This is a genomic window from Haloarcula salina (genome assembly GCF_010119195.1).
Lineage (GTDB): Archaea > Halobacteriota > Halobacteria > Halobacteriales > Haloarculaceae > Haloarcula > Haloarcula salina.
This window is the reverse complement of record NZ_WRXL01000007.1, coordinates 1-54,742: the sequence shown is the minus strand read 5'-3', so window position 1 is coordinate 54,742 and position 54,742 is coordinate 1. Positions and strand designations below refer to the sequence as shown.

Sequence of the window (54,742 nt, the reverse complement as noted above, 5' to 3'; positions counted from 1 at the left end):
CTCCGAGGGCTTCGCCCAGCAGAAGCTCCGCGAGCCCGCTCGCGAGGCCCGGCCGTTCATGCTCGGCGCGTCGGCCGTCGCCGTCCTCCTTCTACTGGACGCCGGCGCGCTGCTGGGCCTGTACTGATATCGCCCGGCTACGGGCCCGTTCGCGCAGGGCCTGACGGTATCAGCAGATACATACCGACACCTGTCGAACGCGAATCCATGTGGCCGTGGGGACACCTCGGCGCCGCCTACCTCGCGTATTTCACCTACACTCGCATCGACTCGACCGACCGACAGACCGTGCTGACGCTGCTCGCACTCGCGGTCGGCTCGCAGTTCCCCGACATCGTCGACAAGCCGCTCGCCTGGACGGTCAGCGTCCTCCCCTCCGGACGGTCGCTCGCGCACTCGCTGGTGACGCTGGTCGTGCTCGTCGCGGTCCTGTATCGCGTCGCCGCGTGGTATCGGCGCACCGATCTCGTTCGAGCGTTCGCCGTCGGCGCGTTCGCCCACTCGCTGACCGACGTGAGTCCGTCGGCGCTCGCGGCCGTGCTCGGCGGCGACCTCTCCCAGTTGCAGTGGTTTCGCTTCCTCGTCTGGCCGTTCCGACCGCCGCCGCCGTACAGCGGCGACACGTCCTTCGCCGCCCAGTTCGCCGCGTTCCAGTTCGAGCCGTACGTGCAGTTCCAGTTCGCGCTGTTCGGCCTCGCCGTCGCCGTCTGGGTCGCCGACGGCGCGCCCGGGGTCCGGGCGGTGACAGAGATCGGTCGAGAACTGCTCGCCGAGCGCACCTGATCAGAGCCGCTCGCGCACGTGGTCGGCGCACTTCAGCGCGAGCGCGGCGATGGTCAGCGTCGGGTTCATCGACCCCGCGGTGACGAACACCGACGAGGACGCGACGGAGAGATTCGACACGTCGTGGGTCCGGAGCTGCGGGTTCACGACGCTCTCGTCGGGGTCGACCCCCATCCGCGTCGTTCCCATGTGGTGGTACGCCGGCCCGGTGTTCCCCGGACCGACCGTCCACGAGATATCGACGCCGAGTTCGTCCAGGACCGCGTGTTGGAGCTCGTTGGCGCGGGCGAGCGACCGCTTCGTGCGCTCGCCCCACGACCACCGGATGTCGGGCACGGGATTACCGTGGTCGTCGGTCGTCGACGGATCGAGCGTCACGCGGTTCGCCTTCCGCGGCGGCTGGCCGACCAGCCCGCCCATCGCGATGCTGTTGCCGTAGGCTTCCCGGAGGTCCGACAGGAGCGCGTCGCCCCACTCCTCGCCGCCGAGCGCGAGTTCGACCGGTGACGGACCGGCGTAGTTCAGGAACTCCAGTTTGATCGGCGACAGCGCCTCGTCGGTCCGTTCGAGGACCGTCTCGCCGTCGCCGCGCCCGACGGCCTGTCCGGGGTCGTCGTAGAACTGGTGGCACTCGCTGGTGATGAACCCGACGTGGTTCTGTCGCGTCCGCCGGTCGAGCGTCCCTCCGGCCCCGGCGAACAGGTGCTCCATGAAGTAGTGACCCACCAGCCCCGACTCGTTCGCTAACCCGTCGCGGTGGCGCTGGGACCGCGACAGCAACAGGAGTCGCGGCGTCTCGACGCCGCCGGCCGCCACGACGAACTCGCGCGCGGTCTGGCGGTGTTCCCGCCCGTCCGGCGTCGCGTAGACCGCCGCCTCGACGCGGCCGTCACGGTCCGTTTCGAGGCGCTGGACCGGCGCGCGGTCGACGACGCGCGCCCCCTCGTCTTCGGCGTCTTCGATGTGAACGCTCGCGTCGTACTTCGCGCCGGAGGGACAGACCGGCTGACAGGTCCCGTAGCCGACGCACGGCCCGCGCCCGTCGTAGGCCTCGGAGTTCCGTGCGTTCGGCACCGAATGCGTCGCGATGCCCAGCCGCTCGCAGGCCTCGGCGAACAGCGAGTCGCTGTAGGAGGGCGGGAAGCCGGGCAGCGGATAGGGGCCGTCCCGCGGCGGCGCGAAGGGGTTGTCCGCGTCGCCGGCCACCCCGAGCGCCCGCTCGGCGTCGGCGTAGTACGGCCGCAGGTCGTCGTAGCCGACGGGCCACGCCGGGTCGTCGTTGTCGTGCCCGCCCTCGAAGTCGGTGGGGTGGAGCCGCATCACCATCCCCTGCCAGTGCAGCGTCGACCCGCCGACGCCTTTCACCCGAGCGACGTTCAGCGGGTAGTACTGTTCGCCGCTCGCGCTGAACTCGTCGCGCTCGCCGCCCATTTCCCACACCGATCCCTCGTCGCCGGGGCGAATCGCCCGCTCCATGCGCGCCTCGCGCTCGTCGAACTCGAACCGCGGTCCGGCTTCCAGGACGACCACGTCGTAGCCGTCGCTTGCGAGTCGGCTGGCGACCAGCGCCCCCGCCGGTCCGGCCCCTACGACGCACACGTCCGCCCGCTCGGACGGTTCCCGGTCCATCTCGGCGTGAGTTAGGCAAGCCTAAACTTATACGTTGGCATCACAGAATCGACCCGCCAGTCGTGTCGGCGGTCGAAACCGGCCGTTTATGCGTGCGGGACTGAGCGAACGCAACGCGTTCGCGAGGATCGCCACGGCCGCGAACGAGCACCGCGAGTGAGCGGGCGTGGCGGGAGTGAGCAAAGCCACAGGCTTCGCGAACGTCGAGAGACGCTCCCGCGTCTCTCGGGATTCGAACCCGAAGCGAGACTCGCTTCGCTCGTCTCGCGTGATTCGAATCCCGTGCCGTTACACGCCTCGCTATCGCTCGGCGGTAACGGGCGTGGCGGGATTCGAACCCGCGATCTAGGGGTTAGGAACCCCTCACCCTAGTCCACTAGGCCACACGCCCTACCAGGTCGTCGACGGACCGGCGAAAAATCCTTTCGTTCTCACTAGGGGGGCAACGAAAACGGAGAAGTGGTCGCGATGGCGGAGTTACGTCTCGGACTCGGTCGCCCGCTCGGTGGAGTCGGCCGTGCTCTCGGTTCCTTCCGCGTTCTTGCCGTCGCGCATCTCTTCGAGTTCCTGCTCGACTTCCTCTCGTCCCTTCTGGAACTCGCCCATGGCTTCCCCGGTCGACCGCGCCAGCTTTGGAATCTTGTTCGCGCCGAACAGCAGGACGGCGATGAGCAGGATGACCATCATCTCCGTCGTCCCGGGCATCCCCGGGAACAGTACTCCGAATATCCCTGACATTGTAGTCGGATTTTACGTGGTTGCTATTATAACCTTTTTGCCTCTCTCAGGTGTGCGGTAATACCGTCACAGCAGATTCGAGCGGCGCGAATACGGCGTTCGGTGGAGTCGGGGTAGACACGTGGTATCGCCGTTCAGGGCCACCCAATCGCCGGACGGGTGTGTGGTGACAAAAAGGGCCGAGCGAGCCCGGAGAGCGTCCCGGGGACACTCGGCACGCCGTGGCTCGAAAGCGTCGAAACGCCCCGCCGGGTGGGACGGCGAGGCGGTGATGGGGTGGGGGTGGGGTGGTGGGGGTGGTGACGCGCGGCCAATCGACACTGGCGTTCGGTGGCTGGCACTGCGCGTCGACAGGCGTTCCGAGACTGCGGGCCCGTGCCGTAGCTGAGACGGAGCGGCCAGCACGGTTCCCTGGTCGCTTCTCGGGGCTGCCCGTACGGGTTCGAACCCGCATCGAGAACTACGTGACACCGCATAATGGTTATTGGTCTGTTAAATCGCCGGGTCGGCCCCGATGTCGCGCATCTGGCCGGTACGGGCCCGGCCGACGCAAGTCGGTCGCGGGGCCGTGAGTATAACTACCTGCGCCGACTCAGAGCGAGGTGATGACCGCCGACAGCCACACGATGGAAGTCGCAGGTGGAGAGTCAGTGACGGTGCGGCCGATCAAGCCCGTCGGCGAGGACGTCGTCCGGGTCGATATCGAGGCCGACGGCCTGTGGCGACTGGACATCACTCGCGAGGGAGAGATCGACGAGGTTGTCGTGACCCGCGACGCCGAGGGGAACCTCGCCGACCGCGACCTGCCCGAATGGATCGACGAGGTCACCGCGAAGTTCGCGCAGTTCTGATCCCGACTCGGAAGGGATTTGAGCGGGCCGCGGAAACGGGGGCGTGTATGCTTTCAGTTGGCGATACCGCACCCGATTTCACCGCACCGGTCGCGAACGGCGACATCGACGAACTGACGCTGTCCGAGGACCTCGACGACGCGCCCATCGTTCTCGCGTTCTTCCCCGGAGCGTTCACCAGCGTCTGCAGCCACGAGATGAACACGTTCCAGGACCGACTGGGCGAACTCGACGAGGCGGGAGCCACGCTGTACGGCGTCAGCATCGACACGCCGTTCTCGCAGAACGCCTTCCGCGACGAGCTGGGGCTGTCGTTCGCCCTGCTCAGCGACAACGAGCGCGAGATCATCGACGACTACGGGATCTCGATGGACTTCGAGGAACTGGGCGTCCCGAACGTCGCGAAGCGCGCCGTCTTCGTCGTCGACGGGAATCAGGAGATCACGTACGCGTGGGTCAGCGACGATCCCGGCGTCGAACCCGACTACGACGAAGTCATCGACGCGCTGAACTGAGTCCCGAACGCGGACGAGGATTTTTCGCACTGGGTCGTCTGTCTGTATGTATGAGTGCTGACAGAGCCGATACCGCCGGCCGAATCTACGACCCCAGTGCGGACCACGCTTTCCCGGACGACCGTGTCAACGCGGTCCTCGACCTCGTAAACGACGACGAAGAGATCCAGGCGTACCTGAACGCACAGAACGTCAACCCCGTCACGCGCAAGCAGTACAACGACCACGGCGCGAAGCACATCGACATCGTCCGCAACCGCGCGCTGTGTCTGTACGACCTCCTCAAACAGGGCGGCGTCGAGTTCAACGGGGCCGCGGACCACGGCCTCGACGAGGCCGACGAGGCCGTCATCATCGCGCTCGCGGCGACCCTTCACGACATCGGCCACGTCGTCCACCGGGACTCGCACCCGTACTACTCGATCCCGCTGGCCGCCGACATCCTCGACCGCATCCTCGAACCGTTCTACGACGTGCGCGAGACGGTCCAGATGAAGGGCGAAGTGCTGCACGCGATCCTCTGTCACCACACCGAGGAGGACCCGCTGACGCTCGAAGCCGGCGTCGTCCGCGTCGCCGACGCGCTCGACATGGAGCGCGGCCGCTCGCGGATCCCCTACAAACGCGGCGGGCGCGGCATCAACACGGTCTCGAGCCAGGCCATCGAGACGGTGACGCTGACCACCGGCGACGACTACCCGGTCCTCGTCGAGATAACGATGAACAACGCCGCCGGCGTCTACCAGGTCGACAACCTCCTGAAGGCCAAACTCACGGACTCCGGCCTCGAGAAGCAGGTCCGCATCGTCGCGCTGAACAGTCGGGAAGACGGCGACCGGATCGTCGAGCGGATCGAACTCTGAGGCGGTCAGGAGCGAGGAACTCCGCCGACCGACCGCGCGAGGAACCCCGCCAGCAATCAGGGATACCGGCCCGGATGTTCGGGCCCGACACAACCGTTTTGTAGTGCGATTCCATACCTTTGCGTATGAGTCTCACTCCCATGGACGAGCAACGGGGTGCTGGGAGCGATGTGCCCGAGGGCGACGGGTCGCCCCCGCCTCTCCTCGACCGGGCGAGACAGCGACTGCGCTCGGTCGTCGAGTCTCTCTCCGTCGGACGCCGGTGTCTCGACTGGTTCGACACGCGGGGCCAGGACAAGCCCCAGTCCCAGATCCACACCGACGGGTTCGCCGACGACGTCGTCGCGCCGCCGAAGTGTCCCTCAGTCGGCGAATTGCCCCGGCGCTCGCGGCCGTTCACCTATCCGACGCGGAATCACGCCGAGAGAAACCCTGTCGACCTCGTTTCGGTCGAAGCCGGCGATCGGCTCACCGTGACACACCCAGACAACCCGGACGCGAAAATCACGTCGGACGTGTGGGAACCAGTCGAGGAGTGAGCGACCGATCACGGTATTCTCCGCTCGAGTCACCGTAGACGGTCGGTAACAACGTAGTAAGTCGGCGTGACATCCGGCATTCTCCACTCGTTCGGCCGGCGATCAGAGTTCGTACTGCACGATGTCGCCGGAGTCACAGACCGGACAGGTGGCCGCACTGGATTCGACGGTCGTCCCGCAGCGGCGACACTCCCGGTGTGACTGCTGTCGAGACGCGACGGCCTGTCTCAGTCGCTCGATCATACCCGAAGCCATGCGAGCAGACGGTATATACCCACGCAATCCACGCCGAAAGTGAAAACCGACAGACAGCGGTGGGTTCGTCGACGGCGCGTCAGACGCTCGTCAGACGCCCCGGTTGGCCGTTCAGGGAGGGTGCAGAACTGACCGTTCGGACTGGCCGATTCGATCGTTCGAACCCGCGATGCGTCACTCGGGACGCGTCCGTCGGCCGCGGTCCCGCTCGCCGGAGGCGTACAGGAGCGCGAGAAACAGGCCGCTCGCCAGGAGCCACGCGGCGACGAGCCAGAGCAGTACCGTCGGTCCCCCGTTGACCACCATACCGACTCCTCTCTCCGATAGTATATAATTATTCCCTGCATATTGATCTCGGATAGAACGTCTGACGCCCGCTCCTCGTCCACGTGGACGACTGCCGACGAGGGCGCGCCAGAGTCGGCACTGCGTGGCCCCGACGAGGCCGCTGGGTTCAGTCGCTCCGGTTCGGAGCGCCGCCGAGGCGCGCGAGTTCCGTCCTGAGCGCGTCGCGTTTCAGCAAGCCGAACCCGACGAGGATACAGGCGAACCCGACGCCGGTGGCGACCGTCGGCGTCTCCCCGAGGACGAGGAGGCCGGTCGCGGCGGCGACGACCGGGGCGGCGTAGGAGACGAGGTTGATCTCGATGGGACCGAGCCGTTCGAGCAGGTCGAAGTAGATCAGGAAGCCGAGGGCACTCGCGACGACGACGAGGTACGACAGGGCCAGCAGCGCCTCGCCCGTCCAGCGGACGTCGGCGACCGACTCGGACAGCGCGGCGCTGATACCGTGCATGAGGAGCGCGCCGAGGAGCATCGACCACGCCTCCATCGTCTCGATTGCGAGGTCGTCGTCGAAGCGCCTGGTGAGGACGCTCCCGAGCGCGAAGCAGGCGGCGGCGAGGAACACCAGCGACAGCGACACGGTCCGGGGGTCGAGCAGGTTTCCGGGATCTGGGTTGCTCAGGGCGACGACGCCGAGGAAGCCGACGAGCAGGCCGACGATGCCGAGCGGCGTGAGCCGCTCGTCGGGGAGGAACGCCCGCGCGAACCCGGTGGTGAGGATGGGCGAGAGGCTGACGACGATGGCAGCGGCGGCGCTCGTGGTCCCCAGTTCGCCGACGAACAGCAGGGCGTGGTAGGCCGCGATCATGAGGGTCCCGCCGATGCCGACGACCGCCCAGTCGGCCCGGGAGCGGGGCAGCCACTGGTCGGTCACGACCGCGGCGTAGCCGAGCATCATGACGCCGGCGAGGTCGTACCGGAACGCCGCGAACAGGACCGGCGGGAAGTACGCCAGCCCGGCCTTGATCGCGGTGAAGGCGCTGCCCCAGGCGACGGCGAGCGCCACGAACAGGATGGCGTTTCGGAACCGCATCCGCGTCAGTCGGCGTCTCCGTCGGCGGCGTCGCCGTCGGCCTCGTCCTCGTCGCTGTCGTACGTCTCCGCGAGCGCGTCGAGGGCCTCGTGGTGTTCGGTGGTGTGGGGCGCGGTCAGCGGCGAGACGCTCACCTTCCCGTCGACGACGGCCCGGCGGTCGGTCCCCTCGGGGTCCGGGATGTCGCCATCGGCCATGTGCTCCCAGATGCGGTCGTGCAGGGTCACGGCGTCGCCGTTCTTGACCGCGTCCATCTCGTAGAGGTGCGAGGGACGCGTGATCTCGATGGGGGCGCGGCCCCACTCCGCGACGGGGGCGTTGATGTTCAGGTAGTCGCACTGCTCGAAGACGCCCGCGCCGAGCGCGTGGTCGGCGAGGTAGCGCGTCGCCCGGGCGGCCTCTGCGTAGCTGTCGCCGTTGGCCTCGATGTCGGAGAACGCGGCGTCCTCGCGGACCGGGATGTACATCGAGACGGCCATCGCCGGCACGTCGAAGAACGTCGCCTCGACGGCGGCGCTGACGGTCCCGGACCGCCCGAGGACGTACGCGCCGAGGTTCGCGCCGCGGTTACAGCCCGCGACGACGAGGTCGGCGTCGGTGACGAGCGCCTCCAGCCCCGCGACGACGCAGTCCGACGGCGTCCCCTCGACGGCGTAGCCGAGGTCGTACTCGCGGACGGTCACCTCGTGGGAGATTGCCCGGCCGACCGCGCTCTGGTCGTTCGCCGGCGCGACCGCCGTCACGTCGCCGATTTCCGAGAGCGCGTCGTACAGCGCTCTGAAGCCGACGCTCTCGATCCCGTCGTCGTTCGTCAGCAAGATGGTCGGCTGGTCCATACCCTCCGTCGGGCCGTCGCCGAGAAAAGGCCACCGCTGGGTGCCCGAGGCTGCCGCGTTCGGCGCGACGCGGCGTTACCGCGCCCGGTCGACGACCGTCTCGGCGTCGACGACGACGTTGTACGCCCCCTCGTCGTCGTTCCACAGGACGAGCGCGTTCTCGAAGGCGAGCAGGTCGCCGTAGTCGGCCCGCCGGAGGTCCTCGTTCAGCACCGACGCCTCGGTGACGACCGCGAAGTGGTCGACCGCCTGGCTCCCGTCGCCCAGCAGGAACAGCGGGTTCGCGCCCTCGCGCTCGGAAAGGTCGTGGCTGAGTTTGATCGCGAGGAGGTTCACGCGGTCGGTGACGTACTGCTCGGCGTCGGCCATCGGCGCGTGGGTCCCGCGGTCCGGCGTCACGTCGAACCCCGTGCGGCCGTCACGGCGGAGGACGCTGTAGGCGTACTGCACGTCGGTGTTGACGAACTCGCCCGTGCCGCCGCCGGCGTCGTCGAGGCGCTTCTGCATCGACGGGACCTCGATATCGGGTTTGCGGTCGAACGACCACGACTCGCTCTCGGGCGACTGGTGGGGCCACAGCCGCACGGTCGGCGCGTAGACCGTCGCCGGCCCGTCGTCGGCCAGGTCGCGCTCCACCTCGCGGAGCCCGAGAGCCGTGTTGCGGTCGGCCGGGGCGAGCGCCAACAGCGTCCCGTCGTCGGCCAGCGCGTCGAGGTAGCGCCGCGCCACGGCGCTCGGGTCGTCGAGTTCGCTGAGGACGTTCCCGAAGACGACGAGGTCGAACGCGTCGGCGTCGTCGCCGTCGCCGCGGCTCGTCGCGTCGAGCGCTCCCTCGGGGTCGAAGTCCTCTGCCAGGTCTCGGTGGACTTCCCAGCGGACGTTCCCGTCCACGTCGTCGAGCATCGCTTCGAGCACGTCCGCGGCGGCGCTCGGCTCGACGGCGTGGTAGTCGAGCAGCGCGTCGTCGGGAAGCAGGTCGAGCAGGGCGAGCGCCGGGCCGCCGACCCCGGCTCCCACGTCCAACACGCGAAGCTGGGAGGGGAGCAGGCCGTCGGCCGCGAGGTCGGCGAGGACGTGCGACGCCACCGCGTAGTAGTCCGGGAGGTGGTAGACGGCGTAGCCCAGCGCGGTCAGTTCGTCGTACTCGACGCCCTGGCCGCGGAGGTAGCGCTCCTTGATGTCCCGGATGCGCTCGCGGAGGCGGTCGCCGCTGTCGCCGCGGTCCCACTCGATGCCGCCCCACTCGCTGAGGAGGTCGAGGACGCGCTGTTCGTGGTCGTCGGGGAACCGCTCGACGCCGTCGAACGAGACGGAGAGGCGACCGTCGGGCGCGGGGACGAACGTGCCGTCGTCGCGCTCGACGAGTCCGAGGTCGAACGCCTCCTCGCGGAGCACCTGCCGGACGACTGCCGGGTGTGGCTCCCCCTCGACGTACTCGTGGATCTCCTCGGGGTCGAGCGGTCGGACGTTCCGGAGGTACTGGGCGTTCTCGCGGACCTGGCGGCGCGTGTCCTGGTTCATGAGAGCTGGTCGTAGATGTCGGCGAAGGCGTCCGCGTCGGCGTCGGCGAGACGGCGCGCGGCAGCGGCCACGTCGGCCGCGCCGTCGAAGGTCTCCTGGATGTCGGCGTACACCCGCGCATCGCCGCCGGTGACCTGTGCGACGAGATCGAACAGGCCGGCCGAAATCGGCGTCTGGAAGCGCTCGGGCACGTCGTCGGCGGCCATCGCGAACGCGAGGACCGCCGCGTGGGCGCTCGCCTGGACGGTCTCCATCGCCCGGTCGTGTTCCGAAGCCGTCGTCTCGAAGCAGTCGTTGCCCGCGGCGGCGATAGCGTCGACGACGGCGTCGGCCTCCGGGCCGGGCGCGTCGGTGACGGCGGCGACGTTCCCGGGGGCGTTCTCGGGCGCGAACAGCGGGTGGAGGCTGAGTCGCTGCCCGTCCGGCGCGGCCTCGCGCATCGCCGCGATGGGGCCGGCCATGCTCCCGGTCACGTCCGCGATAGCGCCCGTGGCGAGCGGGGCGAACTCGGCGATGGCCGTCTCGGCGACGGGCATCGGAACGGCGATACAGACCACGTCGAAGGTCTCCGCGGCGTCCCGCTCGACCGCCCGGCCGCCGACCGCCGCGGCGGCGGCTTCCGCCGCGGCCGCGTCGACGTCGCTGAAGGCGACGGACGCGTCGGCGTGCTCTCGGACGGTGCGCGCGAACCAGCGGCCCATCGCGCCGGCACCGACGACGAGGACGTTCATCGGCCCAGCGTAGCCCGGCCCGTCTCAAAAGCCGTTCGGTCACGCCATCGGCCGCCGTCACCGCACCTGACGAAATCAGCGTAGACGAGCGTCGAACGGCTGGCAAACGGCGGATTCCCCCTCCTAAACGCTTATCCGTCGGCCCTGAGAGAACAGTGACATGAAGCGCGTTCGATTCCGTGACACCGCGGGCAACGTCCGCGGCGGGCGCTGGACCGTCGAAGACGGCGAGCCCGTCGTCACCGCCGCCGCCGGGCCGTACGGTCGCATCGCGTTCGGGGACGAGTCCTACGACCCCGACGAGGTGGACATCCTCCCGCCCTGCGAGCCGACGAAAGTCGTCTGCATCGGGCGCAACTACGCGGACCACGCCGACGAGATGGGATCGGACGTACCCGACCGACCGATGCTCTTTCTCAAAGCGCCCAACGCCGTCGCCTCCCACGGCAAGCACCTCACGATGCCCTCCGGCAAGGAGCGCATCGACTACGAGGCCGAACTGGGGGTCGTCATCGGCGAGCAGTGCAGGAACGTCACCGAGAAGGGGGCGATGGACGTGGTCGCGGGCTACACCTGCGTCAACGACATCTCCAACCGCGACGACCAGGAGCGAGAGCAAAACTGGGTCCGCGGGAAGGCCTTCGACAACGCCTGCCCCATCGGGCCGCTCGTGGCGACGCCGGAGCACGTCCCCGAGGACGCGAGCATCGAACTCCGCCTGAACGGCGAGACGAAGCAGTCCTCCTCGCGGGACCACCTCATCTTCTCGGTCCCCGAACTCATCGCGGAGATCACGTCCTACATGACCCTCGAACCCGGCGACGTGATCGCGACCGGGACGCCCGAGGGCGTCGGCCCGATGGAAGACGGCGACGAGGTCGAGGTCGAGATCGAGGGCATCGGCACGCTCAAACACAGCGTCAAGATTCCCTGAGCGGAACGCGCCGGCGCGTCACAGAATTGTGCGGTGACTTCGAGAGTGGGGAGCCGAAGGAACGGTGGAGCTGGAGCCGTGACCGCGGACCGGAGTCGCCTACTCGACGACGACTGCCCCCCGCATGCCGAGGGCCCGGTGCGGAGCGCAGTGATACAGGTAGGACCCCGTCTCCTCGAAGGTGTGCTCGTAGGCGCTGCCGTCCTCCGCGACCAGTTCCGAGTCGAGCGGGCCGTCGTCCTTCGAGACGACGTTGTGCGCGCCGCCGTCGCCGGTCCACTCCCAGCTGACGGTCGTCCCGGTCGAGACTTTCAAAGCGGGCGGGGCGAACCCGAAGTGACCGCCGTTGCCCTCGGCTCCGGCGGTGACCGTGGCGGTGTCGGCATCGGTGCGGTCGACGACCGTACCGTCGAAGTTCCCCGCCCCGACGAGCCACTCGTCGACTTTCGGGTAGCCCGAGGATGGCGGTTCTTTCACGATGACCGCGCCTTTCATCCCCTCGTCTCGGTGGGGTTCGGAGACGTAGCGGTACTCCCCGGTCTCCTCGAAGAAGTAGTGATAGCCCGTCCCCAACTGGGCGTTCGTCCGGCCGCTGTCGAAGGTCCCGTCCAGGGCGACGACGTTCTGCTGGCCGCCGTGGCCGGTCCAGTCCCACCTGACGTTCGTCATCGGCGGGACCTCGATGACCGGCGGGTCGAACGCCAGCCCGTCGTCCGTCGGCTCGCCGACCATGACCGTCGGGCGGGCGCGGGGACCGTGGCGCTGTGGCTCGCCGCCGTCGTAGCCGTTCGCGTCGGCGAGCCAGTCGTCGAGGGAATCGGGCGTCGACGACGGCGTGGCCGTGTCGGTCGGCGTGGCCGTGTCGGTCGGCGTGGCCGTGTCGGTTGCCGTTCCGTTGCTACTCCCCGACTGGCCCGAATTGCCGGACGAGACGCAACCGGCCGTTACAGCGAGGGTCGACAGGGCGGTGCTCGCGAGGAACCGTCTGCGGGTGGAGGACCGAGGCATTGCACGTCGACCGTTGGCAGGCCACGCCCGAAAAGGGGGCGTCCGCTTTCCAGAATCTGGAAATAAACGGCCGCCCTTTAGGTTGCGGTGTTTTATGGTTCAGCCGTGGTCCGCGTCCCCAACTCACCGCGGCCACGGAGTCCGCGTCACCCACCCGCTGGATTCACGTGGCCGCGCCGCGAGTTCGGACCTGCACTGCCCTGAACGGCTCCGGAGGTCTCCCGTGCACGAAGACGACGCAACAGAGCGGCAAGCGCTGTTCGAGGCCCTCGCAGACCCTGACTGCCGCGATATCCTCGGGGCGCTCGACGAGCCGCTGCCGGCCAAAGAGGTGGCGTCGGTCTGTGACCTCCCACAGACGAGCACGTACCGGAAGCTCGAACAACTGAGCGACGCGGGTCTCGTGGCCGAGCAGACGGACGTACGGGCCGACGGCCACCACGCCACCGCTTACGTCCGGGACTGCGGCGGCGTGTTCGTCGACCTCGGCGACGACGGCTCCCTCGAGGTCGACGTGCTGCCCGACGACGAGACGCCGAGCGACCGGCTCGCTCTCCTGTGGTCCCGGGTCAGTGATGAACTATGAACGGAGACATCCCACTCCTCGTGATAGCGTTCAAGACAGTGACGGTGCTTCTCGGCGGCCTCATCACGTACTTCGCCGCTCGGGCGGCGCGGAAAACGCGGTCGACGGGACTGACGTACCTCGCGGTCGGCTTCGCGACCGTCACGACCGGGTCGATGCTCGCCGGCGTCGCCGACCAGCTGTTCAAGCTGGAGACGGCGTCGGCACTCGTCTTCGAGAACGCGCTGACGACGGCGGGCTTCGCGATAATCGCCTACTCGCTGTACGTCACGAGCGGGTCGTCGTTCGGGTCGCGCTGAGCGCGGTCGCCGGCTATTCGACGACGACCGCTGCTTTCATGCCCAGACTCTCGTGTGGCACGCAGGAGTAGAGGTACGTCCCGGCCTCCTCGAAGGTGTACTCGTAGGTGGTTCCAGCCTCGGTGACGGCGGTCCCGGAGTCGAGCGGGCCGTCGCCGTCCGAGACGACGTTGTGCGCGCCGCCGTCGCCGGTCCACTCCCAGACGACGGTCGTTCCGGTCGAGACCTTCACCGCGGGCGGGTCGAACGCGAACGCGCCCCCGTTGCCGTCGGCTCCGACGGAGACGGACACCTCGTCCTGGCCGGCCATCACGACGGTCGAACCGTCGTAGTTCGACGACGCGCCGACGTACTCCGACACGTCCTGGCTCGACTCGACGGTCCCTCCGCCGCCGCTTCCGCCGTCGGAATCGCCATCGCCGCCAGAGCCGCCGTCGCTACCGTCGCCAGAGCCGCCGTCGCCGCCACTGCCGCCATCGCCACCGCTACAGCCGGCCAACAGTCCGACGCCGGTGAGCGTCGCGGTTCCACGGACGAACGCGCGCCTGTCGAGGTCCGATGTCATGCACTCGCCCTAGTCGCCGTAGCCTCAAAAGGTAGTCGTTTCTGTCGGCTTGCAGAGAACAATAACGGCGCGTTCAGCGCCGCTATGGCCGCTATTCGCGGCGCTTAGCGCGCGGGTAACTGTCCCATACGTGTCAGTTCTGTGGATACCGACACAGTTCGGCGCGGGAGTCATCACGCCGGCGGCCGTCGACCCGCGTAATGAGCGTGAGCGTCAGCCGATGACCGTGTGGCTCCGCGGGGACCACCTCGTCCGCCGGCGCGGGCCCGTCGCCGACCGGCCGGACGAACCGGTCCTCATGGTCGAGGCCGCGTCGTTCGCCCGCAAGCTGCCGTACCACCCGCACAAGCTCGTCCTGCTGTTCAGCGCGATGCGGCACTTCCGGGACGACCTTCGGGCCGACGGCCGGACTGTCCACTATCGGCAGGCCGAGGACTTCGGGACCGGACTGCGGGCGCACTTCGAGGCACACCCCGACGACGCGCTCGTGACGCCCCGACCGCAGACCGAACGCGCCCGCGACCGTCTCGCGTCTCTCGTCGCCGATTCGGGTGGGACCGTCGAGTTCGTCCCCGACGCGCGGTTCCTCTGCTCGCCCGAGCAGTTCGACGCGTGGGCGGGCGACGGCGGCGCGTACCGCCACGAGGACTTCTACCGGTTCATGCGACGCGAAACGGGCTACCTGCTGGACGACGGCGAGCCGGTCGGCGGCGAGTGGAACTACGACGACCGGAACCGCGAGACGCCGCCCGAGGGCTGGGAGCCGACCGAGCCGCCGGCGTTCGAGCCCGACGACGTGACCGCGTCGGTCGTCGAGTGGGTCGACGACGCGTTCGACGGCGGTTACGCGGAGCCGCCCTACGGCGGCGACTGGGCCGACCCGGAGCCGTTCCGCTGGCCGGTGACGCGACGGCAGGCCGTGCGGGCGCTCGACCACTTCGTGACCCACCGGCTGGCAGAGTTCGGCCCCTACCAGGACGCGATGCGCGACGGCGAGTGGGCGATGAGCCACAGCCTCCTCTCGACCTCGCTGAACCTCGGCCTGCTCGGACCGGCGGAGGTCATCGAGCGCGCGATCGACGCCTACGAGGATGGCGACGCGCCGCTGCACAGCGTCGAGGGGTTCGTCCGACAGGTGCTCGGCTGGCGGGAGTTCGTCCGGCACGTCTACCGCCGAGAGATGCCCGACCTGGCGTCGGCGAACCAACTGGGCGCGACCGAGTCCCTGCCGGAGTTCTACTGGGACGGCGACACCGACATGGCGTGTCTCGCCGACGCGGTCGACGGCGTCCGAAAGCGGGGCTACGCTCACCACATCGAGCGCCTGATGCTCCTCTCGAACTTCGGCCTGCTGTACGGCGTCGAGCCGTCGCGGCTCAATCGGTGGTTCCACGCGGGCTTCGTCGACGCCTTCCACTGGGTGACGACGCCGAACGTCGTCGAGATGGGGCTGTACGGGGCGGGCGCGTTCGCGAACAAGCCCTACGCCGCCTCGGCGAACTACGTCGACAAGATGAGCGACCACTGTGCGGGCTGTCCGTACTACAAGACGAAGACCACCGGCGAGGGCGCGTGCCCGTTCAACGCGCTCTACTGGGCGTTCCTCGACCGCAACGAGGACGACCTCCGGTCCAACCACCGGATGGGCCTGGTGTACAGCCATCTCGACGACAAGGACGACGACGAGCGCGAGGCCATCCGCGACCGGGCGGCCGAGATACGCGAGCTGGCCGAACGCGGGGACCTCTGAGATCGGCGTTCCGGCGGCGGTCCCCGATCAGTCGTCGCCGTCGCCCGCCCGGCGCTGTCGCAGTTCGTGGCGCGTGAACTGCGGCGTCGACAGCGCCGGACCGCCCCGGCGGCGGAACGACCACGCGAGCGCGCCGAGGAAGATCGCGGTCACGCCCAGCGCGAGCGCGGCCGGCCGAATCCCGGCGTTCGCGTAGAGGTACGCGCTCAGCGGGACGCCACCGCTGGCGACGAAACCGAACAGGAGGCGGCGGGCGAGCAGTCCGGCCAGCCCGTCGCTGTCTTCGAGAACCGCTCGTAGCAGGAGTTCCTCGCGCTCGGCCCTGTCGAGGGCCGCCTCGGCCGCCGGCGCCGTCCGCACGAGCGAGCGGGCCGTCCCGGTCACCGCCGCCTCGACCTCGTCCCTGACCGCGCCTTCGACGTCCACCGCGTCCCGTTCCCTGACGTACTCCGAGATGATCTCGATGAAGTCGAAGTCGGGGTCGAGCGTCCGACACACGCCCTCGAGCACCGTCGTGACGCGCACGACCAGCGCGAGGTCCTGCGGCAGACGCATCGGGAACTCGTACAGTTGGGCCTCGAACTGGCCGACCAGTTGCTCGACGCGGTACTCGCTGATGTCCTCGCCGCGGAACTGCTCGATGACGATGCCGAACGCCTCGCGCATCACGTCCCGGTCGGCCGTCGGGTCGAGCGCGCCCATCTCGACGAAGGCGTCCATCACGCGGTCCACGTCGTCGGTCGCCAGCCCGACGTAGAAGTCGAGCAGGCGGTCGCGGGTCCGCGGTCCGAGGCGGCCGGTCATCCCGAAGTCGTAGAACACGAGCGTCCCGTCTGGCTGGACCGCGAGGTTCCCCGGATGCGGGTCGGCGTGGAACACCCCGTCCTCGACGATCATCTGGATGTAGGCCTCTTCGAGGCGGCGGACGAGCGCCCGGCGGTCGACGCCGAGGTCGTCCAGTCGGTCCACGTCGTCGATCTTCGCGCCCTCGACGTAGGTCATCGTCAGCACGCGGTCGGTCGAGTGGCTCTCGGCCACGTCGGGGACCGCCACGTCGTCGGCGTCGGCGAAGTTCGCGCCGATCTCGCCGAGCATCCGGGCCTCGTGGCCGTAGTCCATCTCCTGGCGAACGGTGGTCGCGAACTCCTCGGTGAGGTTCTCCAGCGTGAACGCCTGCGCCGGGTCCGCGCCGTAGGTGAGCAGCGGCGTCAGCGCCGAGAGGACCTGCAGGTCGGACTCGACGCGGGTCCTGATGCCCGGCCGGAGCACCTTCACGGCGACCCGCCGGCCGTCGAGTTCGGCCTCGTACACCTGCCCCAGCGACGCCCCGGAGATGGCCTCGGTGTCGAAGGAGTCGAACAGCGCGTCCACCTCGCCGCCCAGTTCCCGCTCGACGACCGGTTCGATGTCGGCCCAGGGGTCCGGCGGGACGTTGTCCTGCAGCTCGGAGAGCACGTCGACGTACTCCCGCGGGAGCGCGTCGGGGCGCGTCGACAGCATCTGGCCCAGTTTGATGAACGCCGGCCCGAGGTCGACGAACGTGTCTTTCAGGTATCGCGCCCGGCGCGTCCGGGTCTCGCCGGAGACGGCGCGCGACCGGCCGACGACGAGGAAGCGGTGGCGGTCCCGGAGCCACTCCCAGACCAGCGGGACGAACTGCCAGGCGACGACCAGCGCCCGCCAGAGCGCCCGAAGCGTGACCCGGATACCGCCCGGTCGCGACGCTTCCGGTCCGGCCGACGCGCCCTCGACGCGCTCGTCTCCCGTCACTGTCCGTGCGTCGGGCCCGCCGGCGTATGAGTCTGCTGGAGACGGCCGGGGCTGCGGTCGCCCGAACCGTCGCACTCGGGAGGACCCCGCTCCGACGACCGTCAGGCACCCTCTTTCAGCGCCTCGTACTGGTCGACGAACCGCTCGGCGCAGGAGCCACAGCAGAAGTAGTACCGGTCGCCGTCGAGGCGTCGCTGTTCGCCCTCCTCGTCGACGCTGTTGCCACACTCCGCGCAGTCTGGCGCGAACTCGGCCGCGGCGAGGCCGCTCGTCCGCTCGCTATCGGCGAGCAGTCGCACCTCGTAGCTGTCCACGTCGTCGAGCGGCACGTGGTCGTCGAGCAGGCCGCCGGCGTCGGAGTTCGAGACGGTCGCCTCCACGGTCACCCGCCCGTCTGCGGTCCGGTAGACTCGCTCGACGGTGTCGGCGTCGGCGATTGCCTCGGCGACCGCGGCGTCCCGGCCCGGCCGCGCGTCGATCTCGATCAGGACCGGGACGCCGGCGTGCAGCATCGACCGGTCGATGTCGACGGTGAACCCGCGGAGCAGGCCCATCTCCTGGAGGCGGTCGACGCGGTCAGAGACCGCCGGCGCGGAGAGGTCCACGCGCTCGGCGATGTCGCTGTAGGGCCGCCTGGCGTCTTCGAGCAGGAGACGGAGGATCTCGTGGTCGGTGTCGTCGAGCCCGAGCATACGCTACCAAGCGCCAGCGGCGGCTTATCGGTTGCGTCCCGCGGGAATCACGAACGAGCGCGGCGGCTCAGGCCGTCAACTGGGCGGTGAGAGCGGAGAGCATCGTCTCCCACACCGAGATACCGACCGTCACCTTCAGCACGAAGTCGGCGGCGAAAAACAGGAACAGCGCCGCGCCCGCGAAGTGGGCCTTGCGCAGGTCGACGCGGTGGGCGAAGCGGTGGAAGAACAGCGCGTTGACGAGGCTCACGGGGATAATGGCGAGCATCTCGCCGGCCCAGATCGCGCTGGCGTGGGCGCTGTACTGCGCGGCGAGCGTCACGGTGACGAGCTGGGTCTTGTCGCCGAACTCGCCGAAGGCCATCATGGCGAAGATGGGCAGGAAGCCGCCGAGCGCGTTCGGGACCCGCCAGTCGAGGACCGGGACGCGAACCTCCAGCTGTCCGCCGTCGGTCGTGAAGGCGTTCGCGGGCTCCGCGTCGCCGTCGTCGTCGGCGGCCGGCGCGGTGCGGACGAGCAAGACGGCGAAGATCACGAACATCACCGCCGTCAGGCTGTCGAGGACGATGCCGGGCAACAGCGTGGTCACCGTCGAGCCGAGCCAGACCTCGAGAGCGGTCCAGCCCGCGAACGCCGCGCCCGCGGCGCTCACGACCAGGAACGGATTGAACCGCGTCGACAGACCCGCGATGATGAACTGGACCTTCTCGCCGGGCAGGACGGCCAACTGCGCACCGGCCGCTATCGCCACGACGGTCAGCCAGCTCACGTCGCTCACGCTTCGCTCACTCCGTCCTCGGGCCGTTCAGACTCCGGTCGTCGGACCTGAATCGCGTCGGCGATGTGGTCCGGCAGCGACACCTCCGCGCCGCTTTCCAGTTTGACGGTCACCATCCCGATGGGAGCCACCTCGTCGACGGTCAGGACCGTCCCCGGCGTGATACCGGCGTCGGCGAGGTACGTGAGTTCGGCGGGGTCGCGGTCGCGGACGCGGGCCACTTCGAGCCGACCGCCCTCCTCGTGCTCGGAGAGCGCGGTCGCCGACACGTCGTCGACCGGGTCGAGCGCCTCGCTCGGAATCGGATCGCCGTGGGGATCGACCTCGGGTTCGTCGAGCGCAGCCGCGACCCGCCGCTCGAACTCCTCGCTGATATGGTGTTCGAGCACTTCTGCCTCCTCGTGGACCTCGGCCCAGTCGTAGCCCAGCTTCTCGGTCAGGAACGTCTCCAGCAGGCGGTGGTGGCGGATGATCTCGAGAGCCACCGTCTCGCCCTCCGCGGTCGTCGTCACCCCCTTGTACTTCTCGCGTTCGACGAGGTCGCGATCCGCCAGCTTCTCGACCATGCTGGTCACCGTCGGCGGCGTCACGTCCAGCGTCTCGGCGATGGTGGACGTGGCGATCGGCGGCTCGCCGTCCCGTTCGAGCCGGTAGATCGCCTTGAGGTAGTCCTCCATCTGCTCGCTCAACATGGGGGGAATTAGACACGTCTAATTCAAAAGTATAGCGGTTACAACGAATACCGTTCGGTGGTGGGTCACTCGTCGGCGGTGTACGTCTCCCGGCGGGACCGGCTCAACAGCCAGAGGAACAGGTAGCCGATGGCACCGAGGACGAACAGCGTGGCCGGGATGAGAAAGGGACCGAACGTCCGCACGAGCGTCTCCAGTCCCGGCGGTGCAGCCATAGCCGCCGCTACGGTCGCTGGAGTGATAAACGACGAGGGTCTGACGACTGCGAGCAAGCGGGCTCGTCGCTCAGATCAGGTCCCGGTCTTCGAGCGACGCCATCACGTCGTCGACGAAATCGTCGACGGTCTCGTAGGGGAAGTCCCCGTCGAGCTTCGTGTTCAGTTCCATCGCCGTCATGGAGAAGTCGCCGGACTCGAACTTCGTCGAGGGCCCGTTCGGCAGGGCCGGGAGGAGGTCCATCGGATTCGAGACCGGGTAGTCCGCGTCCTCGAACGCCTCGACGAACTGGGAACGGAGATCGTCTTTATTAGCCATGCGCTGACGTTGTGCCAGATATGTTATAAAAGGTTCGAAACTGAGACACTCTCCCGTTGTTGTAAGTTTATCCGTCCACTGCAACGTTGATTTGGCGTCGGCCCCACGGTCCGGTATGAAGGGACTCTCCCGACGACGGCTCCTCCAGTCCGGCGCGGTGACAGTTGCAGGGCTCGCCGGATGCGCCCTCCCCGGCGACGGGAGCGGCAGTGAGACGGACGGAAACAGTGGCACAGGCGGAAGCGACGGCTCGGACGACGGCACGAGTGGCGGGTCGGGTAACGGCGGCTCCGACGACGGCGGCTCCCAAGGTCTCGGGGGCCTCGAACTCGGCGTCGAGACGCTCGCAACGGGGTTCACCTCCCCCGTCGACGTGGTCGCGCCGACGGCCGAGGACACGTACGTCGTCGATCAGCCCGGCCGACTCCACCGCGTGACTGACGGCGGCTCCGAGGCGGTGCTCGACCTCCGGGACCGCGTGGTCGACGTGAGCGGCTACGACGAGCGCGGATTGCTCGGTGTCGCCTTCGACCCCGAATTCGACGGGAGCGGTCGCGTCTTCCTCCGATACAGCGCGCCGCGGCGCGACGGCACGCCGAGCGGCTACTCTCACACCTTCGTCCTCTCGTCGTTCGAGGTGCGCGAGGGCGCGTTCGACCCCGACAGCGAACGGACGATCCTGGAGATCCCACAGCCCCAGTCGAACCACAACGCCGGCGACCTCGCGTTCGGCCCGGACGGCTTCCTCTACGTCGGCGTCGGCGATGGCGGTGCCGGCGGCGATCAGGGCAGGGGCCACGTCGACGACTGGTACGACGGCGTCGGCGGCGGCAACGGCCAGGACGTGACCGAGAACCTGCTCGGGAGCGTCCTCCGCATCGACGTGGACACCGACGACGGCCCGTACGCAATTCCCGACGACAACCCCCTCGTCGGCCGCGAAGGGCTCGACGAGCACTACGCCTGGGGCTTTCGCAACCCCTGGCGGTTCTCCTTCGGCCCCCAGGGGCGGCTGTTCGTCGCCGACGTGGGGCAGAACGAGTACGAGGAGGTCAGCGTCGTCGCACGGGGCGGCAACTACGGCTGGAACGTCCGGGAGGCGACCCACTGCTTCGATGCGTCCGACTGTCCGACGGAGACGCCCGACGGCGACCCGCTCGTCGATCCGATTATCGAGTACCCCCACGGCGGAGCCGAGGTGGCCGGCATCTCCGTCATCGGCGGCTACCTGTACGACGGCGAGGACATCCCGACGCTGCGGGACCGCTACGTGTTCGCGGACTGGCGAGCGGACGGCCGACTGTTCGTCGCCACGGAAGCCGACGATGGCCTGTGGCCGGTGACGGCGGTCCCCGTCGACGGCGAGACCTTCGGCTCGGGAATCCTCTCGTTCGGCCGGACGCCGGCCGGCGAGCTCCTGGTCTGTACGACGGACGCCGGCGGCGTCAGCGGCGAGACGGGGGCCGTCCACCGGCTCCGACCGACCTGACGCGAGAGGGGTTCAGGGACCGCGTCGGTCACCGCATCCGCCGGTCGTCGCCCGTGTCGCGCCGGGCCAGTCGCTCGGCGGTCTCCCTGTCGGCCTCGACGCGCCGGTCGCACTCGCTTCGGACGAGCGCGTACAGGAGCAGCGGTGCGGCGAGCGCCAGTCCCAGGAACACCAGGACGAACAGGCCGCTTGCGGCCGACATCGTCAGCCGAGGAAGACGTCGACGATGTCGCTCCCGGCAGAGCCGGTGTCCCGATACAGTTCGGAGTAGCCGCAGTTCGTGCACGAGACGACCTGGAACTGATTCGTCTGGATGTCGAACATCTTCGAGATGCCGCCGCCGGTCGTCGAGATCGTGCCGACGTCGGTCCCGGTGTGGCCGCACTTCGGACAGCCGCGCTCGTCGTGCGCTGAAGGCGTGTTGGAGGGCATTGCAATCCGACGTTTCCCCGCCAGCGTAACAAATCTGTTGGGGCCGTGCGACGCCGTCCGCGGCCCTCGTTCGACGCGTTACTCGGCGTTCGACGGTCCGGTCAGTCGTCCGCCGCTATCGGGTCGCCGTGAGACACCTCGTCGCCCAGGAGGTCCATGAACTGCGCGAGCCACTCGGGGTGGTCGGGCCAGGCCTGGCCGGTGACGAGGTTGCGGTCGGTGACGACGCCGTCGACCCACGAACAGCCAGCGGCCTCGCACTCGGCGCGGCAGGCCGGATAGGAGGTCATCTCGTAGCCGTCGAGCACGTCCGCCGCGGCGAGGATCTGCGGCCCGTGGCACAGGGCCGCGACCGGCTTGTCCTCCTCGAAGAAGTGCTGTACGGCCTCGAGGACCGCGTCGTACGTCCGGAGGTACTCCGGCGCGCGCCCGCCGGGGACGACGAGGGCGTCGTACTCGCCCGGTGTCACGTCCGCCATCGTCGCGTTCAGCGCGAAGTCGTGGCCGCGGGACTCCATGTACGTCTGGTCGCCGCGGAAGTCGTGGACGGCCGTCTTGATGGTGTCCTCGGCCTCCTTCTCTGGACACACCGCGTCCACGTCGTGGCCCACCATCTGGAGGGCCTGGAACGGGACCATTATCTCGAGGTCTTCACCGAAATCGCCGACGATCATGAGGATGTCTTTGCCCATCGGTATCACCGCCCAGTGGTACGCTCGGTACGGAGATAAAGCCGCGGGAGAATTACCAGACTACTGTCACTCGTCGAACGCGGCGAGCACGTCGTCGATGTCTGCCAGCGAGTCGATCACGTAGTCCGGCGTCACGTCGCTGCGTTCGAGCGCGGCGTCGTCGGTGACGCCGGTGCGCACGAGGACCGTGGTCATCCCGCGTCGCTCGCCCATGGCGATGTCGGTGTCGAGGCGGTCGCCCACGACCAGACAGTCCGGCGCCGCACAGCCGAGGCGCTCCAAGGCGGCCTCCGCGGCCGCGTCGGAGGGCTTCCCGAGGATGCGGTCCGGTTCTCGACCGACGACGCCGGCGACCGCCCGGATGATCGCGCCGGAGCCGGGGACCGGGTCGCCGTTCTCGCCGGGGAACGTCCGGTCCGGATCGGTCCCGAGGAAGGCGGTGTCGTCGTCGACGGCCCGGAGGGCGTCGACCATGTCGCGGTAGTGGAAGCCGTCGGTCCACGACGCCAGCAACACGTCGGTGTCGGCCGGGTCCGCGGCCAGACTCGCGCCCGTTCGCTCGACGAGCCCGCGGAGTCGGTCGCTACCGATGAGGAACACGTCGTCGCCGGCGTGGGCCTCGCTCAGGTACTCGCGCGTGACGACGCCGGAGGAGCAGGCCTCGCCCTCGCGGGCGTCGATGCCCATTCCCCGGAGCCGTTCGACGTACTCCCGGCCGTCGTGGATCGGATTGTTCGAGAAGAAGCAGATGTCGATGCCGCGGTCTCTGATGGCGTCGATGGCCGCGTCGGCTCCCGGCAGCGGCGCGTCGCCGTGGTAGACGGTTCCGTCGAGGTCGACGACCATCCCGTCGAGTGTCATCGACGGTACTCGGGGACACGGAGGGAAAAGTCCGTCTCAGTTCCGCAGGTCGACGCCGGTCACCTCGAAGCGCGCGCCGCCGCCCGCGCTGGTGGCCAGGTCGACCGACCAGCCGTGGGCCTCGGCGACCTGCTCGACGATGGCCAGGCCGAAACCGGTCCCGTCCTCGCTCGACGTGTAGCCCATCTCGAACACTTCGTCGGCGTCCTCGCTGACGCCGCTGCCGTCGTCGGCCACGTAGAATCCGGCGTCCCCGTCGGGGAGCAGTCCGACCTCGATGTCGACCTCGCCGTCGTTGTGCTCGATGGCGTTCCGGAACAGGTTCGCGAGGAGGTCCTGCACGCGGCCCCGGTCGGCTTCGAGTTCGGCGCTGGACTCGACGGCCAGCGAGGACTGCTCGGCCTCGATCCAGTTCCAGGCGGTCGACGCGAGCGTCTCCAGTTCCGCCTCCTGGGGGTCGTCGACGGTCCGCCCCTGTCGGGCCAGCGTGAGCACGTCCTCGATGATACATCCCATCCGGTCCAGCGACCGGTCGATCTTGCCGACCAGGTCGGCGTTCTCCTCGCCGTCAACGTCGAGGAGGTCGAGCGCGCTCTGGGCGACGTTGAGCGGGTTCCGGAGGTCGTGACTGACGACGCTGGCGAACTCCTCTAAGCGCTCGTTCTGGCGCTCCAGTTTGCGCTGGCGCTCGACGCGGTCGGTGATGTCGCGGGAGACGAGCTGGAAGGTGTCGCTCTCGCGGTAGCTGTCGACGGGGATGTACTGGTTCTGGTAGTGGTGGTCGCCGACGGCGTCCTCGCTCCGGGTCGCTTCGCCGGTCTCGACCACTCGTCTGCCCGCCTCGATCCGCTGGTCGGCCACCTCGGCGTCCATCACGTCCCGGAGATTCCGGTCGACGAGCGCGTCCGCATCGGCGCCGAGGCGGTCGGCCATCGAGGGGTTCACCGAGAGGATTCGCCCGTCGATGGTGAGGTGAGCGATCCCGTCGGGCGAGTCCGCGACCAGCGACTCGAACTTCTTGCGGGTCCGGTCCTGCGAGACGACGTTCTCGATGCGGTTGGCCAGCCGGCCGTACTGCTTGTCCTCGACGACTTCGAGCTTCAGGAGGTAGTCGGCGACGCCGGCGGCGATGGCCGCGCTCGCCGTCTCCTCGTCGCCGCGACCGGTCAGGAGGATGAAGGGGATCGAGGGGTTGTCTCGTCGGATCTCGTCGAGTAACTCCAGTCCGTCCATCTCCGGCATCTCGTAGTCGCTGACGACGCAGTCGAATCCGCCCGACTCCAGCCGGTCGAGGGCCTCCGACGCGCCCGTCGCGGCGACCGCATCGATGTCGTGTTCCTGCGTGAGCGTGTCAGCCGTCATCTCCGCGAAGAAGTCGCTGTCGTCGACGACGAGCGTCCGGATAGTATTGATAGATGACATGAGCGCGCTTGGGTTCTTGTGTACCAGACGGTGTGTCGGTACTTATATTGCAAGGAGAGCGCTCCGCACGTCACCCGAACGTGGGCGGAGCGAGCGAGAGCGTGACGCCGGGGCTGTGATGGACCAGCGGCTCTGTCATATCATCTGACAATTCTGTCGGGACGGGCGGCGCGCCGGTCACGGCGGCGTCGACCCGGTCGAGTCGCCAGGGGTCGTGACCGATGCTGCCGACCAGGCGCGTCCCCAGCGGTCCCGTCGCGAAGTACCGCTTTCGATCTACGAGGAACGACGCCAGCGAGTCCGGCGGGAGGCCCACCGCCTCCCCGGACGCGTCGTAGCGACACTCGAACAGCCGGTGGTCGCCGTCGTCGAGCACGCGCCGCCGCTCGCTCGTCGGCAGTACCCGTGGGACGGCGTCGCCGGGCGTCACGCGAAACAGTTCCGAGACGGCCGTTCGCGTCCGAGGATCGTCACCGAACAGGGCAAGGACGGCGACGCCGCGCTGTCCCGATGGGCCCCGGACGTAGGTCCGCACAGTCATGAGTTCCGCGGGCCCGGAGACGGCGAGGCCGAACGCGTCGACGCGCTCGACGGTGGCCGCGACCGCGGACACCCAGGCGTCGCCGTCGGCCGTCTCGACGGCGAGCCAGTCGGGGACCGCCGCTCGCACGCGCTCCCGGGCCACCGGCCAGTGACAGAAACACACGTCTGCGAGCGTCGCTTCGAGCGGGCGGAGTGCTACCACACCGTCACTGCGACCGACACGGTCATCAGTGTAGCGGGGCGGCCGCGTTGACCGTCGCGGGCTGGCGGCCCGTCGTCACCAAGAACTTTGGCCGGGTGCGGCGAAGCAGTTGACATGGAGTTCGAGGTGATTCAGGGCGACATCGCTGCACAGTCGGCGGACGCGCTGGTCAACGCCGCGAACACGAGCCTGCGGATGGGTTCGGGCGTCGCCGGGGCGCTCAAGCGCGCGGCCGGCTCCGGCCTGAACGACGAGGCCGTCGCGAAGGGGCCCGTCAACCTCGGCGGCGTCGCCACCACGGACGCCTACGACCTCGACGCGGAGTACGTGATCCACGCCGCCGCGATGCCGCCGGGCGGGCAGGCGACGGCCGAGAGCATCCGCGACGCCGTGCGAAACGCCCTGGTCGAGGCCGACGCGCTGGACTGCGAGTCCGTCGTCCTCCCGGCCGTCGGCTGTGGCATCGCCGGCTTCGGCTTCGAGGACGGCGTGCGAATCATCTGCGAGGAGATCGACGCGTTCCGGGCGGACTCGCTGACGGACGTGCGCCTCATCGCGTACTCCGACGACGACTTCCAGGCGATGCAGCGCGTCGCCGAAGCCGTCGGCGACTGAGCGAACGGCGCCGCGTCCGTCGTCTGGTCAGCGATGGACGCGCCCGGCCCGCCACTCCCAGGCCAGTTCGAGCGTCCCCCAGAGCACGAGCCACAGCGCCGTGAACAGGAACACCATCGCCGTCGTCGAGAGGACCTCGAGAGAGGCGGCCGTCTCGACGATGGGCACGTAGAAGAAGACGCCGACGGCCAGCGCCATCCCGAGGCCCACGACGCTCGTCAGCCAGTGCTCCAGGCTGCTGGCCGACTCACAGAGCGGGCGCTCGCTTCCGGAGCCGGTCCGGTCCGAGCTTTGCTTGTTCATTGGTACCATTCACCGTATATAATGGTCGAACGGCGACCGACATAAATGTACGCTCGGCTACCGGTGGGTGAGAACGGTCGCGAGCGGGTCTCTCTCGTCCGAGAGCAGTCGGCCGATAGCCGGAGCGTTACTCGTGGCCCGAGACCCGGACCGGCTCGTAGGGTGCTTCGAGCCACGCCACGTCGCTGTCGTCGAGGTCGATCTCGAGCGCTTCGACGGCCTCCTCCAGGTGCTCGATGCTGCTGCTCCCGACGATGGGGGCGTCGACCCAGTCCTTGTGGAGGACCCACGCGAGCGCGATCTGGGCCATCGACGCGTCGTACTCGTCGGCCAGTTCCTGGACGCGCTCGTTGACCGTTCGGCCGTTGCCCTCGAAGTAGGGGTGCCCGCGTGCGTGGTCGTCGGTCTCGCCGCGTCTGGTCGCCTCGACGTCCTCGTGAGGACGGGCGAGGTAGCCGCGGGCCAGCGGGCTCCACGGGACGACGCCGACGCCCTCCCGGTCACACAGCGGCAGCATCTCGCGTTCTTCCTCGCGGTACAGGAGGTTGTAGTGGTTCTGCATCGTCTGAAACCGCTCCAGCCCGACCCGATCCGAGGCGTGCAGCGCCTCGGCGAACTGGTGGGCCCACATCGACGACGCGCCGACGTACCGCGTCTGGCCGCGCCGGACCGCGTCGTCGAGCGCGCGGATCGTCTGCTCGATGGGCGTGTCGTAGTCCCAGCGGTGGGTCTGATACAGGTCGACGGTCTCCATCCCCAGTCGATCGAGGGAGTTCGACAGTTCCTGTTCGAGGGCCTTGCGGGAGAGGCCGCTCGAATTGGGGTCGTCCTCGCGCATCTCCCCGAAGCCCTTCGTCGCCACGACCTGCGAATCCCGGTCGTAGTCGTCGAGAACCGTCCCGAGAATCCGCTCGGACTCGCCGAGAGAGTAGACGTTCGCCGTGTCGAAGAAATTGATGCCGAGGTCGATGGCCCGCTCGATGATCTCGCGGCTCTCGTCCTCTTCGAGCACCCAGTCGCGCCACTCCGAGGTCCCGAAGCTCATGCACCCCAGACAGATGCGGCTGACCTCCATCCCGGTCGAGCCGAGCGTGGTGTACTCCATACTCGGACCCGCGAGCGCGTCGGCGAAAAAGGTTCGGCGCGTCAGAGCGCCTCGGCGGCCACGCGGTCGACGTAGACCCGGGCCAGCGCGTAGCCGGCGACGGCAACGGCCACCGTCCCCGCGACGTGGCCGTAGGTCACCAGCGTGGGGCTGTCGACGGCCAGCTTCGCCACCGTCGTCGCCGGGTGCTCGGGCAGGAGGACGGCCCCGCCGAAGACGACCAGCGTCAGCACCGAGTACAGCAACTGGGCCGGCCGTCGCCGCCGGAGCGTGATTCCCAGGACGACGCCGAGGGTCACGACCACGACGGCGACGGCCGTGACGAACAGCGTGATCGCCGCCAGGTTCGAGACGGCGATGCCGTTCGCGGACAGCAGGGCGACCCACAGCAGCGCCTGGACGGGGGCGAGCAGGACCATCCCGAGCGCCTTCCCGTCGACGATGTCGAGCAGCGACACCGGGGCGACACGCAGCAGTTCGAGCGTCCCGCGCTCGATCTCTTCGGTGACGGTGTCGACGACCACCGAGCCGCTGATGAACGCCGGCAGGAACAGGAGTAGCGGTATCAGGATGGTGTAGGTGAAGCCGAAGTACTGGCTCGCGCTGACCGAGCGGGGGAGCGGCACCGGCGGCTCGTCGAGGTGGGCGGTCCGCTCGACGCGCTCCTGCCGTTCGAGCGCGCTGAGGGTCCGCCGGACCTCCACGACGATGAGCGTCGATCGGATACTCCCCTCGGGGACGGTCGCAGTGACGCCGATGCGCCGGCCCGACCCCGCCGCCGACGGCACGTAGTCGCCGCGCAGTATCGCGTCGACCTCCCGGCGCTCGAACGCGCGCTGCGCGGCGGCCTCGCGCTCGAAGACCGTCGCGCTGGCTCGCTCCTGCCGTGCGGCGGCCGCTTCCAGTTCGTCGCGGGCGTCCCCGGTGACGGCCAGTTCGACCTCGCCGGCCGAGACCGAACTCGGGTCGTACAGCGACGTGAGGCCGACGACGAGGAACGACGAGAAGGCCGCGACGAACAGCTGGATGAGCAGGGCGAGAACGATGGTCTTCTCGCGGGAGAGCGACCGGACGTCCCGGCGGGCGACGACGAGCCGCGGGTCGCGCCAGAGCGGGCGGTCGTCAGACAAAGGCGCTCACCACCGCGAGGTTGTAGGCGAAGTGAACCACGACGGCGAGGCCGAGGCCGCCGAGGTAGGCGCGCCAGCCGCGACTCGCCCCCACGGACGAGATGGCCGCCGTCACCGCGTGGAGCGCCAGCGGGAACAGGAACAGCAGGCCCGCGACCCACAGCGGCAGGCCGGCGGGCAGGACCGTCCCCTGGAGCGCCGCCTCGCCGATGGGCAGGGTCTCCAGGTTCGAGAGCCGCGCGATGAGCAGCCCCTTCTCCGCGACGAAGAAGCCCAGCCCCGAGAGCGCGCCGACGGCGAGCGCCGACCGGAGCGTCCGCTCGTAGCGGGCGTGCTCGTAACCTGCGTAGACGTGCAGGCTCTTGGCCACCTCCTCGATGACGACGATGACGCCCAGTACGAGAACGACGCCGAGCGATTGGTTCGTCCCGAAGAGGTTCAGCGAGACGGAGTCGAGGACGAACAGGAACGCGACGGCGGCCAGTTCGGCGACGACGACCAGCGGCAACAGGAAGACGCTCATCTTCAGCGCGCTCCGGCGCGACGTGATGCGCCCGGCCAGCGCGTCGAGCACCTTCAGCGGGATGGGGCGCTGGGTGAACAGGTCCTCCTCACGGTAGAGGCCGGCCCCGAGGCCGAACAGGACCAACCCGGTCAGCAGCGGGGGCGTCGTCGAGAAGACGAACGACGAGAGCGGAATCGCTCGCCCGGTCAGGTCCATCACGACGAGCGTGAGCGGCGAGATGAGCGCGATGGGCGTCACGTCGGTGAAGATGGCCGGAACGAACGCGTAGGAGGTCAGCGACACTGTCACCGTCACCGTCACGAACGTGAGTTCCTTGAACGAGCGGGCGAACATCGCCCCGCAGAACGTGGCCGAGAGGAACAGCACGACGAGTGGGACGACCGCGAGCACCGCGACGTAGCTTCCGGACGGGGCGACGTTCCCGAACCGAAGCGCGGCGGTGATGAGCGCCGTCACGCCGACGGCCCCGAGGAGGTACGGGAGCGTCTTGCCCCCGATGATGTCGCCGCGAGACGCGGGCGTCACGAGCAGGAGTTCCCCCCGGCGGTTGAGCCGCTCGGAGAGCATCGACGAGCCGTAGGCCTGGATGACGAAGTTCATCGGGACGACGTAGAGGAACGCGAGCACGAGCGACTCGAACGGGAACGGCGGCGAGATGTCCGACGGCGTGCCCCCTTGCACCTCGCCGGTCAGGCGCGCACCGAGCGCGCCGAGGTTCGCACCGCTACCGCCCGCTGCCTCGCCCGTGCCGCCGCTCGTCGACGAGCCGCCGCTGCCGCCGGCCGCCGACCCGTCGCCGCTGCCGCCGTCACCGCCGCCGGAGCCGTCCGTACCGCTGCCGCCGTCGGCGCTCCCGTCACCGCTACCCTCTGACCCGCTCCGCGAATCGAGCGCGCTGCTTCCGTTCTGCTGCGCGTAGACGAGCGTCACGGACACCGGGAACGCGGCGCTCCGGTTGTCGTCGCGGGCCATCGTCCGGTCGTTGTACCCTTCAGTGCTGGAGCGGAGTTCCGCGAGTGCCGCCCGCTCTTTCGCCGTCCGCGGGACGCTCCGTAGCTGGGTCCCGCGGTAGAGCAGTTCCTGCTCGTGGCGCTCGACGGCCGCGGGGTCCGGCTCGCGGACGGCGAACGTCGGGTCGTCGGCCGCCACGTCGCGGTACGGGCTGTCGTCGTCGACGCCGATGCGATAGATACCCGCGTCCATTCCCGCGCCGCCGGCCCCGCTAACTGCGACCGCCGCGACAGCGCCCATCGCGACGAGGGCCAGCGCCATCACGGCGAGCGTACGTCGGTCGACGCCACCGGCGTTCTTCGTCACCTCCCACTTCGCGATCCGCAGGAGCGTCCGCGGCCGCATCTACTCGGCGTCCCCCTCGACGTAACGCGACCCCGCGGTCCCCGCCTCTGCGACGTTGAGGAACACTTCCTCCAGACTGGACTCCTCCGTGCGGATGTCGACCACGTCACCGCCGCCGGCCTCGGCCCGCTCGCGCGTCTCCTCGACGGCGTCCATGCTCTCGACGACCCGCCGGTAGGTACCGTTCTCCCCGACAGCGTCGGGCACGTCGACGGTCGTGTAGACGTGATAGCGCGTGTGACCGTACTCGGCCTGGAGTTCGTCCAGGTCGCCCCTGGCGACGATCTGCCCCTCGTTCATGATGGCGACGCGGTCACAGATGGACTCGACGTGAAAGAGGTTGTGCGCCGAGAAGACGATGGTCTTGCCCGCCTCGGCCAGCTGTTCGGTGAACTCGATGACGTAGTTCGTCGTCAGCGGGTCCAGTCCCGACGCCGGCTCGTCGTAGATGAGCACGTCGGGGTCGTTGATGAGCGACCGGGCGATGGCGACCTTCCGCTTCATCCCCTTGGACATGTCCCCGAGCTTCCGGTCGCGGTGTTCCAGTTCCAGTTCGTCCAGCGTGTCGTGCATCCGCTCCTCGGCCACGTCGGCGGGCACGTCGTAGAGGTCCGCGAAGAACGTCAGATACGAGACTGGCGTCATCTCCTCGTACAGCGGCGACTCCTCCGGGAGGAAGCCGAGCCGCTGTCGCATCTCGGCCGTCCCCGTGTCGAGGCCCGCGATTTCCGCGTGCCCGCTCGTGGGTTCCAGCAGGCCCGCGAGCATCTTCAGCGTGGTCGTCTTGCCGGCCCCGTTCGGTCCGATGATGCCGAACACCTCGCCGCGGTCGACCGAGAACGTACTGCCCTGTACGGCGACGAAACCGCCGTACTCCTTGCGAATGTCCCGGGCTTCGATCATCTTGGCGTGGCTTGCGAGCGGACCAACCTATACCTTGGCTCCGCCCTATCCATTCTGATAATGCCACTCGGACTCGGCGACGCGACCGCCGCGCTCGAACGGACTCCCGACGGCCGACGGCTCGTCGTCCGCCGCGAGACAGCGGTCCCCGCCGCAGCGGTCTGGGACGTGCTGACCGACACGCATTGCTGGCCCGCCTGGGGACCATCGGTGTCGGCCGTCGACTGCGCCGACCGGTACGTCGAGCACGGCACGACCGGTCGGGTACGAGTCGTCGGGGCGGTCTGGCTCCCGTTCGAGGTGACGGACTGCCGGGACTACCGCTGGACGTGGGACGTGGCGCGCCTCCCAGCGACGGGTCACTTCGTCGAGGAGCGAGACGGCGGCTCGGTCGTGGGTTTCGAAATTCCCCCGCTGGCGAGCGGGTACGCACCGGTCTGCGCGCGGGCCTGTCGCCGCATCGAGGCGATTGCGGACGGGCGGGACTGATCTGCCCGTGAGCCCACCGCTCGAAGCGCCGCCCGAACCGGTCACGATCCGCGCGCGGTTTCGGAGGGACGGACCGCCGCCGGGACCCGACTGTCGACCCCAGTGATTTCGAACCGGGTACCGCCCTCGTCGCTCTCCGTCACGGCCAGTTCCCACCCGTGAGCGTCGACGATCCGCTGGACGATCGCCAGTCCCAGTCCGCCCTCTCCGTCTGTGGTCGAGTAGCCGTCTTCCAGCACGGCCTCGCGCTTCTCCGGCGGGATCCCGGGGCCGTCGTCGGCCACGTAGAAGCCGCCGTCGGTCGAGCCGACGCGGACCGTCAGGTCCCCGGTGCAGTCGTCGTCAAACGCGTTCTGACTTCCCCTGGAACTGTGCTCTACCGAATTTCGAAAGAGGTTCTCGAACAGGTGGCGAAGCCGGTCGGGGTCCGCCTCGATCGTGTGGGTGACCTCGTTCCGGAGCGTCGCCGCCCCCGTCGGGACCGACTGCCAGCTCTGATCGACGAGGTCGCGCAGGTCGATCAGCTCGGTGTCGCTGATGACGTGGCCGCTCCGGGCCAGAAGCAGCGTCTGGTCGATGATCGTCCCCATCCGGTCGAGCGCGGCAGCGGCGGTGTCGAGCCGCGGGGAGTCGTGCTCCCGCCGGGCGAGTTCGACGTTCCCCGACGCGACTTCCAGCGGATTCCGGAGGTCGTGAGCGACGAGAGAGGCGAACTCGTCCAGGCGTTCGTTGCGCCGTTCGACGGCCGCTCGTTGCAGTCGGTGTCGCTCCGCCTCGACGGCGCGAGCGATGGCTCGGGCCTCGAACACGCCGATAGCCAGCCCGCCGGCACCGCCGACGGCCGCGGCGAACAGCGCCCAGCCCAGGTCGCCGCTCACCGTGCCCGTCGGCCAGGCCGCGATCATCGCCAGATTCAACAGCAGGAAGCTACCGAGGCCCCCGGCGAACCACGCCCCGATACGAGGGTACTGCGTCGGCGACAGGTCCGCGCGTTCGAACCACAGGCCGGCGACGACGATGCTCAGCGCGAACGGAGAAACCGAGAGCAGACTGAGGAGGTACACGAAGCTGAGACCGGACCACGTCGGGACCCCCTGAAAGTGGAGCTGTGATCCGATGTGCGTCACCAACAGCAGCGCGCCGACTCCCTGGACAACCGTCGGGACGTACGTCACGGCAGGCCGATACTCGCGCGCTTCCGAGGTCACTCGTTACACCACCATCGGAATAGAGCGGGATAAGGTCGTTGGCCGTCGAGACGGCTCGGCGAGGGTGAACGGCCGCTACGAGCGGTCGTGATACTCGACTGGTACGTGGGCCGGGTAGGTCCTACTGCTTCGCGACGCGTGCGTCGGATACCTTGTGAATATCGTCGTCGATTCCGGAGCCGTCGCAGTCCTCGTTCGGGCATCGATAGTGCCAGCCGTCTTCCGTCGCCGCCCGCTCCGTGAACCGGTCGCCGCACTCGTCGCAGTAGAGCTGGCCGGCCGAACACGTGTCCCGGTGGAGTTCGAGTTCGAGTTCTGTCCCGAAGGTCCGCTTGCAGTTCCGACAGATATGAGTCATATTCGATTGTACTGAGTCAACCCTTATAGCGATACCGGAACGTTCACGGCCCCTTCTTTCCGTTGTCGGTAGATTAGACCATCCCGCCGTCGGTCGATTTTCAGTGCATGAAAGACTACGATTACTGACCAGTAATGGTCGTCAGATTGATTCGTCGCCGGATGGGTCGAGTCGCCGCCACCGCGTCGCGACACCAGCGTTAGATCGGGTCGCCGACCCGCGCTACGCCGAGACGGACACGTCGATCCGGGCGCCGCCGTCCGCGCTCTCCCCGGCGACGACGGTCCAGCCGTGCGCTCGAGCGATCACCCGGGCGAAGAAGAGTCCGTACCCCTCGCCGTTCCGCGTCGTTCCGTACCCCAGTTCGAACACGTCCTCGCGCTCGTCGTCGGGGATGCCGGGGCCGTCGTCGGCCACGTAGAACCCGACGTCCGTCTCGCCGACCGTCACCGTCACGGCCTCGCCGCCGTGGTCGACGGCGTTGTCGAACAGGCGTTCGAACAGCAGACGGAGGCGGTCCGGATCGGCGTCGACCGTCCCCTCGGTCGCGACTTCGAGCGTCGCGCCCCCGCGGTCGGCCGCCGACCACGCGTCCCTGGCGACATCGGCGAGCGAGACGTCCTCCGGATCGGTGACCGGGCGGCCGACGCTCCCGATGCGCGAGAGGTCGGTGAGAAACGACTCCACGCGGTCGACCGACCGGCGCAGCGGCTCCTCGTGTGGCTCGCCGACCTCCATCAGGTCGAGTCGGCCCATGACGACGTTGAGCGGGTTCTTCGCGTCGTGTGAGATACCGCTGGAGATGTCGTCCCACTGCGCCGTCGCGGTCCGCCAGTCGGTCGGCCAGCGCTTCGCGTAGGCTTCGAGCCGCGCGGCCAGCAGTTCAGCATCCACGTCCGCGGGCAGGTAGTCCGTGACGCCTGCCATCAGTGCTGTCTCCACGCGGTCCGGGTCTGGATCCGCGGCGAGGACGACGACGGGGACCGCGTCGTCGACGGCCCGGAGCGCCTCGAACACGTCGATCCCGTCGTCCTCGCCGTCGCCGACGACGACGGCTCTGACCGTTCCGTCGGCGAGGCGGTCCCGGACGGCGGCCCGGTCGGCGACCGCTTCGACCGAGACCGGGGAGTCGTCGAGCGCGTCGGACAGGTCCGAGACGCGGTCTGTCGCTTCGGTTCCGACGGCGAGATACACGGACCCACGGGCGAGCGTCATCGCGTGGGCATACGAAAACGGGCGATAAGAAACCGTCGCTGGCCTACAGCAGGTCTTCGATGTGGTCCGCGACTTCCTCCGGCGTGTCGCCGACCGGCACGCCGATAGACTCACTCCGTTCGTCTATCGAGCCCTGCGCTCGGGGCGGGTCTCCCGCCGGTCGACCGCGCCCCATTCGCGCAGGACGCCGTTGTTCTCCAGGGCGGTGATCGTCGACGCCGGGTTTCATCTCCTGTTACAGCAGGTCTTCGATGTGGTCCGCGACTTCTTCCGGCGTGTCGCCGACCGGCACGCCGTTGTTCTCGAGGGCGTTGATCTTCGACTCGGCGGTCCCGGTCCCGGAGCCGGAGACGATCGCGCCGGCGTGGCCCATGCGCTTGCCCGGCGGGGCGGTGCGGCCGGCGATGAATCCGGCGACGGGCGTGTCCATGTTCTGGCCGATGAAGCGGGCGGCCTCCTCCTCGTCCTCGCCGCCGATCTCGCCGCACATGACGACGGCGTGGGTGTCGGGGTCGGCTTCGAACAGTTCGAGCGCGTCGATGAAGTCCGTCCCGATGATCGGGTCGCCGCCGATGCCGATGGCGGTCGTCTGCCCGAGGCCGCGGTCGGTGAGGTTGTCGACGACCTGGTAGGTCAGCGTACCCGAGCGGGAGACGAGGCCGACGTTCCCCTCGGAGAAGATGTTACCGGGCAGGATGCCGAGCTTGGCGACGCCGGGCGTGATGACGCCGGGGCAGTTCGGCCCGACGAGGTGCGTGTCGGTCTCCTGCTGCTTGCGGTAGACCCGCGCCATGTCCTGGGTCGGGATGCCCTCGGTGATGGCGACGACGAGGTCGATGCCCTTCGCGTCCAGCGCCTCGAAACAGGCGTCGGCCGCGAACGCGGGCGGCACGAACACGACGGAGGCGTTGGCGTCCTCCTCGCGGGCGGCCTGCTGGACCGTGTCGTAGACCGGGACGCCGGCGACTTCCTGCCCGCCGCGGCCGGGGACGGCCCCGGCGACCACGTTGGTGCCGTACTCCAGCATCTGTTCGGTGTGGAACTTCCCTTCACCGCCGGTGATTCCCTGTACAACGACGCGCGTGTCTTCGTCGACTAGCACACTCATGCTTCCACCTCCTTCGCGTATTCGACTGCACGCTGGACGGCGTCCTCCAGCGTGTGCTCGACCGTGACCAGGTCCTCGTTCAGGATCTCCATCCCCTCCTCGGCGTTCGTGCCGGCGAGGCGGACGGTGACGGGCTTCGGAATCTCGTCGAACTGCTCCAGGGCCTGGTTGATCCCGTTGGCGACCTCGTCGCCGCGGGTGATGCCGCCGAAGATGTTGAAGACGACCGAGTCGACGTTGTCGTCAGAGAACACCATGTCGAGGGCGTTCGCGATGCGGTCGGCCTTCGCGCCGCCGCCCACGTCGAGGAAGTTAGCCGGCTCGCCGCCGTAGTAGTCCACGAGGTCGAGCGTCGTCATCACGAGGCCCGCGCCGTTGCCGATGATGCCGACGTTCCCGTCGAGACGGACGTAGTCGAAGCCGTACTCGTCGGCCTTCTGTTCGAGTTCGTCGCCCTCTTCCGCTTCTTCGCCCATCTCCGCGATTTCGGGCTGGCGGAACAGCGCGTCGTCGTCGATGTTCATCACGGCGTCTGCCGCGATGACCTCGTCGTCGCTCGTGATCATCAGGGGGTTGACCTCGACGTCGCTGCCGTCGCGGTCGTCCCAGAGCTGGTAGAGCGTGGTCAGGACGCTCGCCACGTCGTTGGCCACGTCGCGGTCGACGCCGGCCTCGTAGACGACCTTCCGGGCCTGGAAGGGGTGCATCCCGAACGCGGGATCGATGTGCTCGCGGGCGATGGCGTCGGGGTCTTCCTCGGCGACCTCCTCGATGTTGACGCCGCCCTTCGTCGAGACCATGGCGACCGGCTCGCCCTCGCCGCGGTCCATCGTCACGCCGACGTACAGCTCGTTGACGAAGTCGACGGCCTCCTCGACGAGGACCTTCGAGACGTGGTAGCCCTTGAGGTCCATCCCGAGGATGGCGTCGGCGGCCTCCTCGGCCTCCTCCTTGTTCTCGACGAGCTTGATGCCGCCGGCCTTGCCGCGGCCGCCGACGTGGACCTGTGCCTTGATGGCGACCGGATACCCGATATCCTCGGCCGCGTCGACGGCCTCGTCCACCGTTGTAGCTAGCTGCGATGCGGGCGTGGGAACTCCCGCGTCAGCGAAGACTTGCTTCGCCTGGTATTCGTGCAAGCGCATGTCATGCGGACAGGCGAGCGGTGACGATTTAAATCCGTCTTTATCGAACGCTCGGAAGCGCCGGCTCGAATTCGATATCCATCGAACGGTCGGTTATCGTCGGGAAAGGTCGACGAACATCCAGGCACGCGCAGGCGTCGACCCCGGCGGGTGACAGGGGCGGCGCGAGCGTCCGCCAGTCGGCGCGCGAGATAGGTGCGGTTTTTGCTCCGGCTGCCCTACGCCCGCCCGTGACCGACGAGACACTCGACGCCGTCACCGAAGCGCTCGGAACCGCCGAGACGGCCGTCGCGCTCACCGGAGCGGGCGTCTCGACGGCCTCGGGCATCCCGTCGTTCCGCGGCGAGGACGGCGTCTGGGACCGTCACGACCCGATGGACTTCCACCGGCGGCGACTCGACGCCGACCCGGCCGGGTTCTGGGCGGACAGACTCTCGCTGCGCGAGTCCATCTACGGCGACCTCGACCCCGAGCCCAACGCCGCCCACGAGGCGCTGGCGCGACTGGAGGCGGCGGGACACCTCGACGCGGTCCTCACGCAGAACATCGACGGCCTGCACGACGCCGCCGGGACCGAGCGCGTCGTGGAACTGCACGGCACGCACCGATACGTCGCCTGCGACGACTGCGGGGACCGCCGGCCCGCCGACCCGGTGTTCCAGCGGGCGGGCGACGGCGACCTCCCGCCCCGGTGTGACTGCGGCGGCGTCTACCGGCCCGACGTGGTCCTGTTCGGCGAGGCGCTCCCCGACGCGGCGATGAACGAGGCCCAGCGCCTCGCCCGCGACAGCGACGTGTTCCTCGCCGTCGGCTCGTCGCTGTCGGTCCGGCCGGCGTCGCTCCTGCCGAAGCTCGCGGCCGACGCGGGCGCGACGCTCGCCGTGATAAACTACGACGAGACCCCGCGCGACGGGGACGCCGCCTTCGTCCTCCGCTCGGACGTGACGGAGGCGCTGCCGGCGCTCGTCGAGCGGCTCTGAGCGCGGCGAAAACGGCGGGCTATACGCCGAACGGGCGTCGAGTCCGCGACGCTACAGCTCGACGCCGCCGGGAATCAGGCTCCGTCCGCGGAGCAGGCTCCCGTCGTGATCGTAGACGAGCAGCGTGCGCTTCTCGTAGACGCGCGTGTCGTCCTCGCCGACGGTCAGTCGGATCTCGAACGACGGGTGTTCGCTGCCCTCCGCGGCGGTGACGAGCGACTCGATGTCGGCCGCCGGCGCGGTGGCCTCGAAGAGGTACTCGCCCGTGTGTCGGTTCGTCAGCGACAAGACCCCCATGTCCTCGTCGGGCTGGCGGCGGAAGGTCACGTCGATCTCCCCCGCGTCGAGCGTCTCCCCCGCTACTGTGGTGAGGCGTTCGCTGAGTTCCGCTGTCGGCCCGTCGTACTCGATCGAGAGCGTCGGGGCGTCGTCTTCGGCGGCCGCGGCCTGGATGTCGACGGTGAAGTAATCACGCCTCATTCCGGTAACTACCAGTACGTCTCCCGGCCAAATGAACGTACCGGCGAGGCGACCGCCGGTATCGGTAGCTTTTACCGGGCCGGTGCACGCTCTGACAGTAGCATGGCGTGGGTGAAATCCGAGTACGCGGGCGAGTTCGCGGTCCTCGCGACCTGGCTCGTGGGGCTCGCCCCCTGGTCGGTGTCCCTGTTCGAGGTCCAGCGCGTGACGGTCGTCGCCCTGCGCTTTCTGCCCTTCCGGTTCCAGTTCATCTTCGGCGCGACGCTCACCGGCGAGCGGCCGTTCCTCTGGACCTGGCAGATCGGCGGCTTCCAGGAGTCCGCGCCGCTCGCGCTCGCCGGCACCATCGCCACCGCGGCGCTCGCCCTCTACCTCCTCCCGCTCGGTCTCAGTCTCGTCTACTACCGCGCCGAGGACCGCGTCGAGGCGGCGCTCCCGGTTGACCCGGTCAGGGTGTTCGGCGTCCTGCTCGGCCTCGTCGGCCTCGCCGCGCTCGCGGCCAGCGGGCTGTTCGTCGCGTCGTTCCCCGGCGTCACCGTCCCCGTCGGACCGTTCGTCGCCCTCGTCCTGTCGGCGCTCCTGCTGACCGTCGACCGGGCCTGAATCCCGTTGTCGGTGACGACCGGCCCAGCGGTATCGCGGGGCGGGTCCGTCCGGTCCGCCGACCGCCTGGCGATTGTACGCGTGATAATTTGGCGAGCGAATTTAAGTAGGAGCATCCGATAGCAGGGGGTAGACTCTGGGGACGCCGCGTTGTCGCCCCATCAGACCACCGATGTCGAACCCAGAACCACCAGACCCCGGCGATATCGTCTCCGACCCGCTGGGTCACGTCCGGTCGTGGCTCTCGCGGACGGCGACGGTCCTCTCCGGATCGGCCGTCCCGACGGCGAACTACGACCCCGCCCGCCACGGCCGCCTCGTCGAGTTCGACGGGCTGGACGGCTACCAGGAGATCGAACGCTACTGGCTGAACGCGCCCTTCGCGTTCGTCTCCATCAACCACGACCCGGAGCGCGACGAGAATCGGTATCACGTCGTCGAGCCGTCGCTCTCGTCCATCGAGCGGGAACTGCTCGACCGGCTGTTCGAAGACATCCGAATCCCGCTCATATACCGCGAGGACGTCGATACGGACCCGGAGCGCGTCCTCGAGGAGGAACTCGAGGCCAGGCTCGAAGAGTACGGCGTCGTCATCGAACCGGAGACGTTCTACCGGCTGTTTTACTACCTCTACCGGTCGTTCCAGGGCTACGGTCACATCGACCCCCTGATGCACGACCCCGCCATCGAGGACATCTCCTGTGACGGGGCCGGCCTCCCCATCTTCGTCTATCACGACCGCTACACCGATATCGAGACGAACGTCACCTACGACGCCGCGGAGTTGAACGACTTCGTCATCCAGCTCGCACAGCGCTCCGGCCGGCACATCTCGGTCTCCGACCCGGTCGTCTCGACGACGCTCCCGGACGGCTCGCGCATCGAACTCGCGCTCGGCGAGGAGGTGACGCCACGCGGGTCGGCCTTCACCATCCGGAAGTACGCCGACGAGCCGTTCACGCCCATCGATCTGCTGGAGTACGGCACGTTCTCCGTGGAGATGCTCGCGTACCTCTGGCTCGCCATCGAGTCCAACAAGTCGCTCATCTTCGCGGGCGGGACCGCCGCCGGCAAGACCACGTCGATGAACGCGCTGGCGATGTTCCTCCCGCCGCGCTCGAAGGTGCTCTCCATCGAGGACACCCGCGAGCTGTCGCTGTACCACGACAACTGGCTCTCCTCGGTCACGCGCGAGCGCCTCGACGAGTCAGACATCACGATGTACGACCTGCTGCGCTCCGCGCTGCGCCACCGGCCGGAGTACATCATCGTCGGCGAGGTGCGCGGTGAGGAGGCCATCACGCTGTTCCAGGCGATGAACACCGGCCACACGACGTTCTCGACGATGCACGCCGACTCCGTCCAGACGGTCATCAACCGACTGGAGAACGAGCCCATCAACGTCCCGCGACCGATGGTCCAGAGCCTCGATATCCTCTGCGTGCAGGTGCTCGGCCGCTCGGGCGGCGAGCGCGTCCGTCGGGCGAAGACGCTCGCGGAGATCGAGGGTATCGACCAGCGGACGGGTGAACTCGACTACTCGAACACGTACAGCTGGCGGCCGACCGAGGACCGCTTCACCGAGAGCAACAGCGAACTGCTCGACGAGATCCGTGATGAGCGGGGCTGGTCCCAGTCCGAACTGCTCACCGAGCTTCGCGACCGCCAGCGGTTCCTCCGGTATCTCCAGCAACAGACCGTTTCGGACTATCGGAAGTTCACCGCGATGGTCAACAAGTACTACGCCGACAAGGATCGCGTCATGGACAGTATCGACGTCGACCCCGACGCGGTAGCCTGACATGGCCCTGAACCCGCTCGGACTGGCCCCGCTCGCCCTCGTCGTCGCTATCGTCGCACTGGTGCTGTACAGCACCGTCGACGAGACGTTCGACCGGAATATCACGAGACTCGCGCGCCGGCTGTTCGGCCGCTACGTCGGCCAGTCCGAGGAGCGCGAGCGCCATCTCGAAGCGGCCTACGTCGGCGAGACCTACCGCGGCTACGCGGCCCGGACGCTGCTGTACGCCGCTGGGGCGGCCGTCGCCGGGGCCGTCGCCGGTGCGTACGCCGTCGGCGGATTCCTCCTGGTCATCCCCGACCTCGTGACCCTCGCGCAGGGCCTGCCGTCGACGATGGTGACGGCGTTCGGTCTCCGCGACTTCGAACTCGTCCTGACGCCGACCCAGACGCTGTACGTCATCATCGCGGGCGGAATCGCCTCCGGCGTCCTCAGCGCCCTCCTCACGTACCTCGTCCGCTGGGAACAGCCCAAGAACCGGGCGGACGTGCGGGGCCGGAACATCGACGCCGGGATGGCCCGAACCATCGCGTTCATGTACGCGCTCTCTCGGGGCGGGATGTCGTTTCCCGACGTGTTGCGCGTCCTGGCCCGGAACCAGGCGATCTACGGTGACACGGCGAAGGAGGTCGGCGTCGCGGTCCGGGAGATGGACCTGTTCGGCCGGGACATGATCTCGGCGCTCAGGCACATGTCGCGCCGGACGCCGAGCGAGACGTTCAGGACGTTCTCGGAGAACCTCGGCAGCGTTCTCCAGAGCGGCCAGTCGCTGTCGTCGTTCCTCTACGAGCAGTACGAGCGCCACCACGAGGAGGCCGCCGAGCGTCAGGCGGACCTGCTCGAACGGCTGGCGACGGTCGCCGAGGCGTACGTCACCGTCTTCGTGGCCGCGGTCCTGTTCCTGATGACCATCCTGCTCGTGTTCGGACTGACGACGACGGACACGCTGTGGCTGTTACAGCTGATGGCGTACCTCGTCATCCCGCTCGCCAACGTCGGGTTCATCGTCTATCTGGACCTCAAACTCCAGTCGCTGGGCATCGCCGACTTCGGCGTGACGGACGTGCTCGACAGACACGAGACGACCACGTTCGGGAAGCCGGCTCCGGCGGCCAAGCAGGCGGAGGTGACCGACGGCGGCGTCGTTCCGGCCGACGAGGCGAACCGGCTCCGGCTTCGGTTCTACGACCGCGTCCAGTCCGTCCGCGAACTGCTTCGCTCGCCGGTGGAGTCGCTGGTCTGGAACCCCCGGTACGTGCTGTACATCGCCGTCCCCGTCGCGCTGCTGTTGCTCGCGCTCCGACTGCCCGCCGCGCTGCAGGCGTCGACGGTCAACGTCCGCACCGCCGACGACTACGTCATCCAGGCCGCGCTGTTGATTCTCGGGCCGTTCGCGCTGGCGCGCTGGGTGTACGCCCGCCGGCTGGCCCGCATCGAGACGGCGACGCCGGACCTGCTCGAGCGGCTGGCGAGCCTGAACGAGGCGGGGATGACCGTCGTCGAGAGCCTCCGGCGCGTGCGCGGGAGCGACCTCGGCGTGCTCACGCCCGAGATGGACCGTATCTGGGCCGACATCTCGATGGGCGCGAACGTCGACGACGCCCTCGTGCGATTCGGTCGCCGAGTCCGGACCGCGTCGGTCACGCGCGTCGTGACGCTGCTGACCAACGCGATGCACGCCTCGGGCGAACTCGGCCCGGTGTTCCGCATCGCGGCGACCCAGTCTCGGGCGGATCTCCGGCTGAAGCGCCGCCGCCAGCAGCAGATGCTCACCTACCTCGTCGTCATCTACGTCGCGTTTCTGGTGTTCCTCATCATCATCGTCGCCGTCCAGGAGGTGCTGGTCCCGAGCCTGCCGTCGAACGTGCCGACGCCGCCGTCGTCGAACCGCCTCGGCGTCGACGCCAGCCAGTTCGCCCGCTTCGGACGGGTCGACAAGGCCGCCTACACGCTCGTGTTCTTCCACACCGCGCTGATCCAGGCGGTCCTGACCGGCTTCGTCGGCGGTCAACTGGGCGAGGGAAGCCTCAGGGACGGCGCGAAGCACGCTGCAGTGTTGCTCGGCGTCGCCTACGTCGCGTTCATCCTGCTGTCCTCGCCAGTCGCCTCGATGACCGTGACCAGTCCGGCCGTGGCCGGCGACCAGCTCACCGTCGAGTCGGCGTCGCTCTCAGAGGGCGGCTTCCTCGTCGTCCACCGCTACGAGGAGTCAGGGCGCGTGATCGGGACCTCGGAGTACCTCTCGGCCGGGACGCACCGCGACGTTCGCATCGAACTCGACGGGCCACCCCCCTCCGGCCAGCCGCTCGTCCTCGTCGCCCACCAGGACACGAACGAGAACGAGCGTTTCGACTACGTCTTCGGCGCGTCGGGGTCGCCCGACCGCCCCTACGCGGCGGCGTCGGCGGGCGAGAACGTCACCGTCACGCACACGGTCGGGTGACGCTGGGTTTACGGTCACCAACGAGGTACTGACGCCCGATGGAGTTCGCCGCCTTCGCCGACCGCGCCGAAGAGATCGAAGCCGAGAGCGCAGACACCGCCATCACCGACGCGGTGACCGCGCTGTTTTCCGACGCCGGCGACGACCTCGCGACGCTCGCTCGCTTCGTCCAGGGCCGGGTGTTCCCCGCCCACGAGTCTCGGACGCTCGACGTCGGTCCGCGGCTCTGCTACGAGGCAATCGCTCGGGCGGCGGGACGGAACGTCGACGCCGACGACGTGGAGCGGCGGCTGGCCGAGCGCGGCGAGATCGGGGCCGTCGCGGCCAGCTACGACTTCGGCGGTCAGCGGGGGCTCGCCGCCTTCGGCGCGGGCGGCGACGACGCCCTCACGGTGGCCGAACTCGACGCCGAACTCCGGGCGCTGGCCGCCGTCGACGGCGACGGCAGTCAGGGGACGAAAGTCGACATCCTCTTCGGGCTGTTCAACCGCTGTTCGCCCTCGGAAGCCGCCTTCCTCGCTCGGCTCGTCCTCTCGGAGATGCGCATCGGCGTCGGCGAGGGGACGGTCCGCGACGCCGTCGCGGTCGCCTTCGACGCGCCCGTCGAATCCGTCGAACGCGCGCTCCAGGTCTCGAACGACTACGGCCACGTCGCCGAGGTGGCCCGCGACGAGGGCGAATCCGGGCTGGAGGCCATCACGCTCGAGATCGGCCGGCCCGTCCAGGCGATGCTCGCGCAGGCCGGGACCGTGACCGGGGCGCTCGACGACTGGGAGCGCGTCGCGGTCGAGTGGAAGTACGACGGCGCTCGCGTGCAGGTCCACTTCGACGGCGAGGACGCCCGCCTGTTCTCCCGGAACATGGAGGAAGTCACCGACCCGCTCCCGGAGGTCGTCGAGCGAGTCGAGTCGGCGCTGTCCGCGCCCGCCATCCTCGACGGCGAGGTCGTCGCGGTGGACGACGGCGGCGACCCGCTCCCCTTCCAGGAGGTGCTCCGGCGCTTCCGGCGCAAGCACGACGTGGCCGCGACCCGCGAGGACGTGGCGGTCCGCCTCCACGCCTTCGACTGCCTGCACGCCGACGGCGAGGACCTCCTCAACGCGCCGCTCTCGGAGCGCCACGACCGCCTCGGCTCGCTGTGCGCCGCCGACGGCGACCTCGTCTCCGCGGTCCGACTCTGTGACACGACCGACGAGATCGAGGAGATCGAGACGGCGGCCCTCGCCGCCGGCCAGGAGGGCATCATGCTGAAGGACCCCGACGCGGCGTACACCCCCGGCAAGCGGGGCAAGCGCTGGCGCAAGCGCAAGCCCGACGTGGAGACGCTGGACTGCGTCGTGACCGGCGCGGCGTGGGGCGAGGGACGCCGGGCGAACGTCCTCGGCACGTTCGAACTCGCCGTCCGGACCGACGGCGGCTACGCCACCGTCGGCAACGTCGCCACGGGCCTCACCGACGAGGAACTCGACGATCTGACCGAGCGCTTCGAGGCCCACGTCCGAAGCGAGGACGGCCGCGAGGTCGATTTAGACCCCGCGGTCGTCTTCGAGGTCGGCTACGAGGAGATCCAGGCCTCGCAGTCCTACGACTCGGGGTACGCCCTGCGCTTCCCCCGGTTCCGCTCGGTCCGGGAGGACAAGTCCCCCGCGGACGCCGACTCGCTGGAGCGGGTCGAACGGCTCGCCGGCGACGGCTGACGGGATGATCGCCGGCGACGGCTGACCGAGACGATCGGCGACGACGACTGACCGCGTCTCGCGAGGGGCCGGACCGACACGCGTAATGGTCGCCTCCGTGAACGGTCGCCCATGACAGTCCGACACGACGGCATCACCGCGGAGTGGCTCGGCTACGCGACCCTCCGACTCGAAGGCGAAGATACCGTGGTCTACTTCGACCCCGGTCGCTACGGCGTCCTCACCGGCGAGTGGGAACCGGACACGCCCGGCGTCGGCCACCCGCCGACGCGCGACTACGCCCCGAAGGACGGCGACATCGTCTGCGTGACCCACGTGCACCACTACGACCCCGACGGCATCCGCCGCGTCGCGAGCGACGACGCCACCGTCGTCGCCTGCGAGGGCATCAACGTCCACGCCTCCGACCGCGACCTCGACCGCCTCGCCGACCTCGACTACGAGGTGCGCGAGGTCTCGACGGAGGCAGACATCCTGGTCGACGGCGTGCCCGTCTGGACCGTTCCGGCGTACAACCACGAGGACGGGCGGAACGTCGAGGACGACGGCACGCCAATCCACCCGAAGGGCATCGGCTGTGGCTTCCTCGTCTCCGTCGACGACACCTGCGTGTTCTGGACCGGCGACACCGACGTGCTGGAGGGCCACGCGGAACTGGACGTGTCGCTGTTCGTCCCCTCGATCGCCCAGAGCTACACGATGAACCGCCACGAGGCCGCCGACCTGGCCGAGGCGATGGACCCGGACCTCGTGCTCCCGATGCACTACAACACGTTCACGTCGCTCGAAGCCGACTCGGGCGCGTTCGCAGAGGACGTGGCTAAGCGCGGCGTGCCGGTCGTGCTGGACGAGAACTGACGCGCGATTCGAAGTGGCCCTGCGTGGCTACAACACGCCCATCTCGTCCAACCGCTCGGGCAGGTACGTGTCCGTCACGAAGTCGAGACCCCGGGAGGCCAGCGCCTGCTGTTCTGCCTTCTTGTTGATGTCGAGCTGGAGTTCGATCTGTTCGGTCCAGAACTCCGACTGGAAGCGCGGGTCCTCCAGTTCGCTCTCCAGGGCGTTGACGTCCGAGTCCGACAGCGGGTCCGTCGGTAGTTCGTACTCGACGATGTCCTCCGGGCGGATGCCGATGAACTGGGCCTCGGGGGTCGCCAGGTACTCCGAGAGGTGCGCGCTCTTGATGGAGCCGTAGGAGACCGACCCGAAGATGCGGTACGACCACGGGTCACCGTCAGTGAACACCGTGACCGGGAGGTCCAGTTCGTCGTGGAGGCGCTTGATGAGCCGCCGGGTCGCCCGTGCGGGCTGACCGCCGAGGTGAACGACCAGGGCGTCGTACTCGTCGTCGAAGCCGTTCTCGACGAGTCGGTCGCGCATGCCGCCGGTCTCCACGCAGAGGACGAACTCCGCGTCGTTGTCGAGGAACTCGATGGTGTCGGGGTTGTTCGGGATCTGGTAGCCGCCCTGCCCGACGTCGTCCTGGCAGTGAATCTCGCGGTCACCGCGGTTGGTCTGCTCGCGGAGGAGCAGCGGTCCCATCACTTTCGCCCCGGACTCCTCCGGGCGCATGTGGAAGTCCTCGCGTTTGACGTCGGAGACGATCTCCAAGTCCTCGATGAGGTTGTTCGACTCGTCCTGCGTGTTGAACTGGGCCTCGTCGAGGTCCCAGGACTCGGAGAGGTAGTACAGTTCACGCAGGGTCGACGAGCGGTCCTCCTCCAGTTGCTGGGAGAGGAAGTCGATCGTGTAGATGGCCTTCAGAATCTTCTCTGCCCCCGAGACGGTCTTGGCCGACCGCGTGGAGTTGCGGTCGCCGTACACCCAGACCTGCTCGTCCTCGTCGAAGACGATGTTCGACTTCGTCCGGGTGGGGATGGACATGGTCGGCACCTCGCCGCCGGCGAACTGGTCGTAGAACTCCGCCGCGAGGTCGATGAGTTGCCCGCGCGCTTCCTCCGATTCGGGTGTCGTGTCTGAGTCGGTGCTCATATCAGGCGTTCACCGTGAGTTTCTCGTCTTCGACGCCGTCGACCGAGACGGTGAACTCGGCTTCGTCGCGCACGCTGTACTCCAGGACGGCGGTGTCGCCGGCCTCGACGGTCGCGGACCACTTGACGAACCACTCGCCGTCCATCTCGACGACCGTCGCGCCGTTGGTGTCCTGTGGCTCGGCGGTAACGATGTCGGTCAGGTCGATGTCCGCGTTGGTGTCGTCGTTGTTCTCGACGGTCACGCGGACGGTGTCGCCGTCGACCTCGCGCTCAACGAGGACGTTGTTCATGATGCGCGCCAGCGAATCGTCGATCTCCAGTTCGTCGTTGCCCGTCACTTCGGTGAGCTTCTCGGCCATCTCCGGCAGAATGGTCGCCAGCTTGTCCTGCTTCTTGCGGCGCTGTTGCATCGACTGGCGCTTGTTCAGGTAGCTCTTGAGTTCGCGGGCCGCCTCCCGGATGGCGAGTTCGATCTCGTCTTCCATCTCGGGGACGTTCGCGATGGCGTCCTTGGACTCGCTGGTGAACGGCACGTTCGTCGAGGCGACGTGGACCATGATGACCGCCGGACCGTTGGGGATGCCCGAGCCGCCGGGCTGGTCGAGGTTGTAGTTGCGCCAGCGGATGGACTTGACCACGTCGGTCGTGGCACAGGCCCCGCGCTGGTAGACGAGCGGCACGCGGTTGGCGAAGCGCATCACGTCGACGCTGCCCTCGGCCTCGAGGTCGCCGCCGTAGGCGATACCGGCCTCGACGATGAAGGGGTCGCCGCCGTGGACCGCCGCGTCGCGCGTCGAGGCGGCGTAGAAGTCCGCGTCGAACTCCTTGCGAAGCCCCTCCTCGACCAGGTCGGCGCTGATCGGCGAGAGGCAGTCCGTCGGCGGCGCGATGATGTCCGTCTCGCGCATCGCCGAGAGCAGTTCGCTCGCCGTGTCGCGGTCGTCGGCCACGTCCGAGACCTTCGGCGGGTCCTCGGGGACTTGCACGGCCGCGGTCCAGAGTTCCTCCAGGACGTTCTCGCGGGCCGTCTCGCCGAACGTCGCGTCGTCCTGTTCCTCGGTCATGTCGGCCGCGCGGTCGACGTACTCGCGGAACTCGTCGCGCGTCAGGCGGTGGCGGCCCTCGTCGGCGAACTTGTCGGCGAGGCGACTTGCGAGTCCCTCGACCACGGCGTCGTCCTTTCGGACCGTCGTCGCCTCGTCGACCAGCGCGTAGAGGTCGCTCGTCCGCTCGCTCGTGACCGCGCTCCACGCGGCCTCGACGGCGTTCTCCCGGACCGTCGCGCCGAACGTAGTGTCGCCGTCTGTCTCGGCCTCGTCGGCCGCGTCGTCGACGATGGCTTCGATCTCGTGGTACGCCACGCGGTCGCGGTCGTGGATCGCGTCCGAGACGGCGGCGGCGAAGGTCGCGGTCGTCTCCGCGCCTTTGTTGGCGACGGCGGCCTCGACGGCGGCCTCGACGTCCGCGTCCTCGCCGACCTTCGGCGGCTGCCAGGCCATGCCGCGGCCATAGTGACGGTCGTTGAAGTTCGCGATGACGCTGTCGGCGGTCTTGCCACCCACACGAGTGAACTCCTCCTGGAGGAACCCAGAGATGGAGTACGAATCGGTGGCTTCGAGCATCTTCAGCAGGGTCCCGAGTTCGACCCCGTGAGGGTGGGGGCGGATCTCCTCGGTCTCGTCGGGGAGGACCGCGCCCTCGGCGCGCTCGAACTTCAGGGACTCCTCCAGCCCGGGTTCGTCGAACTCGATGCGGGCGTGGGGGTTGACCACGGCGGTGTCCTGGATGTAGTCACGGAGCGTCGACCGGGCGCGCATGTTGGCCTCCATCTCCAGTTCGATCCGGGTCCCGTGGGGTCGCTCCCACGTCGTCGTCTCGTCGACGCTGATCTCCGGTTCGTTCGTGTCGGTGTCGACGATGAGTTCGAAGTACTGCGCCTGGTCCTGGCCCTTCGGTCGGGACGTGATCTTCGCGGGCTTGCCGGAGGTCAACTGCGAGTAGAGGACGGCGGCGGAGATCCCGATACCCTGTTGTCCGCGGTTCTGCTCGCGGGCGTGGAACCGGGAGCCGTAGAGGAGTTTCCCGAAGATTTTGGGGGCCTGCTCTTTCGTGATACCGGGGCCGTTGTCCTCGACGACCAGCCGGTAGTAGTCACCGGCCTCCTGTATCTCGACGTAGATGTCGGGGAGGATACCGGCCTCCTCGCAGGCGTCGAGCGCGTTGTCGACGGCCTCTTTGACGGCCGTGACGAGCGCCCGGGCCTCCGAGTCGAAGCCCAGCATGTGCTTGTTCTTCTCGAAGAACTCGGCGATGGAGATGGCCCGCTGGGACTCGGCCAGCTCCTCGGCGATCCCCTCGCCCTCGCCGAGTCGCGACTGATACGAAGTCATTGTCGTGCGGTACGTACCGGCGTGGAGGTTAAAAGGTAATCGCCACCGGAGTGAAAGTGAACCGCGGGACGGGAGCCCCGCCGCTCGCTCGCGCGCGTGCGGGACTTTTATACGCTTCCCCCTGTTAGCAGGCGTAAGTTCCTATGTCAGGAGAGTCTGATGAGTACGGCGCAAAGTCGATCCAGACCCTCGAAGGGCTGGAAGCCGTCCAGAAGCGGCCCGCGATGTACATCGGGTCGACGGACGCTCGCGGTCTCCACCATCTCGTCTACGAGGTGGTCGACAACGCGATCGACGAGGCGCTCGCGGGATACTGCGACACTATCGACGTAACGATTCACGACGACGGCTCTGTCTCTGTCACTGACGACGGGCGGGGAATCCCCGTCGACGAACACGAAGAACACGGCCGTCCGGCCGTCGAGGTCGTGATGACGATCCTCCACGCCGGCGGGAAGTTCGACAACAAGTCCTACCAGGTCTCCGGCGGCCTCCACGGAGTGGGCGTCAGCGTGGTCAACGCCCTCTCGAAGTGGCTCGAAGTCGAGGTCAGGCGCGACGGCGCGCTCTGGAAACAGCGCTTCGACCACGGCAAACCGGAGTACGACCTCGAGCGCGTCCGGGACCTCGAACCCGACGAGGAGACGGGGACGACGGTCCGGTTCTGGCCCGACGACGACATCTTCGAGACCGGGGAGTTCGCGTTCTCGACGCTCGCCTCCCGCCTGCGCGAACTGGCCTTCCTCAACTCCGGCGTCGCTATCACCATCTCCGACGAGCGCGACGGCGAGGCGGAGACGTTCGCCTACGACGGCGGCATCCGGGAGTTCGTCGAGTACCTCAACGAGACCAAGGACCCGCTGCACCGCGACGTCATCTACTTCGAGGACGAGGAGGAGATCGCCGACGGGACCGTCCACGTCGAGATCGCCATGCAGGGCACCGACGACCTGCAGGGCTCGATCCACGCCTTCGCGAACAACATCAACACGCGCGAGGGCGGGACCCACCTCACGGGGTTCAAAACGTCGCTCACGCGCGTCGTCAACGACTACGCGACCGACAACGACCTGCTGAAGGACCTAGACGACACGCTGAAGGGCGACGACATCCGCGAGGGGCTGACCGCGGTCATCTCGGTCAAGCACCCGGACCCGCAGTTCGAGGGCCAGACGAAGACCAAGCTCGGCAACAGCGAGGTCCGCGGCATCGTCGAGTCGGCGATGCACGACGGCCTCGCGACGTTCTTCGAGGAGAACCCCGACACCGCCGAGGCCATCGTCGGCAAGGCCGTCGAGGCCGCGAAGGCCCGCAAGGCCGCGAAGAAGGCCGAGGAGCTGACGCGGCGCAAGTCGGCACTCGACTCGACGGCGCTGCCCGGCAAGCTCGCGGACTGCCAGACCCGCGAGCCCGAGGACGCCGAGCTGTTCATCGTCGAGGGCGACTCCGCCGGCGGGAGCGCGAAGCAGGGCCGCAACCCCGAGTTCCAGGCCATCCTCCCGATCAAGGGGAAGATTCTGAACGTCGAGAAACACCGTCTCGACCGGATTCTGGAGAACAACGAGATCCGGAACCTCATCACCGCGCTCGGAACGGGCATCGGCGACGAGTTCGACGCCGAGGACCTCCGCTACGAGAAGATCATCCTCATGACCGACGCCGACGTGGACGGGGCGCACATCAGGACGCTCCTGCTGACGCTGTTCTACCGCCACATGAAGCCGCTTCTCGAAGCGGGCAACGTCTACGCCTCCCAACCCCCGCTGTACCGCGTTCGCTACCGCGGCGACACGTACGACGCGATGACGGAGGAAGAGCGCGACCGCATCGTCGAGGAGAAGTGCGACGGAAACCCAACGCAGGTCCAGCGGTTCAAGGGCCTCGGTGAGATGAACCCCGAACAGCTCTGGGAGACGACGATGGACCCCGACAACCGCATCCTCAAGCAGATCACCATCGAGGACGCCGCGGCCGCCGACAAGATGTTCAACGTCCTGATGGGCGACGCCGTCGAACCGCGCAAGGAGTTCATCAAGGAACACTCCCCCGAAGCGGAGTGGGTCGACATATGAGTTCAGACGTTCCAGACGACGCCGACGTGCCGGCACAGCAGATCAAACACGTCCGCATCGAGGACGAGATGGAGCAGTCCTACATCGACTACGCGATGTCGGTCATCGCGGGGCGGGCGCTCCCCGACGTGCGCGACGGCCTGAAGCCCGTCCACCGGCGCATCCTCTACGCGATGCACGAGATGGGCGTCACCTCCAACACCGCCCACCGGAAGTCCTCGTCGATCATCGGCGAGACGATGGGTGACTACCATCCCCACGGCGACTCGGCCATCTACGACACGCTCGTCCGGATGGCACAGGACTTCTCGATGCGCTACCCGCTCATCGACGGGCAGGGCAACTTCGGCTCGATGGACGGCGACCCGGCCGCGGCCATGCGGTACACGGAGGCCCGGATGGACCCGATCGCCGAGGAGTTGCTCGAAGACATCGAGAAGGACACCGTCGACTTCTCCAGCAACTACGACGACCGTCTGCAGGAGCCGGACGTGCTCCCGGCGAAGGTCCCGAACCTCCTGCTCAACGGCTCGTCGGGCATCGCCGTCGGGATGTCGACCAACATCCCGCCGCACAACCTCGGCGAACTGGTTGACGCGACGGTCCACCTGCTGAACAACCCCGACTGCACCGTCGAGGACCTCATGGAACACGTCAAGGGGCCCGACTTCCCGACCGGCGGCAACATCGTCGGCCGCGACGCCATCTACTCGGCGTACACGACCGGTCGGGGCCGCCTCCGCGTCCGCGCGGAGTACGAGGTCGACCCCGAGGAAGGGCGCATCGTCATCTCCGAACTCCCCTACCAGGAGAACAAGGCCCGCGTCGTCGAGCGCATCGCCGAGGACGTAAACGAGGGGAAGATCGAGGGCATCTCGGACCTGCGCGACGAGTCCGACCGAAACGGCGTCCGAATCGTCGTCGAACTCAAGCGCGGCGCGAACGTCGACGTGGTCGAGAACCGCCTGCTCGACCACCACCTCGAATCCACCTTCGGCGTCATCAACCTCTCACTGGTCGACGGCCAGCCGCAGGTCCTCTCGCTGAAGGAGAGCCTCCAGCACTACATCGACCACCGCCGCGAGGTCGTCCGCCGGCGCTCCGAGTACGACCTCGCCGAGGCCGAGGACCGCGCCCACATCCTCGAAGGCCGCCTGAAGGCCTTAGAGAACGTCGAGGACGTGGTCGAACTCATCCGCAACAGCGAGGACCGCGACGCCGCGCGGGCGGGCCTGCAGGAGTCCTTCGACTTCTCCGAGGAGCAGGCCGCCCACATCGTCCGGATGCAGCTCGGCTCGCTCACCTCGATGGAGGCCACGGAGATCGAGGAGGAGTACGAGGAGGTCCAGGACACCATCGACTACCTCGAGTCCGTCCTCGCCAGCCGCGCGAAGCTCGACGGCGTCATCGCCGACGAACTCCGCGAGATCAAGGACGAGTACGACGACGACCGCCGAACCAGCATCATCGAAGACGAGGGGCAGGTCACCCACGAGGACCTCATCCCCGAGGAGGACTGCGTCGTCGTCATCACCGAGGACGACTACATCAAGCGGATGCCGGTCGAGAACTTCGACCCGCAGAACCGCGGCGGTAAGGGCATCATCGGAGCCGACCCCAAGGAGGACGACCGCGTCTCGAAGGTGTTCCGCGCCAACAGCCACGACTACCTCCTCTGTTTCACCAATCAGGGGCAGGTCTACCGGCTCAAGACCTACGAGATCCCGGAGATGTCCCGAACCGCACGGGGCAAGTCCGCCATCAACCTCATCGACCTGGACGACGGCGAGGAGCTGACCGCCGTCGTCTCGACCGACGAGTTCGAGGACGACGAGTGCATCACGATGGTGACCCGGAACGGCTACGTCAAGCGGACCTGCTGTACGGAGTTCGAGAACATCCTCTCGACGGGCATCATCGCCGCGAAACTCGAGGACGGCGACGAACTCGTCGACGTGGAGGTCACCGACGGAACCGGCGACCTCGTCATCGCCACCGAGGCGGGGATGACCATCCGCTTCAGCGAGAGCGAAGTGAGCGAGATGGGCCGATCCGCACGCGGGGTCAACGGCATCAAACTGCAGGGCGACGACCGGGTCGCGGCGATGGTCGCCACCGTCGACGCCGACGAGCGCTCGCTGCTGACCGTCACCGAACACGGCTTCGGCAAGCGAACGCTGCTCGACGAGTACCGCCGCCAGTCCCGATACGGGAAGGGCCTCATCGACATCAAGACCGACGAGCGAAACGGCCGCGTCTCGACGGCCAAGGCCGTCACCGACGACGACCACCTCGTCATCATGTCCGAGCGAGGCCAGATCATGCGCATCCGCGCCGGCGACGTGTCGCAGGTCGGCCGGAACACCAAGGGCGTGACGATCATGGAGTTGGCGGACGGCGACCGCGTCGCGAGCGTCACGGTCGTGCCGGTAGACGCAGAATAGCGAGCGCGAGCGAAGCGAGCGCCTTTTTCGCCCACGTTTTTCGAGGACGGGTCCCGCAGCGAGCGAAGCGAGCGAGGAACCCCGACGATGAAAAAGGTGGAAGCGGCGTGACGATCATGGAGTTAGCGGACGGCGACCGCGTCGCGAGCGTCACCGTCGTTCCAGCAGAGTCCGAGTAACGACCGCGAGCGGCCGTTTTTCGTCAAATCGCTACGATCACGAGCGCTGTCTCACATCGCTCGGAAACCACAGTTTTCGAATCGAGCGAGACAGCGGTCCGCGAACGAGGCGGCTGAAAAGAGACTGCCCTGTCTACATGTCGGGCCAGGCCTTGGCGGCCCGGCCGACCCCGGTCACGTCGGCGATCCAGCGGGCGGCGATCCCTTTCTTGAGCAGTTTCGCCGGGAGGCCGCCGAACGTCTCGACGGGGACGTTCATCACGTCGTGGGCCACCGCTTTTTCACCGACGGAGACGACCGTTCCCTTGTC

At 68.4% G+C, this 54,742-nt stretch carries 57 protein-coding genes, 1 tRNA gene and 1 pseudogene (1 of these 59 cut by a window edge); 21 read left to right on the top strand and 38 right to left on the bottom strand.

Annotation, left to right across the window (positions count from 1 at the left end; all coding sequences use genetic code 11):
- Positions 1-127 carry the end of a transporter gene (locus tag GM656_RS16655; protein ID WP_162414825.1) on the top strand. Its footprint begins 326 nt before the window's first position, so the window shows 127 of its 453 coding nt (coding positions 327-453); the start codon falls outside the window, past its left edge; its stop codon occupies positions 125-127.
- A gap of 80 nt (positions 128-207) precedes the next feature.
- Positions 208-783: a metal-dependent hydrolase gene (locus GM656_RS16650; RefSeq protein WP_162414824.1), complete on the top strand. Its 576-nt coding sequence runs from the start codon at positions 208-210 to the stop codon at positions 781-783.
- Here the strand turns inward: GM656_RS16650 and GM656_RS16645 are convergent, their stop codons facing one another.
- The 3 genes from GM656_RS16645 to GM656_RS16635 all read right to left on the bottom strand — a co-directional run bounded on the left by GM656_RS16645 (position 784) and on the right by GM656_RS16635 (position 3,117).
- Complete coding sequence (locus GM656_RS16645) at positions 784-2,412, bottom strand: GMC family oxidoreductase (protein ID WP_162414823.1); 1,629 nt, start codon at positions 2,410-2,412, stop codon at positions 784-786.
- Between the two features lie 317 nt (positions 2,413-2,729).
- Positions 2,730-2,803: transfer RNA gene (locus GM656_RS16640), tRNA-Arg, on the bottom strand.
- Between the two features lie 86 nt (positions 2,804-2,889).
- Positions 2,890-3,117 (bottom strand): twin-arginine translocase TatA/TatE family subunit, encoded by a 228-nt coding sequence (locus tag GM656_RS16635; protein WP_162414964.1) that lies wholly within the window; start codon positions 3,115-3,117, stop codon positions 2,890-2,892.
- 638 nt (positions 3,118-3,755) lie between these two features.
- Here GM656_RS16635 and GM656_RS16630 point away from each other — a divergent pair.
- The 4 genes from GM656_RS16630 (at position 3,756) to GM656_RS16615 (ending at position 5,918) form a co-directional block, all read left to right on the top strand.
- Positions 3,756-4,001, top strand: coding sequence for a hypothetical protein (locus tag GM656_RS16630; protein WP_162414822.1), 246 nt, complete (start codon positions 3,756-3,758; stop codon positions 3,999-4,001).
- A 47-nt stretch (positions 4,002-4,048) separates the two neighbouring features.
- Complete coding sequence (locus GM656_RS16625) at positions 4,049-4,516, top strand: redoxin domain-containing protein (RefSeq protein ID WP_162414821.1); 468 nt, start codon at positions 4,049-4,051, stop codon at positions 4,514-4,516.
- A 50-nt stretch (positions 4,517-4,566) separates the two neighbouring features.
- Positions 4,567-5,379: an HD domain-containing protein gene (locus GM656_RS16620; protein ID WP_162414820.1), complete on the top strand. Its 813-nt coding sequence runs from the start codon at positions 4,567-4,569 to the stop codon at positions 5,377-5,379.
- 125 nt (positions 5,380-5,504) lie between these two features.
- Positions 5,505-5,918, top strand: a complete 414-nt coding sequence (locus GM656_RS16615) for a hypothetical protein (protein ID WP_241692807.1) — start codon at positions 5,505-5,507, stop codon at positions 5,916-5,918.
- 102 nt (positions 5,919-6,020) lie between these two features.
- Here GM656_RS16615 and GM656_RS19180 read toward each other — a convergent pair whose 3' ends face one another.
- From GM656_RS19180 to GM656_RS16595, 6 genes are all read right to left on the bottom strand, one after another.
- The gene (locus GM656_RS19180; protein WP_174243003.1) at positions 6,021-6,161 is read right to left on the bottom strand and encodes a hypothetical protein; all 141 of its coding nucleotides are present in this window, start codon (positions 6,159-6,161) and stop codon (positions 6,021-6,023) included.
- A 186-nt stretch (positions 6,162-6,347) separates the two neighbouring features.
- Positions 6,348-6,479, bottom strand: a complete 132-nt coding sequence (locus GM656_RS19555; RefSeq protein WP_277815063.1) for a hypothetical protein — start codon at positions 6,477-6,479, stop codon at positions 6,348-6,350.
- A gap of 148 nt (positions 6,480-6,627) precedes the next feature.
- On the bottom strand, positions 6,628-7,551 hold the full coding sequence (locus tag GM656_RS16610) for a DMT family transporter (RefSeq protein WP_162414819.1): 924 nt from the start codon (positions 7,549-7,551) through the stop codon (positions 6,628-6,630).
- A 5-nt stretch (positions 7,552-7,556) separates the two neighbouring features.
- Positions 7,557-8,387: a 5'/3'-nucleotidase SurE gene (surE, locus tag GM656_RS16605; RefSeq protein ID WP_162414818.1), complete on the bottom strand. Its 831-nt coding sequence runs from the start codon at positions 8,385-8,387 to the stop codon at positions 7,557-7,559.
- 75 nt (positions 8,388-8,462) lie between these two features.
- The gene (locus tag GM656_RS16600) at positions 8,463-9,908 is read right to left on the bottom strand and encodes a small ribosomal subunit Rsm22 family protein (RefSeq protein ID WP_162414817.1); all 1,446 of its coding nucleotides are present in this window, start codon (positions 9,906-9,908) and stop codon (positions 8,463-8,465) included.
- The gene (locus tag GM656_RS16595) at positions 9,905-10,639 is read right to left on the bottom strand and encodes a prephenate dehydrogenase/arogenate dehydrogenase family protein (RefSeq protein ID WP_162414816.1); all 735 of its coding nucleotides are present in this window, start codon (positions 10,637-10,639) and stop codon (positions 9,905-9,907) included. The genes GM656_RS16600 and GM656_RS16595 overlap by 4 nt, the downstream gene beginning before the upstream one ends.
- 160 nt (positions 10,640-10,799) lie before the next feature.
- Here GM656_RS16595 and GM656_RS16590 point away from each other — a divergent pair, with 160 nt between their 5' ends.
- On the top strand, positions 10,800-11,573 hold the full coding sequence (locus GM656_RS16590; protein WP_162414815.1) for a fumarylacetoacetate hydrolase family protein: 774 nt from the start codon (positions 10,800-10,802) through the stop codon (positions 11,571-11,573).
- Between the two features lie 99 nt (positions 11,574-11,672).
- Here the strand turns inward: GM656_RS16590 and GM656_RS16585 are convergent, their stop codons facing one another.
- Entirely contained in the window at positions 11,673-12,581 is a 909-nt protein-coding gene (locus tag GM656_RS16585) for a halocyanin domain-containing protein (RefSeq protein WP_162414814.1), read from the bottom strand.
- Between the two features lie 223 nt (positions 12,582-12,804).
- On the opposite strand from GM656_RS16585, the gene GM656_RS16580 reads away from it, so the two are divergent.
- Together GM656_RS16580 and GM656_RS16575 are read left to right on the top strand one after the other, a co-directional pair.
- On the top strand, positions 12,805-13,167 hold the full coding sequence (locus tag GM656_RS16580) for a winged helix-turn-helix domain-containing protein (RefSeq protein ID WP_162414813.1): 363 nt from the start codon (positions 12,805-12,807) through the stop codon (positions 13,165-13,167).
- A complete protein-coding gene (locus tag GM656_RS16575; protein ID WP_162414812.1) occupies positions 13,164-13,466 on the top strand; it encodes a DUF7521 family protein in 303 nt (100 codons plus the stop codon). Before GM656_RS16580 ends, GM656_RS16575 begins: the two co-directional genes overlap by 4 nt.
- Before the next feature lie 13 nt (positions 13,467-13,479).
- On the opposite strand, the gene GM656_RS16570 is transcribed toward GM656_RS16575, so the two are convergent.
- A complete protein-coding gene (locus GM656_RS16570) occupies positions 13,480-14,031 on the bottom strand; it encodes a halocyanin domain-containing protein (protein WP_162414811.1) in 552 nt (183 codons plus the stop codon).
- Between the two features lie 220 nt (positions 14,032-14,251).
- On the opposite strand from GM656_RS16570, the gene GM656_RS16565 reads away from it, so the two are divergent.
- Positions 14,252-15,781, top strand: a complete 1,530-nt coding sequence (locus GM656_RS16565) for a cryptochrome/photolyase family protein (protein ID WP_162414810.1) — start codon at positions 14,252-14,254, stop codon at positions 15,779-15,781.
- A 27-nt stretch (positions 15,782-15,808) separates the two neighbouring features.
- Here GM656_RS16565 and GM656_RS16560 read toward each other — a convergent pair whose 3' ends face one another.
- The 6 genes from GM656_RS16560 to GM656_RS16540 all read right to left on the bottom strand — a co-directional run bounded on the left by GM656_RS16560 (position 15,809) and on the right by GM656_RS16540 (position 20,247).
- Positions 15,809-17,551 (bottom strand): ABC1 kinase family protein, encoded by a 1,743-nt coding sequence (locus GM656_RS16560; protein WP_162414809.1) that lies wholly within the window; start codon positions 17,549-17,551, stop codon positions 15,809-15,811.
- Positions 17,552-17,652: 101 nt separating this feature from the next.
- Positions 17,653-18,243, bottom strand: a complete 591-nt coding sequence (locus GM656_RS16555) for an AsnC family transcriptional regulator (protein WP_162414808.1) — start codon at positions 18,241-18,243, stop codon at positions 17,653-17,655.
- 67 nt (positions 18,244-18,310) lie between these two features.
- Positions 18,311-19,021 carry a TMEM165/GDT1 family protein gene (locus GM656_RS16550; protein WP_162414807.1) on the bottom strand — a complete coding sequence of 237 codons (711 nt, stop codon included), beginning with the start codon at positions 19,019-19,021 and terminating at the stop codon, positions 18,311-18,313.
- Positions 19,018-19,713 carry a metal-dependent transcriptional regulator gene (locus GM656_RS16545; protein WP_174243002.1) on the bottom strand — a complete coding sequence of 232 codons (696 nt, stop codon included), beginning with the start codon at positions 19,711-19,713 and terminating at the stop codon, positions 19,018-19,020. Before GM656_RS16545 ends, GM656_RS16550 begins: the two co-directional genes overlap by 4 nt.
- A gap of 65 nt (positions 19,714-19,778) precedes the next feature.
- Positions 19,779-19,928, bottom strand: a complete 150-nt coding sequence (locus tag GM656_RS19175; RefSeq protein ID WP_174243001.1) for a hypothetical protein — start codon at positions 19,926-19,928, stop codon at positions 19,779-19,781.
- A 70-nt stretch (positions 19,929-19,998) separates the two neighbouring features.
- Positions 19,999-20,247: an MTH865 family protein gene (locus tag GM656_RS16540; protein ID WP_162414806.1), complete on the bottom strand. Its 249-nt coding sequence runs from the start codon at positions 20,245-20,247 to the stop codon at positions 19,999-20,001.
- 115 nt (positions 20,248-20,362) lie between these two features.
- On the opposite strand from GM656_RS16540, the gene GM656_RS16535 reads away from it, so the two are divergent.
- The gene (locus GM656_RS16535; RefSeq protein ID WP_162414805.1) at positions 20,363-21,736 is read left to right on the top strand and encodes a PQQ-dependent sugar dehydrogenase; all 1,374 of its coding nucleotides are present in this window, start codon (positions 20,363-20,365) and stop codon (positions 21,734-21,736) included.
- Between the two features lie 28 nt (positions 21,737-21,764).
- Here the strand turns inward: GM656_RS16535 and GM656_RS19170 are convergent, their stop codons facing one another.
- The 6 genes from GM656_RS19170 to GM656_RS16510 form a co-directional block, all read right to left on the bottom strand.
- Entirely contained in the window at positions 21,765-21,938 is a 174-nt protein-coding gene (locus tag GM656_RS19170; protein WP_174243000.1) for a hypothetical protein, read from the bottom strand.
- 2 nt (positions 21,939-21,940) lie between these two features.
- Positions 21,941-22,168: a zinc ribbon domain-containing protein gene (locus GM656_RS16530; protein WP_162414804.1), complete on the bottom strand. Its 228-nt coding sequence runs from the start codon at positions 22,166-22,168 to the stop codon at positions 21,941-21,943.
- A 101-nt stretch (positions 22,169-22,269) separates the two neighbouring features.
- Positions 22,270-22,860 (bottom strand): DJ-1/PfpI family protein, encoded by a 591-nt coding sequence (locus GM656_RS16525; RefSeq protein ID WP_162414803.1) that lies wholly within the window; start codon positions 22,858-22,860, stop codon positions 22,270-22,272.
- A gap of 66 nt (positions 22,861-22,926) precedes the next feature.
- Complete coding sequence (locus GM656_RS16520) at positions 22,927-23,721, bottom strand: HAD-IIA family hydrolase (protein ID WP_162414802.1); 795 nt, start codon at positions 23,719-23,721, stop codon at positions 22,927-22,929.
- A gap of 36 nt (positions 23,722-23,757) precedes the next feature.
- Positions 23,758-25,143: an ATP-binding response regulator gene (locus tag GM656_RS16515; RefSeq protein ID WP_162414801.1), complete on the bottom strand. Its 1,386-nt coding sequence runs from the start codon at positions 25,141-25,143 to the stop codon at positions 23,758-23,760.
- A gap of 70 nt (positions 25,144-25,213) precedes the next feature.
- Positions 25,214-25,888, bottom strand: a complete 675-nt coding sequence (locus GM656_RS16510) for a DUF2071 domain-containing protein (RefSeq protein ID WP_162414800.1) — start codon at positions 25,886-25,888, stop codon at positions 25,214-25,216.
- A gap of 114 nt (positions 25,889-26,002) precedes the next feature.
- On the opposite strand from GM656_RS16510, the gene GM656_RS16505 reads away from it, so the two are divergent.
- Complete coding sequence (locus GM656_RS16505; RefSeq protein ID WP_162414799.1) at positions 26,003-26,503, top strand: macro domain-containing protein; 501 nt, start codon at positions 26,003-26,005, stop codon at positions 26,501-26,503.
- A 27-nt stretch (positions 26,504-26,530) separates the two neighbouring features.
- Here GM656_RS16505 and GM656_RS16500 read toward each other — a convergent pair whose 3' ends face one another.
- The 5 genes from GM656_RS16500 to GM656_RS16480 all read right to left on the bottom strand — a co-directional run bounded on the left by GM656_RS16500 (position 26,531) and on the right by GM656_RS16480 (position 31,826).
- A complete protein-coding gene (locus GM656_RS16500; protein WP_162414798.1) occupies positions 26,531-26,806 on the bottom strand; it encodes a hypothetical protein in 276 nt (91 codons plus the stop codon).
- Between the two features lie 127 nt (positions 26,807-26,933).
- Entirely contained in the window at positions 26,934-27,911 is a 978-nt protein-coding gene (locus tag GM656_RS16495) for an aldo/keto reductase (protein ID WP_162414797.1), read from the bottom strand.
- A gap of 41 nt (positions 27,912-27,952) precedes the next feature.
- Positions 27,953-29,041, bottom strand: coding sequence for an ABC transporter permease (locus GM656_RS16490; protein WP_162414796.1), 1,089 nt, complete (start codon positions 29,039-29,041; stop codon positions 27,953-27,955).
- On the bottom strand, positions 29,034-30,923 hold the full coding sequence (locus GM656_RS16485; protein WP_162414795.1) for an ABC transporter permease: 1,890 nt from the start codon (positions 30,921-30,923) through the stop codon (positions 29,034-29,036). Before GM656_RS16485 ends, GM656_RS16490 begins: the two co-directional genes overlap by 8 nt.
- On the bottom strand, positions 30,924-31,826 hold the full coding sequence (locus tag GM656_RS16480) for an ABC transporter ATP-binding protein (protein ID WP_162414794.1): 903 nt from the start codon (positions 31,824-31,826) through the stop codon (positions 30,924-30,926).
- A gap of 60 nt (positions 31,827-31,886) precedes the next feature.
- Between GM656_RS16480 and GM656_RS16475 the strand changes: the two genes are divergently transcribed.
- Positions 31,887-32,315, top strand: coding sequence for an SRPBCC family protein (locus tag GM656_RS16475; protein ID WP_162414793.1), 429 nt, complete (start codon positions 31,887-31,889; stop codon positions 32,313-32,315).
- A gap of 41 nt (positions 32,316-32,356) precedes the next feature.
- Here the strand turns inward: GM656_RS16475 and GM656_RS16470 are convergent, their stop codons facing one another.
- The 6 genes from GM656_RS16470 to sucC all read right to left on the bottom strand — a co-directional run bounded on the left by GM656_RS16470 (position 32,357) and on the right by sucC (position 37,349).
- A complete protein-coding gene (locus tag GM656_RS16470; RefSeq protein WP_162414961.1) occupies positions 32,357-33,364 on the bottom strand; it encodes a sensor histidine kinase in 1,008 nt (335 codons plus the stop codon).
- A 280-nt stretch (positions 33,365-33,644) separates the two neighbouring features.
- Complete coding sequence (locus GM656_RS16465) at positions 33,645-33,881, bottom strand: transcriptional regulator (protein ID WP_162414792.1); 237 nt, start codon at positions 33,879-33,881, stop codon at positions 33,645-33,647.
- A 222-nt stretch (positions 33,882-34,103) separates the two neighbouring features.
- Positions 34,104-35,096 carry a sensor histidine kinase gene (locus tag GM656_RS16460; protein WP_162414791.1) on the bottom strand — a complete coding sequence of 331 codons (993 nt, stop codon included), beginning with the start codon at positions 35,094-35,096 and terminating at the stop codon, positions 34,104-34,106.
- Positions 35,097-35,139: 43 nt separating this feature from the next.
- Positions 35,140-35,271, bottom strand: a complete 132-nt coding sequence (locus GM656_RS19550; RefSeq protein ID WP_277815061.1) for a hypothetical protein — start codon at positions 35,269-35,271, stop codon at positions 35,140-35,142.
- A 60-nt stretch (positions 35,272-35,331) separates the two neighbouring features.
- Entirely contained in the window at positions 35,332-36,204 is an 873-nt protein-coding gene (sucD, locus tag GM656_RS16455; protein WP_162414790.1) for a succinate--CoA ligase subunit alpha, read from the bottom strand.
- Positions 36,201-37,349: an ADP-forming succinate--CoA ligase subunit beta gene (sucC, locus tag GM656_RS16450; RefSeq protein WP_162414789.1), complete on the bottom strand. Its 1,149-nt coding sequence runs from the start codon at positions 37,347-37,349 to the stop codon at positions 36,201-36,203. The genes sucD and sucC overlap by 4 nt, the downstream gene beginning before the upstream one ends.
- A gap of 230 nt (positions 37,350-37,579) precedes the next feature.
- On the opposite strand from sucC, the gene GM656_RS16445 reads away from it, so the two are divergent.
- The gene (locus GM656_RS16445; protein WP_162414788.1) at positions 37,580-38,329 is read left to right on the top strand and encodes an NAD-dependent protein deacylase; all 750 of its coding nucleotides are present in this window, start codon (positions 37,580-37,582) and stop codon (positions 38,327-38,329) included.
- A gap of 51 nt (positions 38,330-38,380) precedes the next feature.
- On the opposite strand, the gene GM656_RS16440 is transcribed toward GM656_RS16445, so the two are convergent.
- Positions 38,381-38,809 (bottom strand): DUF5793 family protein, encoded by a 429-nt coding sequence (locus tag GM656_RS16440; protein ID WP_162414787.1) that lies wholly within the window; start codon positions 38,807-38,809, stop codon positions 38,381-38,383.
- Between the two features lie 102 nt (positions 38,810-38,911).
- Between GM656_RS16440 and GM656_RS16435 the strand changes: the two genes are divergently transcribed.
- The 5 genes from GM656_RS16435 (at position 38,912) to GM656_RS16415 (ending at position 46,211) form a co-directional block, all read left to right on the top strand.
- Positions 38,912-39,412 carry a TIGR04206 family protein gene (locus tag GM656_RS16435; protein WP_162414786.1) on the top strand — a complete coding sequence of 167 codons (501 nt, stop codon included), beginning with the start codon at positions 38,912-38,914 and terminating at the stop codon, positions 39,410-39,412.
- Between the two features lie 172 nt (positions 39,413-39,584).
- Positions 39,585-41,213, top strand: a complete 1,629-nt coding sequence (locus GM656_RS16430) for a type II/IV secretion system ATPase subunit (RefSeq protein WP_162414785.1) — start codon at positions 39,585-39,587, stop codon at positions 41,211-41,213.
- Between the two features lies 1 nt (position 41,214).
- Complete coding sequence (locus GM656_RS16425) at positions 41,215-43,656, top strand: type II secretion system F family protein (RefSeq protein WP_162414784.1); 2,442 nt, start codon at positions 41,215-41,217, stop codon at positions 43,654-43,656.
- Between the two features lie 38 nt (positions 43,657-43,694).
- Positions 43,695-45,353, top strand: coding sequence for an ATP-dependent DNA ligase LigA (gene ligA, locus GM656_RS16420; RefSeq protein WP_162414783.1), 1,659 nt, complete (start codon positions 43,695-43,697; stop codon positions 45,351-45,353).
- Positions 45,354-45,464: 111 nt separating this feature from the next.
- The gene (locus GM656_RS16415) at positions 45,465-46,211 is read left to right on the top strand and encodes an MBL fold metallo-hydrolase (protein WP_162414782.1); all 747 of its coding nucleotides are present in this window, start codon (positions 45,465-45,467) and stop codon (positions 46,209-46,211) included.
- A gap of 27 nt (positions 46,212-46,238) precedes the next feature.
- On the opposite strand, the gene GM656_RS16410 is transcribed toward GM656_RS16415, so the two are convergent.
- Both GM656_RS16410 and GM656_RS16405 read right to left on the bottom strand, forming a co-directional pair.
- Positions 46,239-47,345 (bottom strand): DNA topoisomerase IV subunit A, encoded by a 1,107-nt coding sequence (locus GM656_RS16410; protein ID WP_162414781.1) that lies wholly within the window; start codon positions 47,343-47,345, stop codon positions 46,239-46,241.
- Position 47,346: 1 nt separating this feature from the next.
- The gene (locus GM656_RS16405; RefSeq protein ID WP_162414780.1) at positions 47,347-49,737 is read right to left on the bottom strand and encodes a DNA topoisomerase VI subunit B; all 2,391 of its coding nucleotides are present in this window, start codon (positions 49,735-49,737) and stop codon (positions 47,347-47,349) included.
- Positions 49,738-49,880: 143 nt separating this feature from the next.
- Between GM656_RS16405 and gyrB the strand changes: the two genes are divergently transcribed.
- Complete coding sequence (gene gyrB, locus GM656_RS16400; protein WP_162414779.1) at positions 49,881-51,809, top strand: DNA topoisomerase (ATP-hydrolyzing) subunit B; 1,929 nt, start codon at positions 49,881-49,883, stop codon at positions 51,807-51,809.
- On the top strand, positions 51,806-54,253 hold the full coding sequence (gene gyrA, locus GM656_RS16395; protein ID WP_162414778.1) for a DNA gyrase subunit A: 2,448 nt from the start codon (positions 51,806-51,808) through the stop codon (positions 54,251-54,253). The genes gyrB and gyrA overlap by 4 nt, the downstream gene beginning before the upstream one ends.
- Before the next feature lie 312 nt (positions 54,254-54,565).
- On the opposite strand, the pseudogene GM656_RS19385 reads toward gyrA, so the two are convergent.
- A pseudogene (locus GM656_RS19385) lies at positions 54,566-54,742 on the bottom strand (NAD(P)/FAD-dependent oxidoreductase); the annotation flags it as partial.

Excerpts from the sequence above, each read along its gene's own strand:
- GM656_RS16650 (WP_162414824.1), top strand. The coding sequence starts at position 208 with ATGTGGCCGTGGGGACACCTCGGCGCCGCCTACCTCGCGTATTTCACC.
- GM656_RS16645 (WP_162414823.1), bottom strand. The coding sequence starts at position 2,412 with ATGGACCGGGAACCGTCCGAGCGGGCGGACGTGTGCGTCGTAGGGGCC.
- GM656_RS16635 (WP_162414964.1), bottom strand. The coding sequence starts at position 3,117 with ATGCCCGGGACGACGGAGATGATGGTCATCCTGCTCATCGCCGTCCTG.
- GM656_RS16630 (WP_162414822.1), top strand. The coding sequence starts at position 3,756 with ATGACCGCCGACAGCCACACGATGGAAGTCGCAGGTGGAGAGTCAGTG.
- GM656_RS16625 (WP_162414821.1), top strand. The coding sequence starts at position 4,049 with ATGCTTTCAGTTGGCGATACCGCACCCGATTTCACCGCACCGGTCGCG.
- GM656_RS16620 (WP_162414820.1), top strand. The coding sequence starts at position 4,567 with ATGAGTGCTGACAGAGCCGATACCGCCGGCCGAATCTACGACCCCAGT.
- GM656_RS16615 (WP_241692807.1), top strand. The coding sequence starts at position 5,505 with ATGAGTCTCACTCCCATGGACGAGCAACGGGGTGCTGGGAGCGATGTG.
- GM656_RS19180 (WP_174243003.1), bottom strand. The coding sequence starts at position 6,161 with ATGATCGAGCGACTGAGACAGGCCGTCGCGTCTCGACAGCAGTCACAC.
- GM656_RS19555 (WP_277815063.1), bottom strand. The coding sequence starts at position 6,479 with ATGGTGGTCAACGGGGGACCGACGGTACTGCTCTGGCTCGTCGCCGCG.
- GM656_RS16610 (WP_162414819.1), bottom strand. The coding sequence starts at position 7,551 with ATGCGGTTCCGAAACGCCATCCTGTTCGTGGCGCTCGCCGTCGCCTGG.
- surE (WP_162414818.1), bottom strand. The coding sequence starts at position 8,387 with ATGGACCAGCCGACCATCTTGCTGACGAACGACGACGGGATCGAGAGC.
- GM656_RS16600 (WP_162414817.1), bottom strand. The coding sequence starts at position 9,908 with ATGAACCAGGACACGCGCCGCCAGGTCCGCGAGAACGCCCAGTACCTC.
- GM656_RS16595 (WP_162414816.1), bottom strand. The coding sequence starts at position 10,639 with ATGAACGTCCTCGTCGTCGGTGCCGGCGCGATGGGCCGCTGGTTCGCG.
- GM656_RS16590 (WP_162414815.1), top strand. The coding sequence starts at position 10,800 with ATGAAGCGCGTTCGATTCCGTGACACCGCGGGCAACGTCCGCGGCGGG.
- GM656_RS16585 (WP_162414814.1), bottom strand. The coding sequence starts at position 12,581 with ATGCCTCGGTCCTCCACCCGCAGACGGTTCCTCGCGAGCACCGCCCTG.
- GM656_RS16575 (WP_162414812.1), top strand. The coding sequence starts at position 13,164 with ATGAACGGAGACATCCCACTCCTCGTGATAGCGTTCAAGACAGTGACG.
- GM656_RS16570 (WP_162414811.1), bottom strand. The coding sequence starts at position 14,031 with ATGACATCGGACCTCGACAGGCGCGCGTTCGTCCGTGGAACCGCGACG.
- GM656_RS16565 (WP_162414810.1), top strand. The coding sequence starts at position 14,252 with ATGACCGTGTGGCTCCGCGGGGACCACCTCGTCCGCCGGCGCGGGCCC.
- GM656_RS16555 (WP_162414808.1), bottom strand. The coding sequence starts at position 18,243 with ATGCTCGGGCTCGACGACACCGACCACGAGATCCTCCGTCTCCTGCTC.
- GM656_RS16545 (WP_174243002.1), bottom strand. The coding sequence starts at position 19,713 with ATGTTGAGCGAGCAGATGGAGGACTACCTCAAGGCGATCTACCGGCTC.
- GM656_RS19175 (WP_174243001.1), bottom strand. The coding sequence starts at position 19,928 with ATGGCTGCACCGCCGGGACTGGAGACGCTCGTGCGGACGTTCGGTCCC.
- GM656_RS16540 (WP_162414806.1), bottom strand. The coding sequence starts at position 20,247 with ATGGCTAATAAAGACGATCTCCGTTCCCAGTTCGTCGAGGCGTTCGAG.
- GM656_RS16535 (WP_162414805.1), top strand. The coding sequence starts at position 20,363 with ATGAAGGGACTCTCCCGACGACGGCTCCTCCAGTCCGGCGCGGTGACA.
- GM656_RS19170 (WP_174243000.1), bottom strand. The coding sequence starts at position 21,938 with ATGTCGGCCGCAAGCGGCCTGTTCGTCCTGGTGTTCCTGGGACTGGCG.
- GM656_RS16530 (WP_162414804.1), bottom strand. The coding sequence starts at position 22,168 with ATGCCCTCCAACACGCCTTCAGCGCACGACGAGCGCGGCTGTCCGAAG.
- GM656_RS16525 (WP_162414803.1), bottom strand. The coding sequence starts at position 22,860 with ATGGGCAAAGACATCCTCATGATCGTCGGCGATTTCGGTGAAGACCTC.
- GM656_RS16520 (WP_162414802.1), bottom strand. The coding sequence starts at position 23,721 with ATGACACTCGACGGGATGGTCGTCGACCTCGACGGAACCGTCTACCAC.
- GM656_RS16515 (WP_162414801.1), bottom strand. The coding sequence starts at position 25,143 with ATGTCATCTATCAATACTATCCGGACGCTCGTCGTCGACGACAGCGAC.
- GM656_RS16505 (WP_162414799.1), top strand. The coding sequence starts at position 26,003 with ATGGAGTTCGAGGTGATTCAGGGCGACATCGCTGCACAGTCGGCGGAC.
- GM656_RS16500 (WP_162414798.1), bottom strand. The coding sequence starts at position 26,806 with ATGAACAAGCAAAGCTCGGACCGGACCGGCTCCGGAAGCGAGCGCCCG.
- GM656_RS16495 (WP_162414797.1), bottom strand. The coding sequence starts at position 27,911 with ATGGAGTACACCACGCTCGGCTCGACCGGGATGGAGGTCAGCCGCATC.
- GM656_RS16485 (WP_162414795.1), bottom strand. The coding sequence starts at position 30,923 with ATGCGGCCGCGGACGCTCCTGCGGATCGCGAAGTGGGAGGTGACGAAG.
- GM656_RS16480 (WP_162414794.1), bottom strand. The coding sequence starts at position 31,826 with ATGATCGAAGCCCGGGACATTCGCAAGGAGTACGGCGGTTTCGTCGCC.
- GM656_RS16475 (WP_162414793.1), top strand. The coding sequence starts at position 31,887 with ATGCCACTCGGACTCGGCGACGCGACCGCCGCGCTCGAACGGACTCCC.
- GM656_RS16465 (WP_162414792.1), bottom strand. The coding sequence starts at position 33,881 with ATGACTCATATCTGTCGGAACTGCAAGCGGACCTTCGGGACAGAACTC.
- GM656_RS16460 (WP_162414791.1), bottom strand. The coding sequence starts at position 35,096 with ATGACGCTCGCCCGTGGGTCCGTGTATCTCGCCGTCGGAACCGAAGCG.
- GM656_RS19550 (WP_277815061.1), bottom strand. The coding sequence starts at position 35,271 with ATGGGGCGCGGTCGACCGGCGGGAGACCCGCCCCGAGCGCAGGGCTCG.
- sucD (WP_162414790.1), bottom strand. The coding sequence starts at position 36,204 with ATGAGTGTGCTAGTCGACGAAGACACGCGCGTCGTTGTACAGGGAATC.
- sucC (WP_162414789.1), bottom strand. The coding sequence starts at position 37,349 with ATGCGCTTGCACGAATACCAGGCGAAGCAAGTCTTCGCTGACGCGGGA.
- GM656_RS16440 (WP_162414787.1), bottom strand. The coding sequence starts at position 38,809 with ATGAGGCGTGATTACTTCACCGTCGACATCCAGGCCGCGGCCGCCGAA.
- GM656_RS16435 (WP_162414786.1), top strand. The coding sequence starts at position 38,912 with ATGGCGTGGGTGAAATCCGAGTACGCGGGCGAGTTCGCGGTCCTCGCG.
- GM656_RS16430 (WP_162414785.1), top strand. The coding sequence starts at position 39,585 with ATGTCGAACCCAGAACCACCAGACCCCGGCGATATCGTCTCCGACCCG.
- GM656_RS16425 (WP_162414784.1), top strand. The coding sequence starts at position 41,215 with ATGGCCCTGAACCCGCTCGGACTGGCCCCGCTCGCCCTCGTCGTCGCT.
- ligA (WP_162414783.1), top strand. The coding sequence starts at position 43,695 with ATGGAGTTCGCCGCCTTCGCCGACCGCGCCGAAGAGATCGAAGCCGAG.
- GM656_RS16415 (WP_162414782.1), top strand. The coding sequence starts at position 45,465 with ATGACAGTCCGACACGACGGCATCACCGCGGAGTGGCTCGGCTACGCG.
- GM656_RS16410 (WP_162414781.1), bottom strand. The coding sequence starts at position 47,345 with ATGAGCACCGACTCAGACACGACACCCGAATCGGAGGAAGCGCGCGGG.
- GM656_RS16405 (WP_162414780.1), bottom strand. The coding sequence starts at position 49,737 with ATGACTTCGTATCAGTCGCGACTCGGCGAGGGCGAGGGGATCGCCGAG.
- gyrB (WP_162414779.1), top strand. The coding sequence starts at position 49,881 with ATGTCAGGAGAGTCTGATGAGTACGGCGCAAAGTCGATCCAGACCCTC.
- gyrA (WP_162414778.1), top strand. The coding sequence starts at position 51,806 with ATGAGTTCAGACGTTCCAGACGACGCCGACGTGCCGGCACAGCAGATC.